Genomic DNA, 56116 nt, shown 5'->3' with positions numbered 1-56116 from the left:
CGAACTGGCCAGCGTCAGGGTATCGATGCCCTCACCGGCGATCTCGATCACCTTGTCCTCCAGCAGGTTGGTGGCGGTCAGGTCGACGACATACTGGTCATTGCCCTCGCCGCCGATCAGCGTATCCACGCCCCCCACACCGTCGAGTTTATTGTTGCCGTCGTTACCGGTGATGAGGTTGGCCAGTCCATTACCCTTGCCATCGATGTTGCCAGTGCCGGTGAGCGTGAGGTTTTCGACGTTGGCGCCCAGCGTGTAGGTCTGATCCGACTTGACCAGGTCGATCCCGCCGTTCAGGCCTTCGACCACCGTGTCATCCTCACCGACGATGTAGGTGTCGTTGCCGGCCAGCCCGGTCAGCTCGTTGGCCGCACTGTTTTGCGAGCCGTCCAGAATGTTGGCCAACGCGTTACCCGTGGCATTGACGGCGGCACTGCCGGTCAGCGTGAGGTTTTCCAGCGTCGCACCCAGGGTGTAGCTCACCGCGGATTCGACCGTATCGATGCCGGCACTGTCGATGATGGTTTCACCGACGGTATCGACCACATAGGTATCGTTGCCCGCGCCCCCGTTCATGACATCGGCACCGGCGCCGCCGTCGATACGGTTGGCCGCCGCGTTACCGGTCAGGGTGTTGACCAGTTCGTTGCCGGTCAGGTTGAAGGCCACGGTGTTGGTCAGCGTGGCATTTTCCAGGTTCTCGCCCAGGGTGTAGGTGCCGCCCGCCAGGGCGATGGCCACGTTGACGGTGTCGGTCCCGGCGTCGGCATTCTCGGTGACGGTGTCACCGACGTTGTCGACGACGTAGGTGTCGTCATCCAGGTCGCCGATCAAGGTATCGGCGCCAAGTCCCCCATTGAGGGTGTTTTTGCCGGCATTGCCCAGGATGAGGTTGGCCGAGGCGTTGCCAGTGAGGTTCAGCGACAGCGTGCCGGTATCCCGGGCATCGACGTTTTCCAGGTTGGCGTCCAGGACCAGGGTAGTGACCGTGGCGTTAGCAAACGAACTGGCCAGCGTCAGGGTATCGATGCCCTCACCGGCGATCTCGATCACCTTGTCCTCCAGCAGGTTGGTGGCGGTCAGGTCGACGACATACTGGTCATTGCCCTCGCCGCCGATCAGCGTATCCACGCCCCCCACACCGTCGAGTTTATTGTTGCCGTCGTTACCGGTGATGAGGTTGGCCAGTCCATTACCCTTGCCATTGATGTTGCCAGTGCCGGTGAGCGTGAGGTTTTCGACGTTGGCGCCCAGCGTGTAGGTCTGGTCCGACTTGACCAGGTCGATCCCGCCGTTCAGGCCTTCGACCACCGTGTCATCCGCATCGACGATGTAGGTGTCGTTGCCCAGCCCCCCTTGCAAGGTGTCAGCGCCGGCAGCGCCGTCCAGCACGTTGGCGGCGGCATTACCGATCAGCACGTTACTGAGCGAGTTACCGGTGAGGTTGAACGCAACGGTATTGATAAGCGTGGCGTTCTCAAGGTTGTCACCCAAGATGTAGGTACCGCCGGCCGTCGGGATGGCGACCTTGACGGTATCGGTCCCTTGATCGACCCCTTCGTTGATCACATCGGCGATGCTGTCGACGATATAGGTGTCGTCACCTGCCCCTCCGCTCAGAATGTCGGCGCCAGCGCCACCATCCAGGGTATTGGCTGCGTCGTTACCGATGATGTTGTTGGCCAGTGCGTTACCCGTGATGTTTATCAGAGCACCACTGTTGCTGAAACTGGCATCGGCCTCTTCAAGGTTCGCGGCCATGGTGATGTTGACAGTTCCCAGGCTAGCGTCCCCACCCCAGATCTCGACAAAATCGTAACCTTCGCCGGCTTTCTCGATAATGACGTCGACCACTTTGTTGTCGTCGGTCAACTCGATGACATAGCCATCGTCACCCACGCCGCCCTGATAGGTATCCGCGCCGCCGAAGCCGTCAAAAAAGTTATTGGCAGTATTGCCGATCATCAGGTTATCAAGGGCATTGCCCTTGGCCTTGACCTTGTCGGTGCCGGTAAAAATCAGGTTTTCAATGTTGTCCCCGAGCCGGATAGTGACCGACGACTTGACGGTATCGATCCCCCCCGCTGCACCCTCGCCGGTTTCACTGACGACATCGCCCAGGTTATCGACAATATAAGTGTCGTTGCCAGCGCCACCATCAAGCGTGTCGGCGCCTGCCCCGCCATCGAGCAGGTCATTGCCGGCATAGCCCAACAGGGTGTCATTGCCCGAACTGCCGGTGATGGTGTCATTGCCACTCAAGATATAGGCATAGGTTGCCTGGGTATCGCCCGGCGTTAGTGCAAACTCGGCCAGCTGTGCCGCACTCTTGGAGATTCCGGTGAGGGTGTAGATGGGGACCCCGTCTTCGCTGTAGGTGCTGCCGGTCACGGTACCGGCGACGACGCCTGGGGAGGGGTATGTGAAGTTACCCGTAAATACTTGTGTATGAACCCCGTCAGTGATTGTCAGCGAGGTACTGGTAGTGTTGGTGACGCTCCATTCCCAATCCTGATCCGCCAGAAAACTGAAGCTGTTCGATAAGGTTAAAGCCGCCATGGTTAGTCACCTGATAATCAGCAAAATTCTTTTAATGGGGGATGCCGGAAAGGCTCTGACATGGCGCAGTGCCAGTAGAGAGCCGTCACCAGCATAGTTGGATCCATAAAAAAGAAACGCCAGAAGCGACTTATTCGGTGCTTTCCCGCCGAGCGGTTGGAAAAAGGGTGAATCGGGGTCGAAAAACGCGTAACGATGCAAAACTGACGCCAATTAAACGGCTTTCAATGCTTTTTCAGGGGTGTCATGGGAGCGATCTTTCAGTGGGAATCCCCATTCCAGATCCAGTTCCAGATCCCCGGCAATTTAACCGCCTCTGAACCGTCGCGAACAGTACGCGCCATGGCGGCCCGTTGCAGCGCTGCCGTGTCGTCGTAAAACGGCTTTTCTGCGGTTTTCACACCGGTAGCCTGTGCGCTGTCGAGGAGAATTTGCAGGTACTCGCGAGTATGCCGGGCGGTATAGCGATTGAGGTCGTGGAAGGTCACCACCACCGGAATCACCCCGTCCACCACCGGCAACTCTCCAAGGGCGATGCGCTCGCGCACTTCGGACATTGTGCGCAAGAAGTGGGCCCGCCGCCGGGGGCTGGCGTTGAAACCCCAGATCTTGCCGTCATTGGCGCTCAGATCGGTGAGCAATACATGCATGCCGTGCTGCTGATAGGCGGCGAAGACCCGTTTGTCATAGTTCCAGAATGGCGGGCGCACCAGGGTCGGTGGCGCACCGGTGATTGCGGCGATGTCGGCGCTGCCGTTGGTGAGAGATTGTTCCAGTTCTTGCGGATCCAGGGAGCGATGATTGGTGTGCCCGGGCGTGGCCGTGTGAAAGCCCAGGATCTGACCTTCGGCCTGTTCGCGATGCATGACCTGGCGCCCTATTTCACTGCCGCCCGCTCGTGATGCGCGGGTCTGCACGAAAAACACCGCTTTGAGGTTCGGCTGCACCGGGTTTGTGGCCAGACTGTCGAGCACCGTCATCGTCGGATTCCAGAAACTCGAAGCGCTGGGACCGTCGTCGAAGGTCAGCAGAAAACGGATCGGCGGTTGCGCGCTCAGACGCTGTTCGGTCTGCGGCGTCATTTCGATGGGAGAAGCGATGCACCCAACCAGCCCGGTGGCGATGATGAGTGCAGATAGAACCTTGAACAGCTGTTTCATGTTTTGCCCATTTATCCCTTCGTCGGCCCGCAGGTCGCTACAGGCCGAGGTTGGATAAGGGTACACAGTGTTTGGTTCCAGTGCTGCCCGGCATCGTGGGTTACTGGGCAAACGCCTGCTGAAACGAGCTGTCGATAATCGGCGCAGTCGCCAACGCAGCCGGCAGCGCTTTTACCTTGAACAGGAAGTCCGCGGTGCTTTGCAGATCCTTTGCCGCCTGCGCATCCACCGGGCCGACGGTCATGTGGGCCTGGCGCAACCAATGACGCGAGACGTTCTGGTCAAGGTTGGCTTTCTTCGCCCAGAGATCGGCGTACTCGTCGGTGTGGTTGTCGACCCAGGCCCGGGCCTTTTTCAGGCGCACCAGAAAGTCGGCAATGGCTTCGCGCTTGCTGTCGATCGAAGGTGTCGAGGCGGCGATGGCGCTCAGGCCGGGCATCAGGTTCTTGGCGGTGAGGATCGGCCGGGCGCCGGAGAACAGAATCTGCTGGGAGATGTAAGGTTCCCAGACCGGGAACGCGTCGATGCTGCCCTGAGGCAACGCGGCGGCAGCATCGATCGGCATCAGTTTGATGAAGTCGACATAGTCTTCCGGCAGGTCGGCTTTTTCCAGGGCGCGCAGGGTCAGTTGCTGGCTCCAGGCACCGGGCCAATAAGCGACTTTCTTACCCTTCAGGTCGGCGATGGTTTTGACCGGCGAATCCTTGGGCACCAGCAAGGCGATGGTGTCGGGGTTCTGCCGCGACACGCCGATCAGTTTCACCGGCGCCTGCTTGGCGGCGAGGAACAGAAAACCCGAATCGCCGAGAAAACCCAGATCCAGTGCGCCGGTGTTCAGCGCTTCGGCCAGCGGCGCAGCGGCCTGGAAGTGCTTCCAGTCGACGGTATATGGCGCGTCTTTCAGTACGCCAGACGCCTCCACCGAAGCGCGAACGTTGTAGTAGTTCTGATCACCGACGTGCAGGACGACGGGCTCGGCGGCGTAAGCCAGCGGTGCGGCGAACAGTGCGCTGGTCAGCAGACTGCGCACGAATCGGGACAGGTTCATCGGGGGCTCCTTGAGGGTTATTGCGATAGACCATAACGCTCTTACCAGAAGCTTTTAAAATTCGATTAATGCATAAGCTCATGACCAGCAGCGAACAGTGTTTGCCCAGCAACAGCGACTAAACAGACTGTTTTCCCTTGAACATTTCTCTGCCGCCGCTTCAGCGCCAAGACCTTGAAAACACTCGTCACGTAAAACATGGCACAGAGCCTGCAATATTCCTTTTATGCAGGAAGCATTTATAAAAAATGATTTTTTGGAAATAAGAATCTCGCCGCCTTGCCCGGAGCTGTCCCATGAAAACCACCTTCCGTTTTCCCCACGTCAGGTCTCTGCTCATCGCCTGCGCCCTGGCGCTGAGCCTGCAACCGCTTGCCCAGGCCGCTGAAGCGCCACCGGCCGAAGTGCATCTGGATTACGCCTATTACTCGCCCGTGAGCCTGGTGCTCAAACACTTCGGTTTTCTGGAAAAAGCCCTGCCACAGACCAAGGTCAGCTGGGTGCTGAGCCAGGGCAGCAACCGCTCGCTGGAATACCTCAACAGCGGCGGCGTCGACTTCGCCTCCTCCGCCAGCCTCGCCGCCGTGCTGAGCCGTGCCAATGGCAGCCCGATCAAATCGGTTTACGTCTACAGCCGCGCCGAATGGACGGCGTTGGTGGTGCGCAAGGATTCGCCTTACAAGACCGTGGCCGATCTGAAAGGCAAAAAAATCGCCGCCACCAAGGGCACCGATCCGTACCTGTTTACCCTGCGCAGCCTGCAACAGGCAGGCTTGAGCAAAGACGATGTGGAACTGGTGCATTTGCAGCACCCGGACGGTCGCACCGCGCTGGAAAAAGGTGACGTCGACGCCTGGGCCGGACTCGATCCGCACATGGCCGCGAGCCAGGTTCAGGCCGGTTCGCGGTTGCTCTATCGCAACACCAACTTCAACAGCTACGGCGTGATCAGCGTCACCGACAGCTATGCCAAAGAACACCCGCAGACCATCGAAACCGTACTGAATGCCTACGAGCAAGCTCGCGAGTGGGCGGTAAAAAATCCCGAGGAACTGGCGAAGCTGCTCGCTGGCGAATCCGGCCTGCCGCTGGAAGTGGCCAAGCTGCAATTGTCGCGCACCGACCTGAGCAGCCCGCAATTGACCGCCAAGGACGTGATCGCCTCCAAGGCTGCCGCACCGATTCTGGTTTCCGAAGAACTGGTTCGTCGTGGGGTGAATGTCGATCAAGTGATCGACCAACTGATCGACACCGGCTTCAAAGAAACCGTGGCTCGTGTAGGAGCTGTCGAGTGAAACGAGGCTGCGATCTCTTGATCTTGATTCGTCGTGACCGGAGAACCCAATGACCAGCAAAAGCAAACACCTGTCCGCCCCGCTGGCATTGCCCGCACTCCGACGCCTCAACAACGCCTGGAAACTCCGCCTCAAGGCCCTCGCCCTACCGGTGCTGATCATCCTCGTGCTGGAATTCGTCGTACGCATTGGCTGGTTGCCGTCCTACCAAATGCCGGCCCCCAGCGAGATCGCGCTAACCTTGAGAGACCTCGCCGAAGGCGCGCTGTGGAAGCACATCAGCGCCAGCCTGTTGCGGGTACTGCTGGGGTTCGCCATCGGCGCCGGTCTGGCCTTGGTATTCGCCGCGTGGGTCGGTTTGAGCCGCGAAGCCGAAGCCTGGCTGGAGCCGACATTCGCCGGCCTGCGCTCGATTCCGAGCCTGGCCTGGGTGCCACTGTTACTGCTGTGGCTGGGCATCGACGAGACCTCGAAAATCGTCCTGATCGCCATCGGCGCCTTCTTCCCGGTGTACCTCAATGGCGTCGCGGCGATCCGCGACATCGACCGCAAACTGGTGGAAGTCGGGCAGATGTACGGTTTCAGCCGGCCGCGACTGGTGCGCCGCATTCTGCTGCCCGCCGCCCTGCCCGGCCTGTTCACCGGGTTGCGCAGCGGCATGAGCCTGGCCTGGATGTTTTTGGTCGCCGCCGAACTGATCGCCGCGACCAAAGGTTTGGGGTATCTGCTTAGCGACGGCCGCGAGACTTCACGCCCCGACATCGTGCTGGCGGCAATCATCGTGCTGGCGCTGCTGGGCAAACTCAGCGACGGCATCCTCGCTGGCCTGGAGAAGCGTTTCCTCGCCTGGCGCGACACCTTCAACGGCCAAAACGCAGAGGATTGAGCCATGACCAACCACCTGCTGGACATTCGCGTCGAGCGCAAAACCTTCGCCGCCACCACCGTGCTCAAGAATATCCATTTGCAATTGCAACCGCGGGAAGCCATCAGCCTGCTGGGGCCCAGCGGCTGCGGAAAAAGCACATTGCTGCGGATCATCGCCGGCCTGGAAAAGGACTTCGAGGGCGAACTGCGCAGCAACGCCGGGGAAGTCGCTTTCGTGTTCCAGGAGCCGCGACTGATGCCATGGCTGACAGTCGAACAGAACATCGGTTTCAGCGCCGACAACCATTACGACAAAGCCTGGGTCGCGCAACTGATCGACGAAGTCGGCCTCGGCGGTTTTGCTCAAGCCCTGCCCAAAGCGCTGTCGGGCGGCATGGCGCAGCGGGTGGCGATCGCTCGCGGCCTCTACTCGCGACCGCACGTGCTGTTGCTGGATGAACCCTTCAGCGCGGTGGACGCCTTCACCCGAATGAAACTGCAGGACTTGCTGCTGCAACTGGCCGAACGTCACGCCATCGCCCTGCTGCTGGTGACCCACGACGTGGATGAAGCGCTGTACCTCAGTGATCGGGTGCTGGTGATGGACAATCGTCCCGGCAGCATTCGTCAGGAGCTCGCGGTGCAACTGGCCCATCCCCGTGACCGGCGCGACCCTTTGCTCGCGCGCCTCAAGGCTTTGTCGTTGACCGAGTTGCAGCGCGCCCATGTGATCTGAGCAACTAAGCTGAAATCTCCAGTCAGCGCGCTTCAATCAGAGAATCAACCTATGTGCGGACGCCTGTCGCAGTACCGTGGCATTCACGATTTTGTCGCGGTGCTGAGCATCCCCGACGCGTTGATCAACCACGTCGGTGATGAACCGCTGGCCCGCTACAACGCAGCGCCCACCACGCAACTCGCCCTCCTGCATCTGGAAAGCAACGGGCTGCACGCCGATTTTCAGCGCTGGGGATGGCGGCCGCACTGGGCGAAAAACCGGGCGGCACCGATCAATGCACGGGTCGAAAAAGTCGCCCATGGCCCGTTCTTCCGGTCGATCTGGCCGCACCGCGCGATAGTGCCAATCGACAACTGGTTCGAATGGGTCGACGCCGGGGATTCGACGAGGCAACCGTGGCTCATCCGCCGACGGGACCGGGCGCCGGTTTTATGCGCGGCAATCGGACAGTTTCCCCGCGCGGGTGATGAGCCGCGGGCCGACGACGGCTTTGTGATCATCACCGCCGACAGCGCGGGCGGCATGCTCGACATTCATGACCGCCGCCCCGTGGTGTTGTCTGCGCCGCTGGCGCGGGAATGGCTTGACCCGCCGGCCACCCCCAAAGAACGCACGGAGCAGATGGCGCTGTTGCAGGGCGAAGTCAGCGAGGTTTTCGAGTGGTACAAGGTGGACAAAGCGGTGGGCAATTCAAGAAATCAAGGCGCAGCATTGATTGATGAAATTCCATAATAATCGCCCAATGAAAAGCCCCGTTTTGATAACGGGGCTTTTTTGTATATGCAGCGAGGTCAAGGCTTCAGCGGACGCTCCTGGTCGCGGTCTGACAGTTCTTTACCGTCGTCGGGGTGCTTCCAGTCCGGCGTCGAACGCCTCTGCCGCTCAATCTCTTCTTCCGTGGGTTCGTCATCCACCTCTTCATCCGGGGCCGGACGCTTTGGATCATTAGCCATGCTCACCTCTCTTCCTGTAGGGGTCCCCTTTAAGCGTAGAACAATTTCGACGGGAACGACTTAGAGCCACCAACGCAGCAAAAAGAAGAACCCCATGCTCAACAACATACTGAGCAAGGTATTGCGGGTGTAAAGCACCAGCCCCACCGCCACCAGCGAACTGATCAGGTACGGGTTGTCCCACTGCAGATTCAGCTGCTTGTCCGGCATGAACACGATCGGCCCGCAGATTGCCGTCAACATGCCCGGCACCGCAAAACCCAGGAACTGCCGCGCATTGCTGCTCAAGCGCACGGGCAGCCGCGGCTCCAGAAACACATAGCGGTTGAGGAACACCAATAGCCCCATGCCGAAAATCACCGCCCAGACCATCATGTGCGTCCACCGTAGAATTTGTTGCAGATAAAACCTGCGGTCATGCCCGCCAACCCTGACAGCACCAGCGCCGAGCCCCATTGCCAGTAGCTGAACAGCACCGAGCAGAACAACGACACCGCCACGCACACCACGGTCGGCACGTTCCGCACCACCGGGGTGATCAGGGCGATAAAGGTCGCCGCGATGGAGAAGTCCAGTCCCAGGTGTTCCAGCCCCGGAATACTGCTGCCCAGCACGATTCCCGCCAGGGTGAAGAGGTTCCAGGCGATGTAAAACGTCAGGCCGACACCCAACGCGTACCAGCGATTGAACTGTTGTTTGTCATGCGCACTGGTCAGGGCGAACAGTTCGTCGGTAAGCAAAAAGCCCAACCCCACACGCCAGCGGCCCGGTAACGGCGAAATCACCGAACGCATGCTCATCCCGTAGAGCAAATGCTGGGAGGTCAGCAGCAGCGTGGTCAGCAGAATCGAAAAGATTCCGGCACCGCCCTTGAGCATGCCGATCGCCACCAGTTGCGCCGCCCCGGCAAACACGATGCTCGATAACCCCTGGCCTTGCAGGGGCGTGAGATTGGCCTCGATGGCCATGGAGCCGGCCAGCAGCCCCCAGGGCGCGGTGGCCAGGGACAACGGCATGATCGCCGCAGCGCCGCGAAGAAAGGCACTGCGCGGCATGAGTGAATTGGACATAACGCTCTACAACCAGGGAAAGACCTCAGACTGTGCCAGCAGTCGCGGCCGAAGGCTTGAACAATCTTGCGCACTTGGTCCGCGCCAGGCACAGCGGCAGAATGCGTGCGGAGCTTGCTGATTTTCGCGATTGACAAAAATCGCGCCGGCTTTTAAAACTGAGCACCTCATTCAGGGTGTAAGCAAGTATGTCCGCAACCTTCAACCTCAACACTGTCGTCATTGGCTTGAATGCCAAGGCGCAAGGTTGCGTTGCGCACGCCCTCAAATCGAAGAAACAGTCGCTCATGTGACCGGGGCGCGCTGTCCCGTCAGATGAGCTGACAGGACATTGAGCGCGACGGACACCCTCCCCTTGCTTTCTGCCTTCTACGCTTCTGACGGTGACGAAATCGGTCAACCTTCAGGAGTAAGTGCATGTCATCGTTTCAAGGTATCTGGGTCCCTCTCGTTACACCGTTTCGCAACGGTGCGATCGATTTCGTCGGCTTGCGACGGCTGGTCAATCATCTGCTGGAAAAAGGCGTCGATGGCGTTGCGGTCTGCGGCACCACGGCAGAAGCGGCGGCACTGAGCAAACACGAGCAACTGGCGGTACTCGATGTGGTGCTGGAGCAGGTGCCGGCGGAACGGGTGGTCATGGGCCTGGCCGGCAACAACATGACCGAGCTGCTGCAATTTCAGAACGAAATCCTGAAACGTCCGCTGGCCGGTTTACTGGTACCGCCGCCGTATTACATCCGTCCGTCCCAGGCGGGGCTCGAAGCGTTTTACCAAACCGTCGCCGATGCCTCCAGCGTTCCGCTCATTCTTTACGACATCCCTTACCGCACCGGCGTGGCGTTCGAGCAGGCAACCCTGCTCAACATCGTCGCCCATGAGCGAATCGTCGCGATCAAGGATTGCGGCGGCAATCAGGCCAACACCCTGGCGCTGCTAGGCAGTGGCAAGGTCGACGTGCTGTGCGGCGAAGATAACCAGATCTTCAGCGCTTTGTGTCTGGGCGCCAAAGGCGCCATTGCCGCTTCGGCGCATGTTCATCCGGAGCTGTTCGTGGCGCTGTATCAACAGATCCGCGACAACCAATTAGCGGCTGGTCGAGCGACATTCTTCCAACTGCTGCCGCTGATTCACAGCCTGTTCATCGAGCCCAATCCCGCCCCGGTGAAAACCGCCCTGGCCCTTGAAGGCTTGATCGACGACGAACTGCGCGCGCCCATGCAACGCAGCAGCGAAACCATGGCGGTGCGTCTGAAGGAAGTGCTGGCGACGTTGAACAGCAACAATCGATAGAGCGCCAGCAACCAGCCCGAGTACCATGGAGCCATTCGCATAACGCGTCAGGGAGTCGACATGCTTTACCGAATCGCCGCCGACGGGCTGGTCCTGTTTCATCTGTTGTTCATTCTGTTCGTGCTGTTCGGCGGGCTGCTGGTGCTCAAATGGCGCCCCCTGATCTGGTGGCACCTGCCCACGGCTGTGTGGGGCGTGTCGGTAGAAGTCTTCCACCTGACCTGCCCGCTGACCGAGTGGGAAAACCTCATGCGCGACGCGGCCGGGCAAACCGGTTATAGCGGCGGTTTCATCGAACATTACGTGTGGCCGGTCATTTACCCGGCGGGCCTGACACCGGCAATTCAGCTGGGACTGGGCAGCGTGGTGCTGGCGATCAACGTGCTGGTCTACTTTAGATTGATCAGGCTGTGGAAGTTACGTCGGGCCACCTGACACCAAGATCAAGGATTCCGCCCATGTTGTCGATTGAAGATCTCACGCTGCTCGAAGCCATCCGGGAAACCGGCAGCCTGTCCCGGGCCGCGGCCCACTTGGGCAAGGCGCCCTCGACGGTGTCCTACGCGGCGCGGCAACTGGAGGAACGCTTTGACGCCTTGCTGTTCGACCGCCGTCGCTACCGCCTGCAGTTGACCCCGGCGGGTGAATTGCTGGTGAACGAGGCAGCGCGACTGATGCAAGACGTCTCGCGGCTGACCCAGCGGGTGCAGCAAGTGGCCAATGGCTGGGAGAGCCGGCTATGGATCGTCACCGATGAGTTGCTTGAATTCGAAGCGTTGATCCCGGTGATTCACGAGTTCGATGCGCTAGAGTCCGGCGTGCCGTTGCGCATCACTCAGGAAGTACTGAAAGGTGTTTGGGAAGCCCTGCGTGAAGGCCGCGCGGACTTGATCATCGGTGCCACCAACGAACCACCGGCCATCCCTTCCTTGCGCTGGATGCAACTGGGGGAAATGGAATGGGTGTTCGCGGTGTCGCCCAAGCATCCGCTGGCCAGGGCCCAAGAGCCGATTTCACGCGCCATGGTTGCGCAGCACCGGGCGATTGTCGTGGCCGATTCGTCCAGGATTACCGAGGGCAGCACCTACGGCGTCTCCGGCGGCCAACCGGTGCTCGCCGTGCCGACCATGCGCGCCAAGATCCTCGCCCAGTGCGACGGGTTGGGCGTGGGTTGGTTGCCGAAGCATCGGGTCGGCTCGTTACTGAAAAACGGCACGCTGGTTGAAAAACAGATGGCCGATCCGCGTGAGCCGAATATTTTGTATGCCGGCTGGCGTGGCGATCACGACGGCCGCGCCCTGGGCTGGTGGCTGGAAAAACTCAAGCAATCGTACCTGTCCACCAAACTGGTTCAGGGCAGTGACCGGTTTATTTGAGGTCAGTTGGCAATGACACTCATGTTCCGGCCGCTGGCCTTGGCCACGTAAAGCGCCTTGTCGGCGGCCCCCACCAGGTCGCTGGGCTGGGATTGTGACACCGGATCGTAAGCGGCGACCCCCAGGCTGACTGTCACCGTGCCTTCAGCCCCTTCTCTGTGCTCGATGCCGGCCAGTTGAACCGCGCGACGGATTTTTTCCGCCACCATAAACGCTCCCACGTAGTCGGTCCCGGGCAGTACTACCGCAAACTCTTCGCCGCCATAGCGGGCAGCCAGGTCGCCGGGGCGCTTGATGTTGTCCCTGATGATCGTGCTGATGTTGCGCAAACACTCATCACCGGCCACATGGCCGTAAAGATCATTGAAGCTCTTGAAGTGATCGACATCGATCATCAGCAGCGCGAGGTGGGTCTGGTTACGCCTGGCGCGGCCCATTTCGGCGAGGATGAACAGATCGAACTGACGCCGGTTGGACAGCCCGGTCAGTGCGTCCTCCAGCGCGAGCAACTCAAGGCTGCGGTTGACCTCGATGAGTTTTTCCTGCGCATCCAGCAATACGCCCTGCACGTGATTCTGCTGCTTCATGAGGCGAATGAGGCGATAACCGAGGACGCCCAGAAACCCCAGGAATAACGAGACGATCCCGGCACTCAGCAGTACCTCCTTGCGCCAGGCGGCCAGGACTTCATCTTTATTCAGCGCCGCAAAGATGATCAGCGGATAACCGTCGACCCTGCGAAATCCGACCACCCGCTCGACCCCGTCCACATACGACGGGACTGTTGCCGTGCCTGAATTGCCCTTGGGCAATAGCTGCGTGAACAGCGGCCCCTTGGCGACGCTGATGCCGACTTCAGTTTCTTTGAACGGTCGGCGAACGACGATGCTGGCGTCGTCGGCGATCAGATTGATCACGCCGTTACGGCCCATGTCGATGCTGTCGTAGAGCGCAAGGAAGTGGCTGAGATAGATGCTTGCCAGCGCCACGCCGGCAAAGCTGCCATCCGGATGATTGATTCGGCGGGACACCGTCATGACCCATTCACCGCTCGAACGGCTCTTGATCGACGGGCCAATGTGAGGCCCTCGATCGGGATGATCACGATGAAAAATGAAATACTCTCGGTCGGAATTGTTGGCATTGGGGAGGACGGCGCCGTTGGAATTGGCAATCCAGCGCCCATCTTCGTCATAGATAAACAAGCCATGGATCTGACTCAGCTCACTGCGCTGGGCACTGAGCAAACGCTCCAATCGGGGTACCCGGGCCTGGTCAATGCCGTCGATTTCGAGGCGATCCACCAGGGTCAACAGCAACGTATCGGCTTGCTTGATCGACGCCTGCGCTTGCGAGGCCAGGGTCTGGGCAAGGTTGGACATCGCCACTTCTTTGTCGTGCAGATGGTACTGGCGCGAATTCCAGGATTCCCAAATCACGATAGCCGTCATGGACAGGCACACCGCGACCAGCAGAATCACCGCAGAGCGAACCTTGAGGGTTACCCCGGCTTGCTCGGCGACCCAAGGCACGTCATGGCGGGATTGTTCAATTCGATTGTTGACGGACGGATGACCCATGACGCTCCCTGAATACTGATCACAGGGCGAATCTTCCCGATCGCCCTTTTTATGACCCCTGACGGGTATGTGCTGCCTGGTGCCAGGCGACTATGCCTTATCAAACACCCGATAGGTGAATTGCGCGAGAACTATTCTCACCATCGGTTCGCCCTAAAGCCGCGATCCGTAGCAGCTGGCGAAGCCTGCGTTCGGCTGCGCAGCAGTCGTAAAGTCAGACAATGCGGTGCCTCAGACCCACCGGGTACTCAGGGTTTACGACTGCTGCGCAGCCGAACGCAGGCTTCGCCAGCTGCTACAAGGTTTGCATTGCGGCTGAAATGGCTTACCGAGACGTCTGCTTCACGGCCTCGATCCAGGCGGGATTCAATTGTGTCTGATGAGTCTCGATGCCCAGCGCTTCCAATCGCGCCTTGTGCTGATCCATCTCGCGGGTCAATTGGCTGTGATCGCTGGAGTTGCCGTCCAGCTCGTGCATCTGGCTCAACCCCAGATGGTAGAAACGCAGCAACTTCATGGCCGTCGGATCCTCCTTCTCCACCGCCGCCGTCACCTGGTGCATGACGTTGGTGATGCTCATCAGGCTGCGCTTGAGCTGCCAGCCGTAAACCGCCGGGGCCATCCACGGCTGGGTCCAGAACATGCCGCGCATCAGCGCTGCCATCAGCAGCACGGCCACGAACACGCCGCCGACGTTAAATCGCAGATTGTCGCCACCGGGTTCACCGAACAGCGCCACTGCCGTGGTGGACAACACCATCGCCAGGGCCAGGAAAATCAAGGCTATGATTATCGTGCTGCGTCGCGTCTGGCTTCGATAGCGTTCGGGGTTCTGCGGCTGGATTTCGAACATCGCGACGGGGTTCCTTGAGGGCATGGGTAAAAAGGCTGCGGGGCATTATCGCCTCTGCAGGGGATTTAGCTATGCTGAGGCTCCTTTTCATCTTTTCATCGTCAAACGGGGAAATGGCGATACAGCGCAGTTCGTGCCATCTTCTTTCATGGATACATACTATTCGGATGCCATTTGTCTGTATGAAATGGCATCGTTTTAAGGATCATTGAATGACCCAACGACAAGTAATCAACGCCTCGGTCAGCCCAAAAGGCAGCCTGGAAACCCTTTCTCAACGTGAAGTACAGCAACTGAGCGAAGCCGGATCCGGCAGCACCTACACCTTGTTCCGCCAGTGCGCCCTGGCCATTCTCAATACCGGCGCCCATGTCGATAACGCCAAAACCATCCTTGAAGCCTACAAGGACTTCGAAATCCGCATTCACCAGCAGGACCGCGGCGTACGCCTGGAACTGCTGAACGCCCCGGCCGACGCCTTCGTCGATGGCGAAATGATCGCCAGCACCCGGGAAATGCTCTTCAGCGCCCTGCGCGACATCGTCTACACCGAAAACGAACTCGACGCCCAACGCATCGACCTGAGCACCTCCCAAGGCATCAGCGACTACGTGTTCCACCTGCTGCGCAACGCCCGCACCCTGCGCCCCGGCGTCGAGCCGAAGATCGTGGTGTGCTGGGGCGGCCACTCGATCAACACCGAAGAATACAAATACACCAAGAAAGTCGGCCACGAACTGGGCCTGCGCAGCCTCGACATCTGCACCGGTTGCGGTCCCGGCGTGATGAAAGGCCCGATGAAAGGCGCGACCATCGCCCACGCCAAGCAGCGTATCCACGGCGGCCGCTACCTCGGATTGACCGAGCCGGGCATCATCGCCGCCGAAGCGCCGAACCCGATCGTCAACGAACTGGTGATCCTGCCGGACATCGAAAAACGTCTGGAAGCCTTCGTCCGCGTCGGCCACGGCATCATCATTTTTCCGGGCGGCGCCGGCACGGCCGAAGAGTTCCTGTACCTGCTCGGCATCCTGATGCACCCGGACAACGCCGGCCTGCCCTTCCCCGTGGTTCTCACGGGACCGAGACATGCCGCACCGTATCTGGAGCAACTGGACGCGTTTGTCGGAGCTACGCTGGGTGAAGCCGCGAAGCAACACTACGAGATCATCATCGACGACCCGGCTGAAGTCGCGCGTCAAATGACTCAAGGCCTCAAGGCGGTCAAACAGTTCCGCCGCGAACGCAATGACGCGTTCCATTTCAACTGGCTGCTGAAGATCGACGAAGGCTTCCAGCGCCCGTTCGATCCGACCCACGAAAACATGGCCAACCTGAAACTGAGCCGCAACCTGCCGGCCCACGAACTGGCCGCCAACCTGCGCCGCGCGTTCTCCGGTATCGTCGCCGGCAACGTCAAGGACAAGGGCATCCGCCTGATCGAAGAGCACGGGCCATACCAGATCCGTGGCGACGCGGCGGTGATGCAACCGCTGGATCAACTGCTCAAGGCCTTCGTCGCCCAGCACCGGATGAAACTGCCCGGCGGCGCGGCGTATGTGCCGTGTTATCAAGTGGTTGCGTAACAGGCACCATCAAACAACCCTGTGGGAGCGAGCCTGCTCGCGATAGCTGTGTGTCATTCAACCATGATGTTGACTGACACTCCGCCATTCGCGAGCAGGCTCGCTCCCACAGTGGTTTATAGGTGATCCGCGTCGATCACTGCCTTGGCAAAGGCCTGCGGATCTTCCTGCGGCAAGTTGTGGCCGATACCCCCGCTAATGAGTCGGTACTCATATTTGCCGGTGAAGCGCTTGGCATAATCCTCGGCAGCCGGATGTGGCGCCCCGTTGGCGTCACCTTCCATGGTGATGGTCGGCACCGTAATGACCGGGGCCTTGGCCAGCCGCTGCTCCAGCGCTTCATATTGAGGTTCGCCCTGAATCATGCCCAACCGCCAGCGATAGTTGAAGATCGTAATAGCCACATGATCGGGGTTGTCCAGGGCCACCGCGCTGCGGTCGAAAGTCGCGTCGTCGAAAGTCCATTTCGGGGAGGCCAGCTCCCAGATCAACTTGGCGAAGTCGTGGCGATTTTTTTCGTATCCGGCCTGGCCGCGCTCCGTGGCGAAGTAGAACTGGTACCACCATTGCAGCTCGGCCTTGGGCGGCAACGGATTCTTGCCGGCGGCCTGATTGCCGATGAGGTAGCCGCTCACCGAGACCAGCGCCTCCACCCGCTCCGGCCAGAGCGCCGAAACGATGTCCGCCGAGCGCGCGCCCCAGTCGTAGCCACCGAGCACGGCCTTCTTGATCTTGAGTGCATCCATAAAGTCGATGACATCACTGGCCAACGCGGCGGGCTGACCGTTGCGAACAGTCTTGTCGGACAGGAAATGCGTGTCGCCGTAGCCCCGAGCATACGGGATCAGCACCCGGTAACCCTTGGCCGCCAACAAGGGCGCCACTTCGCTATAGCTGTGAATGTCGTAGGGCCAGCCGTGCAGAAGAATCACCACCGGACCATCGGCGGGGCCGACTTCGGCGTAAGCCACATTCAGCAACCCGGCGTTGACATGCTTCAGAGGGCCGAACGAGTCCGCCTTGAGGGTGCCAGCGCTGGCCACCACTGGCTCTGGCGTCGCGATTTGCGCATTGGCAGCACCAAGGGCACCTAACTGCATCAGCGCGAAAGCGAGGACCGATGGGCCAAAGAAACGACGACGTGAGTCGTTTTTTTTGCTCAACACATTCATCTTCATGGTGATTTCCCTGGAAGTCATTGACCTGGTGTTCTGGACGACGTGAGTCCGCCATCGCGGGTTGATGAGCAGACTGCGCGTTCGTCGGTTTCGACAGCGATGAGCGTAGTGGAAGGATCAGCCGCCCTGATTGCCGCACTCTGCGAATTTGCTGTAATCGAGGACTTTCTGCGTGCCGCTGGAATCGAGGTAGGTCAGGCGGGCATCGACAATGCCGCAATTGCCGCCGCCGTTGTCGACGACCGAAACCACTTTCTTGATATCCAGGTGGGTGCCGTGAGAAGTTGTCTGCGACGGCGCTTGAACATCGGCATGCGCCGAAAACGCTGCAACGTTCAGGACCGCGAAGAAGCTGGCGGCAATCAGTGTGTTCCAGTTCATGGTGATTTCCTCAGGGTTGCAATGGGCGGTGGTTGTGAGGTAAGTCGTCTTGTCTCGATGGAACCCATTTAATCGGCCCGAGGTATCTGCCATGTGTCGTAAAACCGGAATTAATAAGGCGTAAGGTGTCTGCGGGGGCACCCGATACAGTGCGATACAAAGCGAACAACAAGAGGCTTGAGCGATGGAACATGTGAACCACATCCTGATCGTCGACGACGACCGGGAGATTCGCGAGTTGGTCGGCAATTACCTGAAAAAGAACGGCCTGCGTACCACCGTCGTCGCCGATGGCCGGCAGATGCGCAGCTTTCTGGAAGCCAATCAGGTGGACCTGATCGTGCTGGACATCATGATGCCCGGCGATGACGGCCTGCTGCTGTGCCGCGAATTGCGCTCGGGCAAACACAAAGCCACGCCGATCCTGATGCTCACCGCACGCAACGACGAAACCGATCGCATCCTCGGCCTGGAAATGGGCGCCGACGATTACCTGACCAAACCCTTCGCCGCCCGCGAACTGCTGGCGCGGATCAACGCCGTGTTGCGCCGCACCCGGATGCTGCCGCCCAACCTGTTGATCACCGAAACCGGCCGATTGCTGGGTTTCGGCCGCTGGCGCCTGGACACCACCGCCCGGCACTTGCTCGACGAAGACGGCACGATGGTGGCCCTCAGTGGTGCCGAATACCGTCTGCTGCGGGTGTTCCTCGATCACCCGCAACGGGTGCTCAGCCGTGACCAGTTGCTCAACCTGACCCAGGGTCGCGACGCCGACCTGTTCGACCGCTCGATTGATTTGCTGGTGAGCCGTCTGCGCCAGCGATTGATGGATGACTCACGGGACTCGACCTACATCAAAACCGTGCGCAGCGAAGGCTACGTGTTCTCCTACCCGGTGGAATTGCTCGGTGCAGAATCATGAAGCTCTCCCCCGGCAGAACCTGAGGAGCGTTTTTCATAAGGTTTTGTATCCGTCTGTATAAGAACCTGCGACAGATACGCAGACACCGATTTCGGCTTGTTCGAGCACACATCACCGATACACCCGAGCGTTTAACTGTGATCACCGGATAGCAGCAGCTACCGACCCACTCAAACTAAACGCACGGAGAATCACCCATGTTCAACTTCTCGCAAGTCTCGTCCCTGGCACTCGGTCTGGCACTGATTGGTGGTCTCGGCCTGTCGAGCCTGGCGTCGGCCCACACCGGCAATGCGGCGTCCCCTGGCCAGGTTCAACAACTGCTGGTGGAAGGCGGTTCCGATCGTCTGATCGAGAATCGCGTGGCCGAAGGCGGTGCCGACCGTCTGCAAGAACTGCGCGAACGTGTGGCCTCTATCAACCCAAGCAACGCCCTGCGCGGTGGTGTGGTTGTCGCGGAAAACCGCGCCGAGTTTGGTTCGAAGTATCAGCGGTATTGATTGCCCGGGCTTTTTGCTGAGCTCGCCAATCCCCATAAGTCCTGAGATCTGACGCAAAAGCCCCGACAATTCCTCGGGACAGTTGGAGCACGCCCGTCTAAGATTTGCGCTTCACTTCATCAAGGACGATTCATGAAGCGCATTGCCGGTTGCCTGTTGTCTTTCCTGACTTTTACAGCGGTCGCGGCGGATCTGAACCTGCTCACCGACAACCATCCGCCCCTGCATTTTCAGCAAGGTAATCAACTGGTGGGGTTTGGCGTGGATGTGGTGCAGGCCCTGGCCGAACGCACCGGCGACCAGGTGCACTTGCAACAAGTCCCTTTGCTGCGCGCCCTGCGCGTTGCCACGACCGAGCCTGCCACCGGGGTGTTTACCGTGTTGCGCACCGCCGAGCGCGAGAGCCAGTACCAGTGGGTCGGTCCGCTGATGGACGTGGAAACAGCGCTGTATTCCGCGAACACCCAGCAACCGGTGCACTGTTTGCAGGACGCCAGCACCCAGGGCCGTATCGCCGTCCCGCGAAAATGGCTGGCTTACGACTACTTGCGCAAGCAGGGTCTGAACAATCTGTACGGCGTGGAAACGCCCGAACAAATGATGCGTCTGGCACGACTGGGGCGCATCGAATTTGTGGTGGCCGACACCCTCTCCATCGCCACCCTGGCCCGGGAAGAAGGCTTGGCGCCCAGCCAGTTGCATTATCAGATGCCGCTGATGAAGCAAGGCACCTACATCGCGTTTTCCCCGCAAACCGATGCGCGCCAGGTCGCGCGCTGGCAACAGGCGCTCGACGAGATGAACCGCGATGGGCGTCTGGAACAACTCAAGCAGCGCTGGCTCAGCGACAACACACCCCGCTGACAATGGATCAACGCTCTCGATAACAACTATGCGTCAGGGTGTTTTTTTATCGCGACGCTCCAGCACTACAGTGGGCCCATCTTCTCCCCACGCTCTGGAGCACCCTCATGAAAAGCATCATCGGTCTTGGTTTCGCCCTTTCGGTTCTTGGCGCTACCTCCGCCATCGCCGCCCCACACTCCGCCTCGCCAGTCGTTGCCGCGGCCAAAGTCAGCCAACCGGCCACACTGAACGTGAACACCGTCGGTGTTGATCACAAAGACAGCCAGGCGAGCAAACTCTACGTCGCTGAAAACCGCCCTGAGTTCGGTTCGAAGTATCAGCGTTATTGATCAACGACCTGTGGCGAGGGGGCTTGCCCCCGTTGGGTTGCGAAGCGGCCCCCAGCATTCGTTCTGACAGACCGAGCTGCGTGAATTTACGACTGCTTCGCAGCCGAACGGGGGCAAGCCCCCTCGCCACAATGTCGGTGTGCATGAAGCACCGCGCTTGAATGAACAGCGTTCAATCAGCCCGCCAACCGAGCGGCGAGCGCCTTGGCCTGGCTTGCGACGTCGGTCACTGCGGTGCTTTCCCACCAAATGCCGCGCAACGGTGGGCCCATGGCGAACAGACGGTTGGCGGCGTGTTCATCGGCGCCCAACACCGCGCCATCGACTGCCGCCGCGATCCCCAGCGCCAACGGCCCCGGCCGGACAAGTCCGCGCGCCAGCAGTTGCTGTGGCAACGGTCGAGCGACCCGTCGCCAGTCATATTCGATGCCGCTGGAGTTGATCAACGCCGCGCCGCTGACAACGGTAGTTTCTGATTCACCACGACGCCGAATGCGGATGCTCACTGCGCCGTCCGCTGAGGGCTCCAGCCCTTTGAACGACGCGGCCTGAATCCGCAACCGCCCTTCCTTGTGCAACCGTTCCACCAGTTCGGCACTCAACGGCGGCGAGCGGTGGTGATGGCTTTCCCACCACGGCCGCACATGTCGCACAAACTGCCGACGCTGCACGTCCGTCGCCTGATTCCACAAGCGGCCAATGTGTGCCCGCACGGTGTCGAGCGGCGCCTGCCAGTCGATGCCCTGAGCGATGGCGTTCCGGCAATGCCGACGCAGTTCGCGCACCAGCTGTCGCGGTGTACGAATGCTCTGGTCCTCGGCGAGAAAATCTGCCCAGGCCGGAGGTTGCCGACGCACATGAGGCAGCAAGCCATGCCGCGAAAACACTTCGATCGGCCCGCGATGCCCGGCCTGTTCCAACGACACCACGGCATCGACCATGGTCAGGCCCGAACCGATGATCAGCACGGTCGACTGCGGATCGAGTTGCTGCATGGCCGCGACGTCCCACGGATCAAGCGCCGCCGCGTTCAAGCCGCTGGACTCGGTCTGTGGCGTACGCGCAGCGGGAAACATCCCCGTGGCCAACACCGCATAAGCGCCGTGCAAGCGTTGCCCGTCACTCAACGTCAGCAACACGGAATCATCCGTCATTTGCAGGTCAATCACCTCGGCCCGCACATGCTCGACCATTGAACCGTTCACCGCCCCCACCGCCTGCGCTTCGGCCAGGCGCTGCTGCACGTACAGGCCGAAAATCCCCCGGGGCGGGAACAACTCGCTGACCGGCACATGTTGCTCATCAGACTCCGGCCAACCGCCGGCCTCGATGTACGCGGTCAGCCATTGGGTCAGGTCGTCGGCGTTGTCCGGATCGACGCTCATCCGCGCCGCATTACCGTTGAGCGTGTGGCCCAACTCAACCGCGCTGTACGCCTCGCCCCGTCCCAGTTCGGCGCGGGGTTCGATCACCAGCACCTGGCGTTTGCCCGGCAAGCGCAGCAACTGCGCCGCCAGCATTGCGCCGCTGAGGCCGCCGCCGACGATCAGGATGTCCGCATGGCGGATGACGTTGGTGGCCTGTCCGCTTTGGGTTTCAGTCATGGCGTTCTCACTGATCAATGTTTCATCTCGAAAATCTCCTGAACGATAATAGGCGCCAAACCCATGGAAGGTTCATCAAGCAGTACCAAAGTAGGCTTACCTCTGATCCTGATCGTTCCCACGATCAGCGTGGGAACGCGACTTTCTTCTCTTGCTGCCGCAACGCCGCCAGGTCTCGATAACCCGCACCCGGATGAATCTCCGGCAATCGCGGCCCTTCCCCAAACAACTTCTCGCGCAAGGTCCCCGGCGCGTATTCGGTTTTGTAGACCCCACGTTTCTGCAACTCCGGCACCAGCAGTTCCACGGCATCGATGAAGGTCTCGTGAGTCAATGCATAGGCCAGGTTAAAGCCGTCCACATCGGTCTCCTCGACCCATTCCTGCAACAAGTCGGCGACGGTCTCGGGGCTGCCGACAAACAACGGACCAAAACCGCCAATGCCCACCCAATCGGCCAATTCGTTCGGGGTCCAGACCTTGTTCGGTTCCGCCGTGGAGAACGCTTCCACCGCCGATTGAATGGCATTGGTGTGCACATGCTTGAGCGGCTCATCGGGTTTGAACTGGCTGAAATCGATCCCGGTCCAGCCAGAGATCAACGCCATCGCCCCTTCGTAACTGACCCAGGTTTTGTATTCCTCAAACTTGGCTTTGGCCTTGGCGTCGGTCTCGCCGAGGATCACCGTTTGCAGGTTAAAGATCAGAATCTTCGACGGATCGCGTCCGGCGTCGGCAGCACGACGACGAATGTCGGCAACGGTTTTCTTCAGCAGCACTTTCGATGGCGCAGCAACGAACACGCACTCGGCATGCTCGGCGGCAAACTGCTTGCCGCGACTCGATGCGCCAGCCTGATAGAGAACCGGCGTGCGTTGTGGCGAAGGTTCGCAGAGGTGAATGCCCGGCACCTGGAAGTGCTTACCGACGTGCCGGATTTCGTGGATTTTGCTCGGGTCGCTGAAGATCCGCCGCTCGCGATCCCGCAGAATCGCGCCCTCTTCCCAACTGCCCTCCCACAGTTTGTAGCAAACCTCCAAATACTCTTCGGCGAAGTCGTAACGGGCGTCGTGTTCGGTCTGGTTTTTCTGGCCGAGGTTCTTCGCACCGCTTTCCAGGTAAGAGGTGACGATGTTCCAGCCGGCACGGCCCTTGGTCAGATGGTCGAGCGTCGACAGGCGTCGGGCGAACGGATATGGGTGTTCGAAGGACAGCGAGGCGGTCAGGCCGAAACCCAGATGCTCGGTGACCAGCGCCATGGGCGGAATCAATTGCAGTGGATCGTTGACCGGCACCTGCGCCGCCTGGCGGATCGCCGCGTCACCATTGCCGTTGTAGACGTCGTAGATGCCCAACACGTCGGCGATGAACAAACCGTCGAACTTGCCGCGTTCGAGAATTTTCGCCAGATCGGTCCAGTACTCCAGATCCTTGTATCGCCAGGAGCGATCCCGCGGATGCGCCCACAACCCCGGCGACTGGTGACCAACGCAGTTCATGTCAAACGCGTTGAGACGAATTTCACGGGCCATCAAACCGCACTCCTAAAGATTGGGGGATGGATGCCGTTGAGGCGGAAGTTGCCGATGAGGTGGAGTTTCCAGCGCAACGGGTCATGCAACGATCCGGGCAACACGGTGCGTTGGCCGGTGAGTTCGAATTCAGCGTTGCTGACGGCATTTAGCGCGTCGGCGCTGGCCAAGTGCGACTCTGCGATGGCGACGCTGATTTCCGTGTCGTCATCAACGCTGTTCAGAAAGTCTTCGGCGCGTTCGAGCAGCGCGACGGCGACTTCAATGCGAATGTGCAAATCGCCGAAGCGGCTGATGACGTAAGGATCATCCGTGGCTTGGGCCTGCTGACGGACAAAACGCAACGTCGCATCGAGCAAGCTGCGAGCGTTGTGCAAATCATGCTGACTTTTGGCCAGGGGCTGCCCGGCAACAATCGGTTGAGTCAAAGCGTTCATGGTGGGCTCCTCAGTTCCAGGCGTGGCGCGCAGGCTTCACGCCGTTGAGCAGGTAGTTGCCGATCAGGTGGTATTTCCAGCGTGCCGGATCGTGCAGGGTGTGCGTCCGCGCGTTGCGCCAGTGGCGGTCGAGGTTGTATTTGCCGAGCACCGAGCGAGTACCGGCCAGTTCGAAGAGTTTGCTGCTGGCAAGCAAGGCGATCTCGGCGGACAGCACTTTGGCCTGGGCAACCACCACCGAAGCGCGGGCCACCGTGTCTTCATTGGGGTTGAGCAAGGCATGGTCAATGGCGCGGCCGGCCTTTTTGAGGATCGCTTCGGTGCCGTGGACGCGCCATTCGAGGTCGCCGATCGCAGCGATACTGAACGGGTCCTGCCAGCCGTGATCGTTGCCGCTGTCGATCCACGGGCGGGATTCGCGGGCGTAACGTTTGGTTTCTTCCAGGGCGCCGACGGCAATGCCGGTGTCCACGGCAGCCTGAATGATTTGCGAGATCGGGCCGTCGGCGGTGGGTTCGTCGAACGCTTTATGAGCCGGGATGACCGCGCTGAGCGGGACTTTCACGGCGTTCAAAGTGACGCCGCCACTGGCCGTGGTGCGCTGGCCGAAACCATCCCAGCTGTCGATAACGGTCAAGCCGGGAGTGTCGCGTTCGATGAAGGCGATGAAGGCCTTGCTCTCTTCATCGACCGCCACCGCTGGCACGATGTGCGCGAACAAGGCGCCGGTGCAGTAGAACTTTTCGCCGTCGATCTGCGCGGTGTCTTTATCGAAACGGATTCGGGTTTCGAAGGCCCCGGCATTTTTGCTTTTGGATTCAGAGAACGCGTTGCCGAAACGGTAGCCTTGCAGGACTTTGCCGAAGTAGTAACGCTTCTGCTCTTCGGTGGCGGTTTGCAGCAGGATGTCGAGTACGCCGAGATGGTTTTGCGGGAGCTGGCCGAGGGATGAGTCGGCAGCGGAAATGATCTTGATCACCTCAGCGACGGTCACGTAGGAAACGCCGGCGCCACCGTATTCCTTGGGAATGGTGATGCCCCAAAGGCCGCTGGCGGAAAACTCGTCGAGCTCGGCGACCGGCAGGCGTCGCTCGCGATCCCGCACGCTGGCCTCGATGGCAAAGCGTGCGGAGAGCTTGTGGGCGACGGCAATCGCCTCGGCGTCCGAGCAAATCACATGGGCGGTGCGAGGGGGTTGGGCAGAGGCTGTCATGGGCCGACTCCGGGATCTGGTGAATGCACCAAAGCTTTTGCAGGAGTCGTGCCTAAAACTAAATCACTTAATTTTCAATAGGTTAAAGAATCATCCGAGAAAGGCTCGCAGCTTTAAAACAGCAAAGTGTCTATCCAGTGTTGATCAGCAAACAGTTAGATCACCACATTTCGCACAAACCGCGCCGCCACCGGCCCATCGTTGCGATAGGCGTGGGGCTGGTGGCTGGCGAACATGTAGAACTCGCCGGCAGCGATCTCATGAGGTGTATCGCCCAGCATCAGCGTCAGGCAGCCTTCGAACACGTAGATCTGCTCACTCCAGCCTTCGGCATCCTGTTGCGACGGATAAATCTCCCCTGGTTGCAGACACCATTCCCACTGTTCCACCTCGCGGGCAGCCGTGGCTTTGGACAGTAAAACGGCTTTGCTGCCAGGAATCGTCCCGGCCCAGGCCACTTCGTTGATGCGACTCGGATCGCGTGCATCCGGGGCCTGGATCAGGTCGCTGAATGCGACGTTCAGCGCTTCGGCCACGCGGTCGAGGGTGGTCAGGCTGACGTTCTTCTCGCCGGCCTCGATCGCCACCAGCATCCGGCGGCTGACCCCGGATTTTTCCGCCAGCGTCGCCTGGCTCATGTCCGCGGCGTGGCGCAAGCGTCGAACGTTCTGGCTGACGTGCTGAAGTACCGAAGTCCGTTGCGTGGAATCTTTGTGCACTATATTGCTCACTTGGTGGGGTTGGGCAGTATACTGCGCAACATTCGGCGCATTGTGCGTCCCCCTCAGGTAGCGCGCAAGGTCATGACGTCGGTGAATACCCCTCACACTTCCTCCCGTTTCTCGCGGTTCAGCAAGGCCGAGTGCGTGCTGGTGCTGATCACCATGGTCTGGGGCGGCACCTTCTTGCTGGTGCAGCATGCGATGACCGTCAGCGGGCCGATGTTCTTCGTCGGTCTGCGTTTTGCAGCGGCGGCGATCATTGTTGCGCTGTTTTCCTGGCGTCACCTGCGGGAACTGAACCTGTTCGAATTGAAGGCCGGGGCCTTTATCGGCGTGGCGATCATGCTCGGTTATGGTTTGCAGACCGTTGGGTTGCAGAGCATTCCCAGCAGTCAGTCGGCGTTTATTACCGCGTTGTACGTGCCCTTCGTGCCGTTGCTGCAATGGCTAGTGCTGGGGCGACGTCCGGGGTTGATGCCGAGCATCGGGATCATGTTGGCGTTTACCGGGTTGATGTTGCTGTCGGGACCGGCCGGCGCTTCATTCAATTTCAGCCCTGGTGAAATCGCCACGTTGATCAGCGCCGTGGCGATTGCGGCGGAGATCATTCTGATCAGTACGTATGCCGGCCAGGTCGATGTGCGACGGGTGACGGTGGTGCAATTGGCGGTCACCTCGGCGCTGGCGTTCTTGATGGTGGTGCCGACTCAGGAAAGGATTCCGGACTTCTCCTGGCTGCTGTTATGCAGCGCGTTGGGCTTGGGCGCGGCCAGTGCGGCGATTCAAGTGGCGATGAACTGGGCGCAGAAGAGCGTTTCACCGACCCGGGCGACGTTGATTTATGCAGGCGAGCCGGTGTGGGCCGGGATTGTCGGAAGGATTGCCGGGGAGCGGTTGCCGGCGATTGCGCTGGTGGGTGCGGGGTTGATTGTGGCGGCGGTGATCGTCAGTGAGTTGAAGACCAAGGGTAAGGCTGTTTCGCCTGAAGAGGAGTTGGAGCAGGAAACACAAGGTTAAGGCGCAATACTTGCGTTGTTTGGCAGATAGCTTTCGCGAGCAAGCCCGCTCCCACACTTAATCTCCGTCGTACACACACTCTGTGTTCACTAAAGATTTAATGTGGGAGCGGGCTTGCTCGCGAAGAGGCCGGGACGGTTGAAACCAGTCTCTGGAAACAATGTGAATCAGGAATTTTCCGTCTACCTTGTAGGATTCTGCGACAGCTTGGCGTTTGGTGATCCGGGAGCTGGCACGTATGATGCTTCACAAACTTCCGCAGATTAGAAGCCTATGTCCCTGATAGTTCTACTGCTTCTGCCTTTTATCGGCAGCTGTCTGGCAGCCTTGCTGCCGCACAACGCGCGTAACACCGAATCTTTGTTGGCTGGTCTGGTTGCCTTGATAGGCACCGTTCAGGTCGCCCTCCTGTACCCGCAAATCGCCGATGGCGGCGTGATCCGCGAAGAATTTTTCTGGTTGCCCAGCCTGGGCCTGAACTTCGTCCTGCGCATGGACGGCTTCGCCTGGCTGTTCTCGATGCTGGTGCTGGGCATCGGCACGCTGGTTTCGTTGTACGCCCGCTACTACATGTCGCCGGACGATCCGGTGCCACGGTTCTTCGCGTTTTTCCTGGCGTTCATGGGCGCCATGCTCGGGCTGGTGATCTCCGGCAACCTGATCCAGATCGTGTTTTTCTGGGAGCTGACCAGCCTCTTTTCATTCCTGTTGATCGGCTACTGGCACCACCGCGCCGATGCGCGACGCGGTGCTTATATGGCGCTGATGGTCACCGGCGCAGGCGGTTTGTGTCTGCTGGCGGGGGTCATGCTGCTCGGCCATGTGGTCGGCAGCTATGACCTGGACAAGGTCCTGGCCGCCGGCGATCTGATTCGCGCACACGCCCTCTACCCTGTTCTGCTACCCCTGATCCTGATCGGCGCCCTGAGCAAAAGCGCGCAATTCCCCTTCCACTTCTGGCTGCCCCACGCCATGGCGGCGCCGACACCGGTTTCGGCCTATCTGCACTCGGCGACCATGGTCAAGGCCGGGGTGTTTCTCCTTGCACGACTGTGGCCGTCGCTGTCCGGCAGCGAAGAATGGTTCTACATCGTCAGCGGCGCCGGCGCCTGCACCCTGTTGCTCGGCGCGTACTGCGCGATGTTCCAGAACGACCTCAAGGGGTTGCTGGCCTACTCGACCATCAGCCACCTGGGCCTGATCACCCTGCTGCTGGGCCTGAACAGTCCGCTGGCCGCTGTGGCCGCGGTGTTTCACATTCTCAACCACGCCACGTTCAAGGCTTCGCTGTTCATGGCCGCCGGGATCATCGACCATGAAAGCGGCACCCGGGACATTCGCAAGCTCAGCGGCCTGATCAAGCTGATCCCGTTCACCGCCACCCTGGCCATGGTCGCCAGCGCCTCAATGGCCGGCGTGCCGCTGCTCAACGGCTTCCTGTCGAAAGAAATGTTCTTCGCCGAAACCGTGTTCATCAATGCCACGGCCTGGATCGAGATGACGCTGCCCATCGTCGCGACCATCGCCGGCACCTTCAGCGTCGCCTACTCGCTGCGCTTTACCGCCGACGTGTTCTTCGGCCCGACCGCCACCGACTTGCCGCACACGCCGCACGAGCCGCCTCGCTGGATGCGCGCGCCGGTGGAGTTGTTGGTATTCGCCTGCCTGGTCGTGGGGATTTTCCCGGCACAGGTGGTCGGCCCGTTGCTGGCTGCGGCTGCCCTGCCGGTGGTGGGCGGCATCTTGCCTGAATACAGCCTGGCGATCTGGCACGGCTGGAACGCGCCGATGATCATGAGCCTGATCGCCATGTCCTGCGGCATCGTGCTTTATCTGCTGCTGCGCAATCAGCTCAAACACGGGCGTTTCAAGTACCCGCCGATCATTGGCCGGTTCAACGGCAAGCGCCTGTTCGAACGCAGCCTGGTGATCATGATGCGCCTGGCCCGTCGTCTGGAGCGGCGGATCAGCACCAAGCGCCTGCAAACCCAATTGTTCCTGGTGGTGCTCGCGGCCGTGTTGGCCGGGTTGATCCCGATGCTCCACAGCAGCCTGAGCTGGGGCGACCGACCGAAGATTCCGGGGTCGATCGTGTTCGTGACCCTCTGGCTGCTGGCGATTGCCTGCGCCCTCGGCGCGGCGTGGCAGGCCAAGTATCACCGGCTCGCGGCCCTGACCATGGTCAGCGTCTGCGGTCTGATGACCTGCATCACCTTCGTCTGGTTCTCGGCGCCGGACCTGGCGCTGACGCAATTGGCCGTGGAAGTGGTGACCACAGTGCTGATCCTCCTCGGTCTGCGCTGGCTACCTCGACGGATCGAAGAAGTGTCGCCGCTGCCGAGCAGCCTGCGCAAGGCACGCATCCGTCGTATCCGCGACTTGCTGCTGTCGAGTGTGGTCGGTGGCGGCATGGCGTTGCTGGCCTACGCGATGCTGACGCGCCAGACGCCGAACGACATTTCCTCGTTCTACCTCAGCCGTGCCTTGCCCGAAGGCGGCGGCAGCAACGTGGTCAACGTGATGCTGGTGGACTTCCGCGGCTTCGACACCCTCGGTGAAATCACCGTGCTGGTGGCCGTGGCCCTGACCGTCTTCGCCCTGCTGCGACGCTTCCGTCCGCCAAAAGAAAGCCTGCAGTTGCCGGCCCAGCAGCGTCTGCTGGCACCGGACGTGGTGACTGATCTGGTCAACCCGCGTCACGCCAGCGACACCGCACTCGGTTTCATGATGGTGCCGGCGGTGCTGGTGCGCCTGCTGCTGCCGATCGCCTTTGTGGTATCGGTCTACCTGTTCATGCGCGGCCACAATCAACCGGGCGGCGGTTTTGTCGCAGGTCTGGTGATGTCGGTGGCGTTCATCCTGCAATACATGGTCGCCGGCACCCAATGGGTCGAGGCGCAAATGAGCCTGCGACCGCTGCGCTGGATGGGCACCGGCCTGCTGTTTGCCACGGTCACCGGGCTCGGGGCGATGGCCGTCGGGTATCCGTTCCTGACCACCCACACCTGGCATTTCGGACTGCCGGTGTTCGGTGACATTCACATCGCCAGTGCGCTGTTCTTCGACATTGGCGTGTACGCCGTGGTGGTCGGTTCGACCCTGTTGATTCTCACCGCGCTCGCTCACCAATCGGTACGGGGTCACAAGACCGCTGCCCTGCCCAGATCCGTCGCCACGCAAGGAACCGTCTGATGGAAGAAGTCATCGCAATCGCCATCGGCGTGCTGGCCGCGTCGGGCGTCTGGTTGATCCTGCGGCCACGGACGTTTCAGGTGGTGATGGGCCTGTGCCTGCTGTCCTACGGCGTCAATCTGTTCATCTTCAGCATGGGCAGCCTGTTTATCGGCAAGGAGCCGATCATCAAGGACGGCGTGCCGCAGGACCTGTTGCACTACACCGACCCGCTGCCGCAAGCGCTGGTGCTGACCGCCATCGTGATCAGCTTCGCCATGACTGCGCTGTTTCTGGTGGTGCTGCTGGCCTCCCGGGGCCTGACCGGCACCGACCATGTGGATGGCCGGGAGCCTAAAGAATGAATCTGATGCCGCACCTGATCGCTGCACCGATTCTGCTGCCGCTGCTGACCGCCGCCGTGATGCTGATGCTGGGGGAGAAGCACCGTCCGCTGAAGGCCAAGATCAACCTGTTCTCCAGCCTGCTGGGGCTGGGCATTGCCGTACTGTTGCTGCAATGGACGCAAACCACCGGCGTCCCCGGCTCCATCGGCGTGTACCTGCCGGGCAACTGGCAGGTGCCGTTCGGGATCGTGCTGGTGGTCGATCGACTGTCGGCGCTGATGCTGGTGCTGACCGGGATCATCGGCGTCAGCGCCCTGCTGTTCGCCATGGCCCGTTGGGACGGTGCCGGTTCGAGCTTCCACGCGCTGTTCCAGATTCAGATGATGGGCCTGTACGGCGCATTCCTGACGGCGGACCTGTTCAACCTGTTTGTGTTTTTTGAAGTGTTGCTCGCGGCCTCTTATGGCCTGATGCTCCACGGGTCGGGCCGGTCGCGGGTGTCGTCAGGGCTGCATTACATCTCGATCAACCTGCTGGCCTCGTCGCTGTTTTTGATCGGCGCGGCGCTGATCTACGGCGTCACCGGTACCCTGAACATGGCCGACCTGGCGCTGAAAATTCCGCTGGTGCCGGAAGCCGATCGCGGCCTGCTGCATGCCGGCGCGGGCATTCTCGCGGTCGCGTTCCTGGCCAAGGCCGGAATGTGGCCGCTGAATTTCTGGCTGGTGCCGGCCTATTCCGCGGCCAGCGCACCGGTGGCGGCGATGTTCGCGATCATGACCAAGGTTGGCGTCTACACCTTGCTGCGCTTGTGGACCTTGCTGTTCTCCGGTCAGGCCGGCGCCTCGGCGTACTTTGGCGGCGACTGGCTGATCTACGGCGGCATGGCGACCATCGTCTGCGCCGCCGTGGCGATTCTCGCCGCACAACGACTGGAGCGCCTGGCCAGCCTGAGCATTCTGGTGTCGGCCGGGATTCTGCTGTCGGCCATCGGTTTTGCCCAACCCAACCTGATCGGCGCGGCACTGTTCTATCTGGTCAGCTCGACCCTGGCATTGAGCGCGCTGTTCCTGTTGGCCGAGTTGATCGAGCGTTCGCGTTCGGCCAATGAAATGCCGTTGTTCGATGACGGCGATCTGCCGCGACCGATGGAATCCTTGCAGCCGCCCAAAGGCATCAACCTCGATGACGAGCAGAAAGCCGTGGTCGGCCAGGTGATTCCCTGGACCATGGCGTTCCTCGGGTTGAGCTTCATTGCCTGCTCGCTGCTGATCATCGGCATGCCGCCGCTCTCGGGGTTCATTGGCAAACTCGGCCTGCTCAGCGCCCTGCTCAATCCGCTGGGCCTGGGCAATGGCACCGATGTGCCGATTTCTAACGCGGCGTGGGGCTTGCTGGCGTTGCTGATCCTCTCCGGACTGGCTTCGTTGATCGCCTTCTCGCGCTTGGGCATCCAGCGGTTCTGGACACCTGAGGAGCGGCCGTCACCGTTGCTGCGACGTTTCGAATGCGTGCCGATCATTGCGTTGCTGGGCCTGAGCATTGCGCTGACCTTCAAGGCCGAACCGCTGCTGCGCTACACCCAGGCGGCCGCCCAAGCCTTGAACAATCCGCAGCAATACGTGATGGCGGTGCTCGGTACTCGTGCGATTCCGAGCCCGGAAGCCAAAGCCGCGGTAGCGGAGGTCACACCATGAAGCGTGTGTTTCCTGCTCCCTGGTTGTCGCTGGCCCTGTGGTTGCTGTGGCTGGTGCTGAACCAGTCGATGAGCCCCGGCAATCTGCTACTGGGCGCGGTGCTGGGGTTCTGCGCACCGTTGATGATGCGCAAGCTGCGTCCGCTGCCGATCCGCATTCGTCGGCCGGGCGTAATTGTGCGTTTGTTCTTTCTGGTCGGTCGCGATGTGGTGGTGTCCAACCTCGCCGTGGCCTGGGGTGTGCTCAACGCCGGTCGCCGTCCACCACGTTCGTGCTTCATCAAGGTGCCGCTGGACCTGCGTGACGCCAACGGCCTGGCCGCGTTGTCGATGATCTGCACGGTGATTCCCGGCACCGTGTGGTCGGAACTGGCGCTGGATCGTAGCATTCTGTTGCTGCACGTCTTCGATCTGGATGACGAAGCGCTGTTCATCCAGCACTTCAAGGCGACCTACGAGCGCCCCTTGATGGAGATCTTCGAATGAGCGCCTTGCTGTCGAACGCGATCCTGCTGAGCCTGTTCATCTTTTCCCTGGCGATGATTCTGACCCTGATCCGACTGTTCAAGGGGCCGTCGGCTCAGGACCGGGTTCTGGCGCTGGATTACCTGTACATCATCGCGATGCTGATGATGCTGGCGCTGGGCATTCGTTATGCCAGTGACACTTACTTCGAAGCGGCGCTGCTGATTGCGCTGTTCGGCTTCGTCGGCTCGTTTGCCCTGGCGAAATTCCTGCTGCGTGGCGAGGTGATCGAATGAGCGCTGAACTGTCTGTGTGGGTGGAAATTCCGGTGGCGATCCTGCTGGTGCTCAGCAGTCTGTTTGCGCTGATCGGCGCCATTGGCCTGGTGCGGATGAAGGACTATTTCCAGCGCATGCACCCGCCGGCGCTGGCGTCGACCTTGGGCGCCTGGTGCGTGGCACTGGCTTCGATCATTTACTTTTCGGCACTCAAGTCCGGGCCGGTGCTGCATGCCTGGCTTATTCCGATTCTGTTGTCGATTACGGTGCCGGTGACCACGCTGTTGCTCGCGCGGGCGGCGCTGTTTCGCAAGCGCATGGCGGGGGATGATGTGCCGGCTGAGGTGAGTAGTCGGCGCACGGAGAGCGGAAGATAGACATCTTGCTTTGCCTCAGATCCAGGCAACGGCCAACAACCCGGCCCCCAACACCACACACAACGGCGAATACGCCCAGGTGTCGAGCCGGGCAAACTTCGAATTCTTCACCTGCTTGAAGAACCCTATCAAATTCGAATCGCCGACCGCCCTGGCGAACATCAGCATCGCAATCGCGCTGATCACCCATTGCAGCGACCAGTGATGCACCGTCGGCAGATACAGGCCGACTCGCAAGCACACCAGCATCGCAATCAGCAGCAACCCGACCGCCACCAGCAACGTGGCGAAGCCCGAAGGCTTGAAGGCCGGCCTGGATCCCCCGCCATCCTCCGCGGATATTCGCGGGACCGCCGCCTCGCTACCTAACTTGCCACCTGCCGCCCAGTACAGGTGGATCAGGCTGATCAACAGGAAGATGGCAGCCATCCATTGCGCGATCAATAGGCTCATGTTCGGACTTCCAGCGTGAAATGTCGCAGCAGAATGAACTTCCTTGAACGATTTTGTAAGGGTATTCGTCATCGGCGATGATAAAGTGCCGCCCCATGAAACTCGCCCGAACTGATCGCACATTGATGGCCTGGATGCTTTATTGCTGCGTCCTGTTCAACGTGTTCGCCTGCAGTATCGGTCACGGGCAAATGGTCGGGATGCAGCTCAACGGCATCGGCGGCCAGTTCTGTACAGTCGACCCGGCCACCCAGCTGCCGGCCTCGTCGAACACCTCCGAAGACAAACTGCCGACCTTGTCCAAGGCCTTCGGCTGCCCGTTGTGCTCCACCGGCGGCATGGGCCCGGCGCTCAATTCCAGCCTGACCCTGGCGATCCTCCCGCAGCAACACAGTCCGCCCTTGGCCGTCGTCGCCAATGCTGACCTCCCTGCCCGCTTCACCTGGCCCTCGGCCAATCCTCGCGCTCCGCCTGTCGCCTGAATTTCTTCGTCTTTTCCGATCAGCCCACCTCGCCAACGCGTGGCGTTGGCGTGTGCGCTGCTTCCTAGTCAAGCATTCAGGATTCATCGATGAAACGCATTCCTTTACTGGCAAGCCTGTTCGGCTGCCTGTCTGTAAACGCCTGGGCGCAATCCACGATCGACCTCGCGCCCATTACGATTGACGGCGAAGCGGCAGCTGAGCCGGGGCTGAGTCTGGATCAGTCCAGCGGCATGGCCTCGCGGCTTGGCCTGAGCGTGCGCGAAACCCCTGCCTCGGTGGCCGTGGCCAACCGCAACGACATCGAGCGCCACGGCGCGCAGAACTTCCAGGACGCCGCCAACACCCTACCGGGCGTCAACGCCAGCGCACCGCCGGGTTTCGGTGGGTTCGTCTCCTATCGCGGTTTCACCAGCAGCCAGATCACCCAGATGTTCAACGGCATCAATGTCTCTGGCGGCCTCGCCCGGCCGGTAGACGCCTGGATCTATGATCGAGTGGAACTGGTGGGCGGCCCGTCATCGCTGATCAATGGTGCGGGCTCCGTGGGCGGTTCGCTGAACTACGTGACCAAACTGGCGACACGTGAAGAGCAAGCCATCGAAGGCCGGGTCAGCTACGGCAGTTACGACACCACCGAGACCGCATTCGGCCTCAACCACGCCCTGAGCGATGCCAGCGCGGACGTGCAGCACTACGCGCGGCTCGACGTCAGCCACAACACCGGCAACGGCTACATCGACCGCCAGGAGCGTGATGCATGGAGCGTGGCGTTCTCGCTACTCAGCGACCTGACGCCCGACCTGTCCCACACCCTGGCCCTGGAATATCAGGATGAACACGAAGACAGCCCTTACTGGGGCACCCCGGTGCTCAACCCCAAGGCCGGCGAATTGAAGATCGACAAGCACAACCGATTCAACAACTACAACGTCGAGGACGGCCGCTACGAGCAGCGCACAATCTGGGTGCGCTCGATCATCGACTACCGGATCAACGACAGCACCACCCTGCGCAACACCCTTTACCACCTCGACAGCCAGCGCGATTACCGCAACCTCGAAACCTACCAGTACAACGCCGACAACAGTGCGGTGAATCGCTCCACGGCGTATCAGGTCCGGCATCAGGGCGAGCAGAACGGCAACCAGTTCGAACTGCGCCACGACAACACGTTGTTCGGGCTGGACACGACCTGGTCCGGTGGCTTCGAGTACAAGGTCAACCAGACCACCAACTCACCGCTGAACGTCAAAGGTGCCAGCACCGTCGACCCGAATCACTTTCAGCCGGGTCACTTCTACGACATCCCCGGTACCAAACCGGGGTTTGTCAGCGACAAGACCAACGAAGTCACCACCAAAGCCCTGTTCGCCGAGAACCGTTTGGCACTCACCGACAAACTCGCGCTGCTGACCGGCCTGCGTTACGACGACATCGACCTGGACGTGACCAACCACCGGGTCGTGACCGCCAGCAATCCTCGGCACCTCAAGCGCAGCTGGGAGCCGGTGACCGGTCGGGTCGGCTTGACTTACCAATTCATTCCCCAAGCCAACGTCTACGTGCAATACAGCACCGCCGCCGAACAGCCCAACGGCACGCAAGACTTCGACGTGTCCACCGGCAAGCAATGGGAAGTCGGCAGTAAATTCGATTATCTGGACGGCCGCGGCTCGGCGACAGTGGCGGCTTACACGATCGAGCGAAAGGACTTCGCAATCACCGATCCGCTGGACCCGACCAGCAGCATTCCAGTGGGTCAGCAGACGTCCAAAGGGATCGAACTGGCCAGTTCGTTCAGGATCACCGACAAGCTGTTGGCCGAAGGCAACTTCGCCTGGGTCGATGCGCAGTACGACGAATTCAACGAGAAGAATGCGGCGGGTGTGGTGGTTTCACGCAAAGGCAACACTCCGACCAACGTGCCGGAGCGGGTCGGCAATCTGTGGCTGACCTATGACTTCGCGCCGCAGTGGCAGGGCGGTGTCGACGCGCGGTATGTGGCCTCGGTGTTTGCCGACAGCGCCAACACCCTGACCGTGCCGTCGTACACGCTCTACGGAACGTTCCTCAGCTACAAGGTCGATCAACACACCACCGTCACCGGCCGGGTGCGCAACCTCACCAATGAGGTGTATGCCGAGTTTGCCCATGTGTCACCGGCGTATTACCTCGGCACACCGCGTACCTTCGAGTTGGCGGTGCAAACCCGATTCTAAAAGCAAAAACAAAAGTATCGCGAGCAAGCTCGCTCCCATAGTTGATCGCGTACTCCTGTGGGAGCGGGCTTGCTCGCGAAGGCGGCATCAGCCTCACCCCATCACTTCAACTCGGCAGAGACTTTATCCGCCACATCCTTGGGCACCCAGGCCTGCCACACGTCCGGGTGCGCCTTCATGAACGCCTGCGCCGCTTGACGTGGCGGGGTGTGTTTTTCGCTCATCTCGGCCAGCGCCCTGTTCAATGGATCGATCGGCAAGTCGACCTTGGTGAAGAACTCGGCAATCTGCGGATACTGCTTCTGGAATGGCGCGGACACGCCAATGGACAGCTTCGAGGGCAGTGAGCGAGTCGGTTTCGGATTCGGGTTGTCGGCGTCGGTCAGGGTTTTCCAGGCATCGGCGTCGAACGGCGGCTCTTCGAGCTGAATCAGTTTGAAGCGGCCGAGCAACGGCGTAGGCGACCAGTAATAGAACAGCACCGGTTTGCCGCGACGAATCGAAGAACTGATCTCCGCATCCAGCGCTGCCCCTGAACCGCTGCGAAAATTCACATAGCTGTCATCCAGCCCATACGCCTTGAGTTTCTGTTTGTTGACTACTTCCGACGTCCAGCCGATCGGGCTGTTGAGGAAGCGCCCCTTGCCCGGCGTTTCCGGATCGCTGAACACGCCCTTGTATTTCGGCAGGTCGCTGACACTGCGCAGGCCCGGCGCCAGCGGCTTGATGCCTTTCGCCGGGTCGCCCTTGATCACGTATTCGGGCACCCACCAACCTTCGGTGGCGCCCTTGACCGTATCGCCGAGACTCGCGACTTTGCCTTCGGCCTCAGCCTTGACCCAGACCGGACTGCGACCGGCCCATTCTTCGCCAATGACCTGAATGTCATTGTTGGCCAGTGCGGTCTCCAGGGTGATGGTTGTCCCCGGCAAGGTGTCGGTCGGCAGCCCGTAGCCCTTCTCGACGATGATCCGCAGGATATCGGTAATCAGGCTGCCGCTTTCCCAGTTCAGGTCGGCGAAGTGGATCGGCGCCTGGGCAGCGAACACCGGAACGGGTGAAGCCAACAAACCGAAAGTGGCCAGGGTAGCGGCCAGCAACCGTCGAAATCCGTTCATGCTTTTGCACCTCGCGCTGTTCACAGCAATAGCAGGATGGCCTGGCAGAAGACCGCAAAGCCTCTGAATACTCAGTCCACTGACTGTAGTAGAGGTTCCTGCTTTCGAGGGAGGTCAATCAGTTTTCGGGAGGTTCCTGCAAGCGCGCCAGCGCTCTTCGTACCATGCTGGCGTACTCCGCCGGACGCAACGTATAGATCTGTGACGCCACCCAACCCAGCCATGCACCTTGCAAAACAGCCTTCTGGCCGAACAGCCGCTGGGCTTCGGCTTGCGCACTGGCCTGGTTCTGTTGGTGGAAGTCGGCGCGGGTCAGGGTCATTATTCGCTGGCCTTGAAGGTGACCAGTTCCCCTTTGCGCCACTTGGCCGCCTTGGCGGTCACGGCTTTCAGGGTTTTGGTCAGGCCTTCCTGCAACTGTTGGTGAGCGGCGAACACCATCACCACGCTATGCCCTTCCTTGAACACGATCCCGTGACCATCAGCGGTGGTGACGAAGGCGTAATCACCCAGGCCGTAAACCGTCAATTTGATTTCGCGGAACTTGATGTCCAGCTTGCCGCCTTCGCGACTGGGTAATACAGAGGCGCTGAAATGATCGCCGACCTTGAGTTTAAGCCCTGGTTTGTCATCAACCACCAGCGCCTCTTCGGTATCGATCTCGGCAATGTAAATGCCTTCAGCGTTCTGTTCGGTGATGTAAACAAAACGAGACTGGAACTGTTTAACCAGCTTTGCGCGCAAATCACCCAGCACGAACAAAGCATGCATATCGAGATTACTTACTGCCAAGGAAACATCCCCACATCTGAAAATGATGCTGCACGCAGGAAAACAGCGCACAGCAGAAAAAAGCGGCAATGCCGAAGGTGTAGCCAAATGACCCGGGTTGAAATCCTGAAACGAGCAGAGGGCTCATCCATCGCGAGGTTTGAGAAGACTACTGGAACAACACTCACGTCGTCTTGCCTGGCGTTCGTCAGAGGTTGAAGGAAAAAGCCCTTCTGACGGCCAGAAAAACGGGACTACCAACTTTAGGGAAAAAACTCTTTAAAAAAAGCACTTTTCCGACATATCGCCAGCAAAAAATTGCTTTAGATGAACATCGATCGCCAAACACTGACGGTGATTCTAGAGCAGCGATGCTCATCGAGACTACCCAAAACCACGTACGCACGTCGGTAAAACAACGAAAAGGACTTCATATGTGCACGCTGACACATTTTGCTCACCCTCAGGCGCCCAATACAAACAGCTCGAGGACACTGCCCCCAGGGATGTTTCAACCACATGAATACTACCCTGAAGAGCTCGCCCGGCCACGCTTTCAGGTCATTTTGGCCGGCAATGCCTTTTTTCATATCAAGGAAATTTCCACCGGCCGCGTCAGAGGTTTCCGCGGCAATCATAACGAAGCCTGCGCCCTTGCCCGCTCGCTCGAATTACGCGGTTGACGGTCCCGCCACATTCATTTCCATAGACGCTTCGTCATGCCGGCGACTTAACTCAGCCGCCAGCATGCAACTACTGCCATACTGCCCGACCAATGAAACCCGTCCCCAGGGTGGGCGGCGTTCAAAACAACAGAATATTTCAAAGGAAGGCTGCTACGTGACGGAATTTGATATCGGTGAATTTTTTATCCGGGGCGAAGCCAGAGAAGTCGAAGGCGAATTCCAGGCAGTCATTATCATGCGCGCCAAACCACCGCTAACCACCGTGACCTATCACCAGGTCGAGAAGGATCGCTGGTTCAAGACCTCGGACGTCGCCGCCGTTGCCGCCCAGGATGCCGCCAAGGCGCTGAAGGTTGCGGTCGATGAAGGCGCATTGAAAGCCTGATAGTCGGTTTGCAGTCTATGCTCATTTTTGCTTACGAACATCGCCATCGAACTCCTGAAGCGCGGCTCCCTCAGATGCAATGAAGCCGCGCCTCAGATCTCGCACTCGACGCGACCCGCAAGGAGATGAACATGGATTCACCGACACATGACTTGAAAGGCTTGTTCGACCAACTCGGTCTGGACTCCAGCGAGAAGGCCATCGACGATTTCATTGCCAGTCATTCACCCCTGGCCGACGACAAGAAACTCATTGATGCCGAGATCTGGACCCCGCAGCAAGCCGGCTTCCTGAAAGAACAATTGCGTGAAGACGCGGATTGGGCGCGGGTGGTCGACGACCTGAACCTGCGCATGCATCAGATCCACTAGCCTGCATCGCGACTAGTGCATGCATTCCCCTGTAGGAGCTGTCGAGTGCAACGAGGCTGCGATCTTTTGATGGTTTAAAAGCGAAGATCAAAAGATCGCAGCCTCGTTGCACTCGACAGCTCCTACAGGGAGGGGCCTCAACGAGGGCTTTCCGGCTTGTAACCCAATCGCAAACCACCCCAATGCCGGCCCTTGAGCATGATCGGCACCGAGAGGTCGTGCATCAGCTCACCGGTATCGCGGGTGTAGGTTTGCAGCAGTACAGCCTGCTGATGGCTACCGCAGCGAATCCCGGTGCGATCGGCGAATTTGCGTTTGGTGCGGTTTTGCAGGGTATCGACCTGCGCATCACCGGTCAGGGGTTGACTGAAGACCTTGTTGTGGGTCGGCACATAGCCCTGCTGCGTACAGGCGATGGCGAACACCAGGCCTTCATGGCGCGGCAACAAGGGTTCCTGGATCGTCGGCAAGACTTGATCGGCGTAACGATCGAAGCGGGTCTGGAATTTGGCCGGGCTGGTGTTGGGAATGGTTTGGTAATTGCGGTCAAACAGGTCATCGAGGCTGACCCGGCCCTCGTCGATATCCGTTTCAAAGCGCGCCGCAATCTGACTTGCGCCTTCGCGGGCCAGGTCATAAATCCGTTGGTGATAGTCATCCAGCCCGACTTCGGCGAGGCGTTCGCTGATGGTTTCGGCCTGACCTTCCATTTGCACCGCGGCCTGGGCCAGGCGCTGGGTCTGCTGGTCGCTGATCGCCAGGTCGCTGCGCATCTGTTCGATGGCGTGAAACAGGCTATCGAGTTGTTCGCGGTTGGTGTCGGCGCCCCTGGCGATTTCCCCGACCTGGCTTTCGACGCCGGCAGCCAGACGCGCAATGTTCTCCAGATGCTGACCGGTGTGTTCGACCTGCTCGACACCGGTGTCGAGGTCGCTGGACAGTTGACGGATCTGCTCCACCACTTGCGCGGTGCGTTGCTGAATATCAGCGACCATTTCCCCGACTTCGCCGGTGGCCGTCGCCGTGCGCGCGGCCAGACCGCGAACCTCATCGGCCACCACCGCAAATCCGCGACCATGCTCCCCGGCCCGCGCCGCCTCGATCGCCGCGTTCAATGCCAACAGATTGGTCTGGCTGGCGATGGACTGGATCACCAGGGTGACCCGCTGGATATCATCACTGCGCAGGCTCAGGGCTTCGATCAGTTCACGGCTGTTACTGGCGCGCTGACTGAGTTGATGCATACGGGCGATGGACTCGATCAGTTCCGTACGCCCTGCCGCGCTGCTGCGATGTGCCTCGCTGGCCGCACTGAGCGCTTCCCGGCTGAGTGTCGAGGTGGCTTGTTCGGTCGCGATCATCACTTCGGCGTTGCTGACAATCTGCGCCGCGGCACCGAGCTGCGATTGCAGTTTGTCGGCCAGTTGCTTGACCGAAAAGGCCACACCGGCGGCAGACAACGCGTTATGACTGGTGGTGTAGGAAAGATCGCGAGTCAACTCGGCAATCGCGCTGGCGCTGTCGACGGGGGTTGCCTCAGGGAGGGCGCGCGAGCGCAAGCGAGGTAGCCAGATCACCAGCACCGCCAATGGCAGGCCAAGGTAAAGCGACCAGCCGCCCAACGTCATGCCGCACAACAAGAGCATCAGGGCGATGCTTTGCAGGGTCGGCGTCAGCCAAAGGTTTTTCGGCAAAAACACGGGTGCAGATGCTGCTGCAACCAGAGATCCGTCACGCGTCATCTTCGTCACCCCACCCATAATTCTAATTGTTGTATCGGCATTAAACGCCACTACAAGGCCATTATCTATGGTCCATTAGTAGTGGGCATTGCAGCAGATCAATAGAAGTGCGCGGGTTTTTCGCAGACGAAAAAAAGCATCGCGGGCAAGGGCTAGGCGCCCCCCCACTCCTGACAGGAGTGAGGCTTGCCCGCGATGCGGGGCGTTACGAAATCAGGCCTGACGCTGGTGCTTGTCGATCTGTTCGTGACGCTCTTGAGCTTCGATGCAGTACTTGGTGGTCGGGCTGATCAGCAGGCGCTTCAGGCCAATGGCCTCGCCGCTGTCGTCGCACCAGCCAAAGCTGTCTTCCTTGATGCGTTCCAGAGCCTGTTCCAACTGAGGCAGCATGCGCTGGTCGCGATCGATCGCGTTCACCAGCCAGGTGCGCTCTTCTTCAACAGAAGCAGCGTCGGCCGGATCGGCCGGGGTGTCCAGGCTTTCGATGGCGATGCGGTTCTGTTCGATGCGCTCATGGGTTTCGACTTTCATGTTCTGCAACAGCTCAGAGAAAAAAGCATGTTGCTCGGCATTCATGTAGTCATCCGCCGGCATGGCCAGCAACTTGTCCTTTGTCATTGATATCTCTATAAAAAAACGTGCATTAAGGCGAATTAGGGAGCGTTCCGGCGGACCTGGGTTGGCCATCGGAACGGCGCCGTGTAATTCCAAGCGCCACCCGGCACTCAATTTACGAGGGGCGGCAGTCTAAGGCCGACTTGAGGCCTCAGCAACTGAAAAGACAGCGAATTTGTCCGACAAAGCCCTGAAAGTGCTCGATGGCAGTCTTTTCGGTGGTTATCGGAGTGCGTTTATAGCAAGAAATTCAATCGTGCGGCTGTATATAGAAGACAAATGGCTACGCCACGCGGGTCAGGCGTGGCGTATTGGCTGCTTTATCCGAGGCTCAGCGCTTGAGTTTGCGCTTGTTGCGGTACTGATCGATGACCACTGCGACCACGATGATCAGGCCTTTGATAATGTCCTGAATGTAGGCATCGACGCCGACAAAGGTGAAACCGCTGGCCATGACCCCGAGGATCAGTGCGCCGATGACCGTGCCGGTGATGCGCCCTACTCCGCCGGCCAGGCTGGTGCCGCCGATCACTGCTGCGGCAATCGCGTCCAGCTCGTAAGACATGCCCATCCCGGCCTGCCCGGTCGCGGCCCGTGCCGACGCCACCACACCCGCCAGGCCTGCCAGCAACCCGGCGATGCTGTAGACGATCACCAGATGCCGCTTGACGTTGATCCCCGAAGTACGCGCCGCCTGCATGTTGCCGCCGATGGCGTAGGTGTATTTGCCGTACTTGGTGTAACGCAGGGCGATGTGAAAGATCACCGCGACCACCAGGAAAATGATCACCGGCATCGCGCCGTGTCCGATCGCCGTGTAGGAATCCGAGAGCATGCTCACCGGTTGGCCTTCGGTGTAGTAACGCGCGAGGCCACGAGCCGAGACCATCATGCCGAGGGTGGCAATGAACGGCGGGATACCGGTGATGGCAATGATGCTGCCGTTGATCGCCCCCGCCAGCAGCCCCACCCCGAGCCCGGCAATCACCGGGATCCACACTGGCAAGTCAGTCAGCGACGGGAACACCGCCCGGGCGAAATCCGACGTCTGGGCCAGACTGGCAGCGATCATCGCCGACAGCGCCAGCACCGAGCCGGAGGACAGGTCAATGCCCGTGGTGATGATGACCTGGGTCACGCCGATCGCCAGCAGACCGATAATCGACACCTGCAGGATCATCAACACCAGACGCTGGGAGTTCATCAGGAAGCTCTGGTCGCGCACGATCCAGCCAAACACTTCAAAGACCAGGCCGATGCCAATCAGCACCAGGAAAATACTCAACTCGGTCGGAAAGCGCCGGCGACTCTTGACCGGTGCCGTTGCTGGCTTGTTTTCCAGTATCGCGTTCATAAACACTCACCCTTCTAAAAAATCCGGCATCGAATACATACCCTGTGGCGAGGGAGCTTGCTCCCGCTGGGCTGCGAAGCGGCCCCAAGTTCTCGGACTTACCGTAGATCTGGCGAGCGCTGCGCACTCGAGCGGGAGCAAGCTCCCTCGCCACAGAACTGCGTTCTCCCTTGTTTAGTGAACCGCGGACATGCCCGAGGCCAATTGCATCACTCGTTCCTGGGTCGCTTCGCTGCGGTCGAGGGTGCCCATCAGGTCGCCCTCGTGCATGACCATCACCCGGTCGCTCATGCCGAGCACTTCCGGCAGTTCCGAGGAAATCATGATCACCGCCATGCCTTCGCTGGCGAGGTAGGAGATGAGCCGGTAGATCTCGGCCTTGGCGCCGACGTCGATACCGCGGGTCGGCTCGTCGAGAATCAGGATCCGTGGATTGGTCATCAGCCAGCGAGCCAGCAAGGCTTTCTGCTGATTACCGCCGGACAAGGTGTCGATGCACTGCTCCAGCGACGGGGTTTTCACCCGCAGCTTCTTGCACATGTCTTCGCACAAGGCGCGCAGGGCTTTTTGCTGGATGAAACCGTGGCCGGCGTAATGCGGCAACACCGCCATTTCCATGTTCTCCAGCACCGACAGGCACGGGAACAGGCCGCTGAGCTTGCGATCTTCGGTCAGTAACGCGAAGCCCTTCTCGATCGCCATGTGCGGATCGCTGATGCGCACCACTTCGCCGTCGAGACGAATCTCGCCACCGTCGCTCGGGGTAATGCCGAAAATCGCCTCGGCGACGTTGGTCCGTCCCGAGCCCATCAACCCGGCGATGCCGAGGATCTCGCCGGCATGCAGATCGAAGGAAACATCCTTGAAAATGCCGTCCAGTTTTAGGTCGCGCACCGACAGCAGCAGATCGCCGATCGGCTGTTCGCGCACCGGGAACAACTGGCTCAGCTCGCGGCCGACCATCATCGAAATCAGGCTGTCGCCGTCCATGCTGTCGGCCCTCTGCAAGCCGATGTAAGCGCCGTCACGGAACACCGCCACTTCATCGGCGATGCTGAACACTTCGTTCATTTTGTGGGTGATGTAGATGATGCCTTTGCCCTGACTCTTGAGGTCGGCAATGATCGAGAACAGATGCGCAACTTCCTTGTCGGTGATGGCCGAGGTCGGTTCATCCATGATCAGAATGTCGGAATCGTAGGACACGGCTTTGGCGATCTCGACCATCTGCCGTTCGGCGATGCTCAGGTTGCCGACCTGTTCCTCCGGATCGAGATTGATCCGCAGGCGTTCCAGCAGTTTCGCCGTGCAGCGGTGCATTTCACGGTGGTCGATCATGTGGAAACCGTTGAGCTGCTCACGGCCGATCCAGATGTTCTCGGCGATGCTCATGTGCGGCATCAGGTTGAGTTCCTGGTGGATCATCGCGATCCCGGCCTGGAGCGCAGCCAATGGCGTTTCGAAAACCACCGGTTTGCCCCGCAGGCGCAGTTCGCCGGCGTCCGGCTGGTAGATGCCGGCGATGATTTTCATCAGGGTGGATTTGCCCGCGCCGTTCTCGCCCATCAAGGCCAGCACGGTACCGGGGCGTACCCGAAGCTGCACATCGGACAAGGCCACCACACCGGGAAATCCCTTGCTGACGTTGATGATCTCCAGCAGGTACGGCTCATCGACAGGTGTTGCAGCTGGCTGGATACCCACCAACGGGGTGCTCGAAGCAGTCGCTGAAGCGAACATGATCAGGTACTCCATCAGCAAGGTCGCGGTCGCAACCTTGCGTGTTTATTGTTTTTATTGAACGGACGGACTATTTGAACTGGTCAACGTTTTGCAGCGTAATCAAGCGATACGGCACCCACACGGCCGGCTCGACCGGCTCGTTTTTGGCCATTTTCACTGCCGTCTCGATCGAACCATCGGCCTGACCCTTGGCGTCCTGGAACACCGAGACGACCAGAGAGCCCTTCTTCACCGCGTTCAAACCGTCAGGCGTACCGTCGACACCGGCGATCAGGATACTGCCCTTTTCCACTCCGGCCTGTTGCAGGGCCATCGCGGCGCCAATCGCCATCTCGTCGTTGTTGGAGACGACCGCGTCGAACTTGCGGCCCTGGGTCAGCCAGTCGTTGACCAGGGTCATGCCCTTGTCCCGCGACCAGATGCCGGTCTGCTCTTGCTCGATCTTGATGTTCGGGTACTTGGCCAGCACCTCTTTCACGCCCTTGGTGCGGTTGGTGGTGGAGTTGTTCGCGAGGTCGCCCAGCAGAATCACGATGTCGCCCTTGCCGCCCATCTTGTCGGCCAGATATTGCATTTGCATTTGACCGGCCTCCAGGTCGTTGGAGGCGACAGTGACCACGCCTTTGGGCAGGTTCAGGTCATCGGGACGGCGATTGACGTACACCAGCGGAATGCCGGCCTTGACCGCCGATTCGGTGATTTTTTTGGTGGCCGCGGTATCCACCGGGTTGACCACGATGGCGTCGACCTTCTGGCTGATGAAGCTTTCTACCTGGCTCAACTGCCGGACCACGTCGCTGCGCGCGTCTTCGAACTGCAGCTTGACGCCATCGGGATAGGATTTGGCTTTTGTGTCCATGGATTCGCGCAGGTAGGTCAGCCAGGTGTCATCGAATTGGGACATGCTGACGCCGATCTTCATGTCAGCGAGTGCAGCGCCGCTGGCGAACATCAGGGACAAGGCGAGTGAGGCGAAACGGATCTTGGTCTTCATGAAAAGTCTTTCTCCACATTCTTGTTGGTTTTATGGATAAGGCGTGACGATTTCAGTAAGCAGGCAAGCGGGAAAAGGGTTGAAACAGGTTGCGAGGCAGGTCGCTGAAAATGACTTTATTAGAAAATAATTTCTATATCAACTCATTTTAGAATTTTATTCTGATTTTATTCCATGGCTCCCAAACGGGCTCAATGCCACCACTTGATGCCGCTCGGCGCTCAGTCGCGCAGCGTCTAGCACGCGGGTGGTCGCCAGTGCATCACGGGCATCCACAGGCAGTGGGCCACCGCTCTGCAACGCGGTTTGTAGCTGTAAATAGAACTGATTCCAGCAACCGCGCTCGGAGGGAACCCGCTCGCGCACTTCGCCCTGTTCGAACCAGCCCCAGCGGCGATGTTCTTCAACGCCCCAGCGTTCTCCTTCGGATTTCGGCGAGAACCCGGCGAGTGCCGATGCTTCTTGCCCGTCCAGACCATCAACGCTGTAGCAACCTTGGCTGCCGGTTACCCGAAAGCGCGGGCCGGGGGTGTTTTGCAGGCAACTGCCGCCCAAGTGGGAGGTGACGCCACTGGCATGGGTCAGGGCCATAAAGAAGCCGTTATCGAAGGCCTGGCCTTTTTCCAGGTAATCCAGCTCGGCGTAGACCCGTGTCACTGGGCCGAACAACAGCAACGCCTGATCCACCAGATGGCTACCGAGATCGCGCAGGAAGCCACCGCCACTGCCGTTGTTCACCGCCTGCGGCGAGTAACGCTCGATCCGCGATTCGAAACGGGTGACCTGGCCCAGCGCACCGGATTCGATGAGTTTGCGCACGGTCAGGAAGTCCGAATCCCAACGCCGGTTCTGATAGACGCTGAGCTGCACACCCTGGCGCTCGGCCATGGTGATCAGGGTTTGGGCTTGCTGCGCGTCAGCGGCGAACGGTTTGTCGCTGACCACCGCCACACCGTGTTCGATGCCATCGAGCACCAGCGCCGGACGGCCCTTGAGCGGTGTGGACACCACCAGCACATCGATCCCGGCCTCCACCAGTTGGCCGATGCTGTTGAACGCTGGCACCCCTGGGTGCTCGGCCGCCAGCAACTGTCGGCGTTCCGGTGAACGGGTGACCACACCGACGAACGTCGCCGCCGGCAAACTGCTGATCAGCGGAGCATGGAAAAACCGGCCACCATGGCCATAACCGACAAGTCCGATACGCATGAAAACATTCTCCTTATAGAACGCGGACCCTGTGGGAGCGGGCTTGCTCGCGAAGGCAATATGTCAGGCGACATCAATGTTGAATGTGCCGCCGTCTTCGCGAGCAAGCCCGCTCCCACAGGTTTTGTGTAAGGTCGGTTATTGGCAGAGTTCGCTTTTGACGCGTTCGAGCATCATCCGGTTGGACTCATCCGGCCGGTCTTCCCAGGCAAACACCGAGACGGTTGCAATGCCATCGAACTTGATCTCGCGCAGGGTACCGAAAAACGCGTCCCAATCGACTTCGCCCTGACCGATGTCCAGATGCTGGTGCACGGTGGCGGTGACACCCGGCGGGTTGACGATGTAGCGCAAGCCCGAAGATGCCTTGTGGTTGTAGGTGTCGGCGATAATCAGGTGGCTCAGCTTCGACCCGGCATACTTGAGCATCGAAGTAATATCGCCTTTGCCGTCGTCATAGAAGAAGGTGTGCGGCGCCGCGTAAAGGTAGTTGATCCAGTCACGGTCCAGACCGCGAATGATGTCCACCGACTCGTTGTTGCGCTCGCAGAAATCATATGGGTGCGCCTGAATATCGAGCTTGATACCTTCGCGCTCGAACTCCGGGATCAGCTCATCCATGGAGCGCATGAACTGGTTCTCGCACACCAGCGGATTGTCCGACTGGCCGGTGAACTCGGTGTTGACCAGTTCGCAGTCCATCTCCACGGCAATCTGGATCGCCCGCCTCCAGTTGCGCACTGCGGCCACGCGCAAACCTTCGTCGGCGGCGGCCCAGTGGTACATCGGTAACAAGGAAGAGAGTTTGACCCCGGTATCACTCAGGGCTTTGCGAAATTCCTTGATCCGCGCCTTGTCGACCCGCGGTGCTTTGTAGAACGGCAGGAAATCTTCCCGGGGCGAGAGTTCGATGTGTTCATAACCGAGTTCAGCGACCTTATCGACCATCTTGCCCAGGGACAGGGTGCGGTACATGTAGGGGTCTAGTGCGATGCGCATGTTTTTGTTCTCCTTCACAAGGCCTCAGCCTTGACACAACCCCCTGTGGGAGCGGGCTTGCTCGCGAAAGCGGTGTGTCAGACGACATCAATGTTGACTGTTCTGACGCCTTCGCGAGCAAGTCGAATCGTCGCACCGCCGCTCCCACATTGGATCGGGGTTTAGCCGTAGAAATGTGGGCGGTCAGGGAGAGCAACTTTGACGATCTGGCCGCTGTTCTGTGCTTCGATGCACGCGTCTGCTGCGACGGCAGCGGCGAAGCCATCCCACGCCGAAGGACCGCCAACCTGCCCGGCCCGCACGCCATCGATGAACGCCTGCAACTCAACGTCATACGCGGCGATGAACCGGTCCTTCCAGTCCATCAGAATCGCGTTGGACAACTTCGCCCCGCTGCGCAACTGAACCTGCGACGGCTCTGGCAGTTTGGCGATGCCGGTCTCCCCCACCACTTCGCACTGGATGTCGTAGCCGTATTGGCAATTAACGAACACTTCCACGTCGATGCGCGTGCCCTTGGCGGTTTCCAGCAGGACGATCTGCGGGTCTTTCAAATGGGCGTGGGCCTTGCTGGTCTTGCGCGGGAACACCACCTGTACCGACACGTAGTCGTCATCGAGCAACCAGCGCAACACGTCCAGTTCATGGATCAGCGTGTCGGTGATCGCCATGTCGGTCTTGTAGTTTTCACCCACGGTCGGGTTGCGGTGCGCGCAGTGCAACATCAATGGCTCACCAATCTGACCACTGTCGATCACGGCTTTCAGTGCCCGATAGCCTTCGTCATACGGGCGCATAAAACCGACCTGCACCAGGCGTTTGCCGTGGGCCACTTCGGCCTCGACGATTTTGCGGCAGCCTTCAGCGGTGACCGCCAGCGGCTTCTCGCAGAACACCGGCTTACCCGCTGCAATCGCCGCCAGCACGAACTCTTCGTGGCTCGGGCCCCAGGAGGTGACGAGGATCGCTTCGACCTCCGGCGCCTTGATCAGCGCGTGGCCGTCGGGATAGACCTCGGCGGTCAGCTTCAGGTCGGAAACGACCTTCGCGGCTTGCTGCAAGTTGATGTCGGTTACAGCTACTACCTGGCTATTGAGCAATGTCTGGCTGCAACGACGAATGTGATCCTGGCCGATGGCCCCGGTGCCGATGACGCCGATCCGCAGTGAATTAGAGAGCAAGGACATGAAGATTCTCCTGTGAAAATTTGTTGTTGGTATCAGGGGCAATCAGTACTGACGGGCCTTGGCCAGTCGTTCATTCAGGGTCTTGGCCACCGCATCGGTGCGGGCGCTGGTGGAGACTTGCGCCACGCCGACCCGCCACCACGACAGGTATTTGTGAATCATGGTTTTGGGCAAGACCTTGATGTCGATCAGCGTCGACACCGTCTGCAGGCGCGCATCGGCCAATGCCGCGTTCAGTTCTTCGACCGTGTTCACCTTGTAAGTTTTGCAGCCATAGGCCGCCGCGCTCATGGCGAAATCCACCGGCACGAAACCGCCGTCGAGCTTGCCGGTTTCCGGGTTGCGGAACCGGAACTCGGTGCCGAAGCTGTCCATGCCGTGTTCCATCTGCAGGTTGTTGATGCAACCGAAAGTCATGTTGTCGAGCAACACCACGTTGATCTTGCGGCGCTCCTGAATCGAGGTCGCCAGTTCGGAATGCAGCATCATGTAAGAGCCGTCGCCAACCAGCGCGTAGACCTCTCGATCCGGCTCGGCGAGTTTCACGCCCAGTGCGGCGTTGACCTCGTAACCCATGCAGGAATAGCCGTACTCGACGTGATAGGTGTTCACGCCCTTGCTGCGCCAGCTGCGCTGCAAGTCGCCGGGCAGGCTGCCGGCGGCGGCGACAATCACCGCGTCATCGGCGAGGGTTTCATTGAGCACGCCGAGCACGCGGCTCTGGGTCAGGCAGGAACCGGTCAGCTCGATGAATTCGCGCAGCACCGCCGGGTCCATGTGGTCGTTGATTTCCGGGATGAAGTCTTTGTCCTGGTATTCGACCTGATAGATACGGTCGACTTCCTCGTCCAGTTGCGCCTTGGCCTGTCGCGGTTGATCGCCCCACGCAGAACGGTAATCGCCCAAGGCTTCAGCCAAGGCTTGCAAGCCGACTTTGGCGTCCGCCAACAGTTGCACGCCGTCGAGCTTCAAGGCATCGCAGGGGCTGATGTTGAGGTTGAGAAATTGCACGCCCGGATGCTGGAACAGGGATTTCGACGCGGTGGTGAAATCGCTGTAGCGGGTGCCGACACCGATGATCAGATCCGCATCCTTGGCCAACAGATTCGCCGCCAGGCAGCCGGTTTCACCGATCCCGCCAACGTTCAGCGGATGACTGGACACCACCGCACTCTTGCCAGCCTGGGTTTCGGCGAAAGGAATATCGAAGCGTTCGGCAAACGCTTGCAACGCGGAATTGGCGCCGGAGTATCTGACCCCGCCACCGCAAATGATCAGCGGCTTGCGCTTGCCTTTGAACAGCGCCAGCGCATCACCCAGCATCGCTTCAGTCGCCGGACGACGCTCGATGCGGTGCACGCGTTTTTGCAGGAAGTAATCGGGGTAGTCGTAGGCCTCGGCCTGCACGTCTTGCGGCAAGGCCAGGGTCACCGCGCCGGTTTCGGCAGGATCGGTGAGCACGCGCATGGCGTGGATCGCCGCCGTCATGAGTTGCTCGGGACGGTTGATGCGGTCCCAGTATTTGCTGACAGCCTTGAACGCATCGTTGGTGCTGATGCTCAGGTCGTGGAACTGCTCGATCTGTTGCAGCACCGGGTCGGGTTGACGACAGGCATAGACATCACCGGGCAACAACAGCAAGGGAATGCGGTTGGCAGTGGCCGTCGCGGCGGCGGTCAGCATGTTCGCCGCGCCCGGCCCTACCGATGAGGAGCAGGCGTAGATCTTGCGCCGCAGGTGTTGCTTGGCGAAACCGATGGCCGCGTGGGCCATGCCTTGCTCGTTGCGACCCTGATGGACGATCAGGTCGCCGCTGTCCTGCTCCAGGGCCTGGCCCAGGCCCAGCACGTTGCCGTGGCCGAAAATGGTAAAGATCCCGGCGACGAATTTGCTTTGAACCCCATCGACCTCGATGTACTGGTTATCGAGGAATTTCACCAGGGCCTGGGCCATGGTCAGTCGTGTCGTAGTCATGCTTGCACCTTCCTTTGAAGCTAAATCCGGTGTGTGCTGTGAAATGCGATCAACTGTGGGAGCGGGCTTGCTCGCGAAGGCTGTGTGTCAGGCGACATCAATATTGGATGTGCCGCCGTCTTCGCGAGCAAGCCCGCTCCCACATTGGATCTCCTTCAACCTGATAACAGTGTCAGGCCAGGGATTTTTGCAGGTGATCCATGCTCGCGCCGATCGCCTGCTGGATATCCGCCAGGCCATGGACGCTGTCGGCAAACGGCTCGAACGACAGGTAGCCGCTGTAACCGCTGCTTAGCAAGGTGTCGATTTGCGCCGCGTTGCCAAGGATGTCGCCCTCGCCCACCAGCACCCGGTGCCCGTCGCGAATGGTCGCCAACGGTGCCTCGGCATCCTCGACACCGGAGATGTGCACCAACCCGGTCAGCTCGGGGAAGAACTCATGCTCGCTGGCCAGGTGATGGTGAAAGGTGTCGTGAACCAGACGGAACACATCCAGCCCGCCGATGGCCTTGATCGCGTCCACTGCCGTGCGTTTACGGCGCAGCGAGCATTCCTCGAAACCCAGCGGCTCGATGAAACCGAGAATGCCGTGTTCGCGCAGAATCGGCGCCAGTTCAGTCAACGCCGTGCGCAGACCCGAAGCACGTGCGGCCTCATTACGCGGGTCCTCACGGTCATTGAGCGGACACATTACCAACCCTTGAGCGCCGCAATCACGTGCATAAGTGGCCAGCTTCAAGGCCTGTGCACGGCGCTCGTCATTCCACACATCAAACGGATACAGCGCGTTGATCGACAGCACCGTAATGCCTTTGGCGGCACACAACTCACGGACGCGCTCGGGTGCGGTGCCGTCTTCGATCTCGACACCTTTAAGGTCGTTGCGAATTTCGATGGCGTCGGCCTTGAGGGTCACCGCCAACTCGATGAACGCCGGCAGGGACAAACGTGGGGCGACCATACGGTTCAGGGCGAAACGCAGGGGTTTGCTCATTATTGTTGTTCTCCGCACAGGTGAATTAGTTGGCCGTCGGCATGCTGAACTCAGGGCCCTTGGCGATGCTGTCGGGCCAGCGCTGCATCACGCTTTTGTAGCGGCTATAGAAGCGGATACCTTCTTCGCCGTAAGCGTGGTGATCGCCGAACAGCGAACGTTTCCAGCCACCGAAGGAATGCCAGGCCATCGGCACCGGAATCGGCACGTTGATGCCGACCATGCCGACCTTGATCGTGCGGGCGAAGGCTCGGGCGATGCCGCCGTCGCGGGTGAAACAGGACACGCCGTTACCGAACTCGTGGGCGTTGATCAACGCGACGGCGCTGGCGAAGTCCGGCACCCGCACGATGCCCAGCACCGGGCCGAAAATTTCCTGTTGGTAGATGCTCATCTCGGTCGTGACGTTGTCGAACAGCGTCGCGCCGACGAAGAAGCCGTTCTCGGCGCCCGGCACCTTGAAGTTGCGGCCATCGACAATCAGCTGCGCGCCCTGGGCCACGCCTTCATCGATGAAACCTTCGACTTTGGCCTTGTGCTCGGCGGTCACCAGCGGCCCCATGTCGCTGTCGCCTTTCAGGCCGTTGCCGACTTTCAGTTGATCGATACGCGGCAGCAGTTTGGCAATCAACTGGTCGCCGACATCGCCCACCGCCACGGCAATCGAAATCGCCATGCAGCGCTCGCCGGCCGAGCCGTAAGCGGCACCGATCAAGGCATCCGCAGCTTGATCCAGATCTGCGTCAGGCATGATGATCATGTGATTTTTCGCCCCGCCCAGGGCCTGCACGCGCTTGCCGCGCGAGGTGGCTTGCTGGTGGATGTACTCGGCAATCGGCGTCGAGCCGACAAAGGAAATCGCCTCGATGTCCGGGTGTTGCAGCAACGCGTCGACGGCGGTCTTGTCACCCTGAACCACGTTGAACACACCGTCCGGCAAACCGGCTTCGCTCAACAGACGGGCCATCAGCACACTGGCGGACGGATCGCGCTCGGACGGCTTGAGGATGAAGCAGTTACCGGTGACGAGCGCCAGCGGGATCATCCACAGCGGCACCATCACCGGGAAGTTGAACGGCGTCACGCCGGCACACACGCCCAGCGGTTGACGCAGGTTCCAGTTATCGATGCCGCCACCGATGTTGTCGCTGAACTCGGTTTTCAGCAGGTTCGGCGCACCGCAGGCGTACTCGACGATTTCGATGCCCCGGGTGACTTCGCCCTTGGCGTCCGAAAACACTTTGCCGTGTTCGCGGCTGATGATTTCTGCCAGCTCATCGTGATGTTGGTCGAGCAATTCCTTGAACTTGAACATCACCCGCGAACGGCGCAGGGACGATTGTTCGGACCAGGCCGGAAAGGCTTTCAGGGCCGAGGCGACGGCTTCGTCTACGGTCTTCTGGCTGGCCAGCCCGACGCGCGCCTGGACGCTGCCGGTGGCCGGGTTGAAGACGTTACTGAACCGTTCGCTGCTGCTGTCTTGCACTTGACCGTGGATGTAATGGCCGATGACCGGGGCGTTGCTCATTGATCGTGTTCTCCGTGCAGAGGTTGGAATTCAGGCTTTTTAGTTCAGAGATCCAGCAGCCAGCTGTGCTGCGGATCGTTATGGAACTGCCAGACACGTTTCGGGCCGGCCATCACGTTCAGGTAATACGACTCGTAGCCGTACGGCACGCTGACCGGGTGGTAACCCTTGGGCACGACCACGAGGTCGCTGTTTTCCACGGCCATGGCCTGATCGATGCTGCGATCGTCGGTGTAGACCCGCTGAAACACGAAGCCCTGGGGCGGATTAATCTGGTGGTAATAGGTTTCTTCGAGAAAACTCTGGTGCGGCAAATCGTCGGTGTCGTGCTTGTGCGGCGGGTAGCTCGACGAGTGACCCGACGGCGTGCGCACTTCCACCACCAGCAGCGAATGGGCCGGTTCGGTGTCCGGCAGAATGTCGCAGACGTAACGGGTGTTGGCGCCTTTGCCGCGCACGCTGCGCTTCATGCTGTCGGGTTTGATCAGCCGTGGACCGAGGCCGTTGCTCGTTGAACCGGGCGCGGCACACACGGCAATTTGCACATCGCTCAGGGCGACGACTTGCGCCTGACTGCCGGGTGGCAAGTACGCGGCGAAGGGGGATTTGTCTTCGAACACCGACTGACGATCACCGATGTTGTCCCAGTCGAACGCACCCTGCCCTGGCGCTTCATCTTTGATGCTGACCCGGCCGCTGAGCAGCACCAGGCACAGTTCTTTATCACCGGCCGAGACCGGCAGGGTTTCGCCCAGGCTCAAGCGGTAAGCGGCGAAGCCGACGTATTCCAGCTCACCTTTGCCCAGCTCGACCATGGTCCGGCCACGGGCGTTGCTTTTGACCAGCAGGCTCATCATGCAATCCTCTCGTCGAGCAGCGCACGCAGGGTGTCGTAGCCTTTTTTGGCGTAGACATAACTCGGCGCCACCGCTGGGTCCTGTTCGGCTTCGACCACCAGCCAGCCGTGGTAATCGGCCGCCAGCAGCACGTCGAGCAAGGCGCCGAAGTCGATGTCACCGTCGCCGGGCACGGTGAACGTGCCGTTGATAATGCAGTCAGGGAAGCTCCACAGGTTGTTGCGGGCCAGTTGCACCACCGGTTTGCGCACGTCCTTGAAATGCACGTGGCAGATGCGTTCGATGTGTTTGCGCAGCACCTGCAACGGTTCGCCACCGCCCATGTAGCAATGGCCCGAATCGAACAGCAGACCGACTTCGCTGCCGGTCAGCGCCATCAGTTTGTCGATGTCTGCCGGGGATTCAACGTAGGCGCCCATGTGGTGGTGATACGCCAGGCGCACGCCTTGGGACAGGGTGAAGCGCGCCAGTTCAGTGAGCTTGTCGGCGTATTCCTGCCAAGCGTGTTCGGTGTGGAAACGCGGGCGTTCAACCAGCGGAATGCGCTGGCCTTGAATGGAGTCGGCGACTTCACCGTACACCAGCACCTTGGCGCCGTTCTTCGCCAACAGCTCGACATGACTGCCGATGGCGTCGATTTCTTCGGCCACCGAGCGACGGGCCAGACGGCTGGAATACCAGCCGGACACCAGTGCCAGGTCGTAAGGGCGCAGTACATCGCCGACACCCTTGGCGTCCTTGGGGAATTTGCCGTTGAGTTCGAAACCTTCGTAGCCGATTTCCTTGCCTTCGCTCAGGGCGGTGCTCAGCGGCGTCTCGCCACCGAGGGACGGCAGGTCGTCGTTGCTCCAGGAGATCGGGTTGATGCCAATTCGAATAGCGGGCATGGCTGCACCTTTTATTGTTTTTACATAAATCAGTAAGAACGACGCTGATCCCCTGTGGGAGCGGGCTTGCTCGCGAAGGCGGTGTATCAGGTGACATCAATGTTGAATGTGCCGCCGTCTTCGCGAGC

The 56116-nt window shown here is 60.1% G+C and carries 56 protein-coding genes (1 of these 56 cut by a window edge); 24 read left to right on the top strand and 32 right to left on the bottom strand.

Features of this window, described 5'->3' with window-relative positions; translation table 11 throughout:
* The 3 genes from KGB23_RS19230 to KGB23_RS19220 form a co-directional block, all read right to left on the bottom strand.
* Positions 1-2559, bottom strand: partial view of a beta strand repeat-containing protein gene (locus KGB23_RS19230; RefSeq protein WP_223432197.1) — the 5' portion only. The gene continues 2277 nt to the left of window position 1, outside the view; 2559 of the gene's 4836 nt are visible here — the first part of the coding sequence; its start codon is at positions 2557-2559; its stop codon lies beyond the left edge, outside the window.
* A gap of 260 nt (positions 2560-2819) precedes the next feature.
* Positions 2820-3719 carry a polysaccharide deacetylase family protein gene (locus tag KGB23_RS19225; RefSeq protein ID WP_223432196.1) on the bottom strand — a complete coding sequence of 300 codons (900 nt, stop codon included), beginning with the start codon at positions 3717-3719 and terminating at the stop codon, positions 2820-2822.
* A 100-nt stretch (positions 3720-3819) separates the two neighbouring features.
* Positions 3820-4767 carry an ABC transporter substrate-binding protein gene (locus KGB23_RS19220; RefSeq protein WP_008157325.1) on the bottom strand — a complete coding sequence of 316 codons (948 nt, stop codon included), beginning with the start codon at positions 4765-4767 and terminating at the stop codon, positions 3820-3822.
* A 296-nt stretch (positions 4768-5063) separates the two neighbouring features.
* On the opposite strand from KGB23_RS19220, the gene KGB23_RS19215 reads away from it, so the two are divergent.
* From KGB23_RS19215 to KGB23_RS19200, 4 genes are read left to right on the top strand one after another with little or no spacing between them, the layout of a single operon-like run.
* Positions 5064-6062: an aliphatic sulfonate ABC transporter substrate-binding protein gene (locus KGB23_RS19215; RefSeq protein WP_223432195.1), complete on the top strand. Its 999-nt coding sequence runs from the start codon at positions 5064-5066 to the stop codon at positions 6060-6062.
* Between the two features lie 49 nt (positions 6063-6111).
* Positions 6112-6948: an ABC transporter permease gene (locus KGB23_RS19210; protein ID WP_223432194.1), complete on the top strand. Its 837-nt coding sequence runs from the start codon at positions 6112-6114 to the stop codon at positions 6946-6948.
* A gap of 3 nt (positions 6949-6951) precedes the next feature.
* Positions 6952-7665, top strand: coding sequence for an ABC transporter ATP-binding protein (locus tag KGB23_RS19205; RefSeq protein WP_223432193.1), 714 nt, complete (start codon positions 6952-6954; stop codon positions 7663-7665).
* A gap of 51 nt (positions 7666-7716) precedes the next feature.
* Entirely contained in the window at positions 7717-8400 is a 684-nt protein-coding gene (locus tag KGB23_RS19200) for an SOS response-associated peptidase (RefSeq protein WP_223432192.1), read from the top strand.
* Between the two features lie 59 nt (positions 8401-8459).
* Here the strand turns inward: KGB23_RS19200 and KGB23_RS19195 are convergent, their stop codons facing one another.
* From KGB23_RS19195 to KGB23_RS19185, 3 genes are read right to left on the bottom strand one after another with little or no spacing between them, the layout of a single operon-like run.
* Positions 8460-8621, bottom strand: a complete 162-nt coding sequence (locus tag KGB23_RS19195) for a hypothetical protein (protein ID WP_223432191.1) — start codon at positions 8619-8621, stop codon at positions 8460-8462.
* A 60-nt stretch (positions 8622-8681) separates the two neighbouring features.
* Positions 8682-8993: an AzlD domain-containing protein gene (locus KGB23_RS19190; protein ID WP_165353329.1), complete on the bottom strand. Its 312-nt coding sequence runs from the start codon at positions 8991-8993 to the stop codon at positions 8682-8684.
* The gene (locus KGB23_RS19185; RefSeq protein ID WP_008157336.1) at positions 8993-9691 is read right to left on the bottom strand and encodes an AzlC family ABC transporter permease; all 699 of its coding nucleotides are present in this window, start codon (positions 9689-9691) and stop codon (positions 8993-8995) included. The genes KGB23_RS19190 and KGB23_RS19185 overlap by 1 nt, the downstream gene beginning before the upstream one ends.
* A gap of 417 nt (positions 9692-10108) precedes the next feature.
* On the opposite strand from KGB23_RS19185, the gene dapA reads away from it, so the two are divergent.
* The 3 genes from dapA to KGB23_RS19170 are packed head-to-tail and all read left to right on the top strand — an operon-like array spanning position 10109 to position 12360.
* Entirely contained in the window at positions 10109-10984 is an 876-nt protein-coding gene (dapA, locus tag KGB23_RS19180; protein WP_223432190.1) for a 4-hydroxy-tetrahydrodipicolinate synthase, read from the top strand.
* A 60-nt stretch (positions 10985-11044) separates the two neighbouring features.
* Positions 11045-11419, top strand: coding sequence for a DUF2784 domain-containing protein (locus KGB23_RS19175; RefSeq protein WP_223432189.1), 375 nt, complete (start codon positions 11045-11047; stop codon positions 11417-11419).
* Between the two features lie 23 nt (positions 11420-11442).
* Positions 11443-12360, top strand: coding sequence for a LysR family transcriptional regulator (locus KGB23_RS19170; RefSeq protein ID WP_223432188.1), 918 nt, complete (start codon positions 11443-11445; stop codon positions 12358-12360).
* A 2-nt stretch (positions 12361-12362) separates the two neighbouring features.
* Here the strand turns inward: KGB23_RS19170 and KGB23_RS19165 are convergent, their stop codons facing one another.
* Together KGB23_RS19165 and KGB23_RS19160 are read right to left on the bottom strand one after the other, a co-directional pair.
* A complete protein-coding gene (locus tag KGB23_RS19165) occupies positions 12363-13940 on the bottom strand; it encodes a sensor domain-containing diguanylate cyclase (RefSeq protein ID WP_223432187.1) in 1578 nt (525 codons plus the stop codon).
* Positions 13941-14265: 325 nt separating this feature from the next.
* Positions 14266-14793 carry a DUF3087 domain-containing protein gene (locus tag KGB23_RS19160; protein WP_223432186.1) on the bottom strand — a complete coding sequence of 176 codons (528 nt, stop codon included), beginning with the start codon at positions 14791-14793 and terminating at the stop codon, positions 14266-14268.
* A 212-nt stretch (positions 14794-15005) separates the two neighbouring features.
* On the opposite strand from KGB23_RS19160, the gene ppnN reads away from it, so the two are divergent.
* On the top strand, positions 15006-16379 hold the full coding sequence (gene ppnN / locus KGB23_RS19155; RefSeq protein WP_134099533.1) for a nucleotide 5'-monophosphate nucleosidase PpnN: 1374 nt from the start codon (positions 15006-15008) through the stop codon (positions 16377-16379).
* A 116-nt stretch (positions 16380-16495) separates the two neighbouring features.
* Here the strand turns inward: ppnN and KGB23_RS19150 are convergent, their stop codons facing one another.
* On the bottom strand, positions 16496-17557 hold the full coding sequence (locus KGB23_RS19150; RefSeq protein ID WP_223432185.1) for an alpha/beta fold hydrolase: 1062 nt from the start codon (positions 17555-17557) through the stop codon (positions 16496-16498).
* Between the two features lie 117 nt (positions 17558-17674).
* Positions 17675-17938 (bottom strand): DUF2790 domain-containing protein, encoded by a 264-nt coding sequence (locus tag KGB23_RS19145; RefSeq protein ID WP_223432184.1) that lies wholly within the window; start codon positions 17936-17938, stop codon positions 17675-17677.
* Positions 17939-18122: 184 nt separating this feature from the next.
* Here KGB23_RS19145 and KGB23_RS19140 point away from each other — a divergent pair, with 184 nt between their 5' ends.
* The 4 genes from KGB23_RS19140 to KGB23_RS19125 all read left to right on the top strand — a co-directional run bounded on the left by KGB23_RS19140 (position 18123) and on the right by KGB23_RS19125 (position 20559).
* On the top strand, positions 18123-18863 hold the full coding sequence (locus KGB23_RS19140; RefSeq protein ID WP_008151724.1) for a response regulator: 741 nt from the start codon (positions 18123-18125) through the stop codon (positions 18861-18863).
* Positions 18864-19060: 197 nt separating this feature from the next.
* Positions 19061-19363 (top strand): phage infection protein, encoded by a 303-nt coding sequence (locus KGB23_RS19135; protein ID WP_223432183.1) that lies wholly within the window; start codon positions 19061-19063, stop codon positions 19361-19363.
* Positions 19364-19495: 132 nt separating this feature from the next.
* Complete coding sequence (locus tag KGB23_RS19130) at positions 19496-20227, top strand: substrate-binding periplasmic protein (protein ID WP_223432182.1); 732 nt, start codon at positions 19496-19498, stop codon at positions 20225-20227.
* Positions 20228-20334: 107 nt separating this feature from the next.
* Positions 20335-20559 (top strand): hypothetical protein, encoded by a 225-nt coding sequence (locus KGB23_RS19125; RefSeq protein WP_223432181.1) that lies wholly within the window; start codon positions 20335-20337, stop codon positions 20557-20559.
* Positions 20560-20735: 176 nt separating this feature from the next.
* Here the strand turns inward: KGB23_RS19125 and KGB23_RS19120 are convergent, their stop codons facing one another.
* From KGB23_RS19120 to KGB23_RS19100, 5 genes are all read right to left on the bottom strand, one after another.
* Complete coding sequence (locus tag KGB23_RS19120; RefSeq protein ID WP_223432180.1) at positions 20736-22163, bottom strand: FAD/NAD(P)-binding protein; 1428 nt, start codon at positions 22161-22163, stop codon at positions 20736-20738.
* Between the two features lie 124 nt (positions 22164-22287).
* Complete coding sequence (locus tag KGB23_RS19115) at positions 22288-23694, bottom strand: LLM class flavin-dependent oxidoreductase (RefSeq protein WP_223432179.1); 1407 nt, start codon at positions 23692-23694, stop codon at positions 22288-22290.
* Complete coding sequence (locus tag KGB23_RS19110) at positions 23694-24131, bottom strand: acyl-CoA dehydrogenase (protein ID WP_223432178.1); 438 nt, start codon at positions 24129-24131, stop codon at positions 23694-23696. The genes KGB23_RS19115 and KGB23_RS19110 overlap by 1 nt, the downstream gene beginning before the upstream one ends.
* A gap of 10 nt (positions 24132-24141) precedes the next feature.
* A complete protein-coding gene (locus tag KGB23_RS19105; RefSeq protein WP_223432177.1) occupies positions 24142-25344 on the bottom strand; it encodes an SfnB family sulfur acquisition oxidoreductase in 1203 nt (400 codons plus the stop codon).
* 155 nt (positions 25345-25499) lie between these two features.
* The gene (locus KGB23_RS19100; protein WP_223432176.1) at positions 25500-26063 is read right to left on the bottom strand and encodes a helix-turn-helix domain-containing protein; all 564 of its coding nucleotides are present in this window, start codon (positions 26061-26063) and stop codon (positions 25500-25502) included.
* Between KGB23_RS19100 and KGB23_RS19095 the strand changes: the two genes are divergently transcribed.
* The 7 genes from KGB23_RS19095 (at position 26058) to KGB23_RS19065 (ending at position 33417) form a co-directional block, all read left to right on the top strand.
* Positions 26058-27083, top strand: coding sequence for a DMT family transporter (locus KGB23_RS19095; protein WP_223432175.1), 1026 nt, complete (start codon positions 26058-26060; stop codon positions 27081-27083). The two genes, KGB23_RS19100 and KGB23_RS19095, sit on opposite strands and share 6 nt — an antisense overlap.
* A gap of 273 nt (positions 27084-27356) precedes the next feature.
* The gene (locus KGB23_RS19090) at positions 27357-30275 is read left to right on the top strand and encodes a monovalent cation/H+ antiporter subunit A (RefSeq protein ID WP_223432174.1); all 2919 of its coding nucleotides are present in this window, start codon (positions 27357-27359) and stop codon (positions 30273-30275) included.
* Entirely contained in the window at positions 30275-30619 is a 345-nt protein-coding gene (locus tag KGB23_RS19085; protein WP_007986256.1) for a Na+/H+ antiporter subunit C, read from the top strand. The genes KGB23_RS19090 and KGB23_RS19085 overlap by 1 nt, the downstream gene beginning before the upstream one ends.
* Complete coding sequence (locus tag KGB23_RS19080) at positions 30616-32298, top strand: monovalent cation/H+ antiporter subunit D (RefSeq protein WP_223432173.1); 1683 nt, start codon at positions 30616-30618, stop codon at positions 32296-32298. Before KGB23_RS19085 ends, KGB23_RS19080 begins: the two co-directional genes overlap by 4 nt.
* Positions 32295-32783, top strand: a complete 489-nt coding sequence (locus KGB23_RS19075) for a Na+/H+ antiporter subunit E (protein ID WP_223432172.1) — start codon at positions 32295-32297, stop codon at positions 32781-32783. The genes KGB23_RS19080 and KGB23_RS19075 overlap by 4 nt, the downstream gene beginning before the upstream one ends.
* Positions 32780-33058: a K+/H+ antiporter subunit F gene (locus KGB23_RS19070; RefSeq protein ID WP_008151692.1), complete on the top strand. Its 279-nt coding sequence runs from the start codon at positions 32780-32782 to the stop codon at positions 33056-33058. Before KGB23_RS19075 ends, KGB23_RS19070 begins: the two co-directional genes overlap by 4 nt.
* On the top strand, positions 33055-33417 hold the full coding sequence (locus KGB23_RS19065; protein ID WP_223432171.1) for a Na+/H+ antiporter subunit G: 363 nt from the start codon (positions 33055-33057) through the stop codon (positions 33415-33417). The genes KGB23_RS19070 and KGB23_RS19065 overlap by 4 nt, the downstream gene beginning before the upstream one ends.
* A 15-nt stretch (positions 33418-33432) precedes the next feature.
* Here KGB23_RS19065 and KGB23_RS19060 read toward each other — a convergent pair whose 3' ends face one another.
* A complete protein-coding gene (locus KGB23_RS19060; RefSeq protein WP_223432170.1) occupies positions 33433-33870 on the bottom strand; it encodes a DUF3995 domain-containing protein in 438 nt (145 codons plus the stop codon).
* 95 nt (positions 33871-33965) lie between these two features.
* On the opposite strand from KGB23_RS19060, the gene KGB23_RS19055 reads away from it, so the two are divergent.
* Both KGB23_RS19055 and KGB23_RS19050 read left to right on the top strand, forming a co-directional pair.
* Positions 33966-34352: a DUF2946 domain-containing protein gene (locus tag KGB23_RS19055; RefSeq protein ID WP_223432169.1), complete on the top strand. Its 387-nt coding sequence runs from the start codon at positions 33966-33968 to the stop codon at positions 34350-34352.
* An 89-nt stretch (positions 34353-34441) separates the two neighbouring features.
* Positions 34442-36574, top strand: coding sequence for a TonB-dependent receptor (locus KGB23_RS19050; RefSeq protein WP_223432168.1), 2133 nt, complete (start codon positions 34442-34444; stop codon positions 36572-36574).
* Positions 36575-36675: 101 nt separating this feature from the next.
* Here KGB23_RS19050 and KGB23_RS19045 read toward each other — a convergent pair whose 3' ends face one another.
* The 3 genes from KGB23_RS19045 to KGB23_RS19035 form a co-directional block, all read right to left on the bottom strand.
* Positions 36676-37692 (bottom strand): ABC transporter substrate-binding protein, encoded by a 1017-nt coding sequence (locus KGB23_RS19045; protein WP_223432167.1) that lies wholly within the window; start codon positions 37690-37692, stop codon positions 36676-36678.
* 118 nt (positions 37693-37810) lie between these two features.
* A complete protein-coding gene (locus KGB23_RS19040; protein ID WP_223432166.1) occupies positions 37811-38014 on the bottom strand; it encodes a hypothetical protein in 204 nt (67 codons plus the stop codon).
* Positions 38014-38484 carry a hypothetical protein gene (locus tag KGB23_RS19035; protein ID WP_008151679.1) on the bottom strand — a complete coding sequence of 157 codons (471 nt, stop codon included), beginning with the start codon at positions 38482-38484 and terminating at the stop codon, positions 38014-38016. The genes KGB23_RS19040 and KGB23_RS19035 overlap by 1 nt, the downstream gene beginning before the upstream one ends.
* A 413-nt stretch (positions 38485-38897) precedes the next feature.
* On the opposite strand from KGB23_RS19035, the gene KGB23_RS19030 reads away from it, so the two are divergent.
* The 3 genes from KGB23_RS19030 (at position 38898) to KGB23_RS19020 (ending at position 39905) form a co-directional block, all read left to right on the top strand.
* Entirely contained in the window at positions 38898-39146 is a 249-nt protein-coding gene (locus KGB23_RS19030; RefSeq protein ID WP_046048118.1) for a hypothetical protein, read from the top strand.
* Positions 39147-39303: 157 nt separating this feature from the next.
* Positions 39304-39534, top strand: a complete 231-nt coding sequence (locus KGB23_RS19025; RefSeq protein ID WP_008151675.1) for a hypothetical protein — start codon at positions 39304-39306, stop codon at positions 39532-39534.
* A gap of 131 nt (positions 39535-39665) precedes the next feature.
* Entirely contained in the window at positions 39666-39905 is a 240-nt protein-coding gene (locus KGB23_RS19020; RefSeq protein ID WP_150655494.1) for a DUF2789 domain-containing protein, read from the top strand.
* 137 nt (positions 39906-40042) lie between these two features.
* Here KGB23_RS19020 and KGB23_RS19015 read toward each other — a convergent pair whose 3' ends face one another.
* From KGB23_RS19015 to iolE, 13 genes are all read right to left on the bottom strand, one after another.
* Positions 40043-41266 (bottom strand): methyl-accepting chemotaxis protein, encoded by a 1224-nt coding sequence (locus tag KGB23_RS19015; RefSeq protein ID WP_411741505.1) that lies wholly within the window; start codon positions 41264-41266, stop codon positions 40043-40045.
* Between the two features lie 594 nt (positions 41267-41860).
* On the bottom strand, positions 41861-42265 hold the full coding sequence (locus KGB23_RS19010) for a TraR/DksA family transcriptional regulator (RefSeq protein WP_007907888.1): 405 nt from the start codon (positions 42263-42265) through the stop codon (positions 41861-41863).
* A gap of 328 nt (positions 42266-42593) precedes the next feature.
* Positions 42594-43616 carry an ABC transporter permease gene (locus tag KGB23_RS19005; protein ID WP_008153855.1) on the bottom strand — a complete coding sequence of 341 codons (1023 nt, stop codon included), beginning with the start codon at positions 43614-43616 and terminating at the stop codon, positions 42594-42596.
* Positions 43617-43790: 174 nt separating this feature from the next.
* Positions 43791-45356 carry a sugar ABC transporter ATP-binding protein gene (locus KGB23_RS19000; RefSeq protein WP_223432164.1) on the bottom strand — a complete coding sequence of 522 codons (1566 nt, stop codon included), beginning with the start codon at positions 45354-45356 and terminating at the stop codon, positions 43791-43793.
* A 70-nt stretch (positions 45357-45426) separates the two neighbouring features.
* Positions 45427-46353 carry a sugar ABC transporter substrate-binding protein gene (locus KGB23_RS18995; protein ID WP_223432163.1) on the bottom strand — a complete coding sequence of 309 codons (927 nt, stop codon included), beginning with the start codon at positions 46351-46353 and terminating at the stop codon, positions 45427-45429.
* Between the two features lie 156 nt (positions 46354-46509).
* Entirely contained in the window at positions 46510-47562 is a 1053-nt protein-coding gene (locus KGB23_RS18990) for a Gfo/Idh/MocA family oxidoreductase (protein WP_223432162.1), read from the bottom strand.
* A gap of 138 nt (positions 47563-47700) precedes the next feature.
* On the bottom strand, positions 47701-48561 hold the full coding sequence (locus tag KGB23_RS18985; protein WP_223432161.1) for a sugar phosphate isomerase/epimerase family protein: 861 nt from the start codon (positions 48559-48561) through the stop codon (positions 47701-47703).
* Between the two features lie 161 nt (positions 48562-48722).
* Positions 48723-49748, bottom strand: coding sequence for a Gfo/Idh/MocA family protein (locus KGB23_RS18980; RefSeq protein ID WP_223432160.1), 1026 nt, complete (start codon positions 49746-49748; stop codon positions 48723-48725).
* A gap of 42 nt (positions 49749-49790) precedes the next feature.
* Positions 49791-51722 (bottom strand): 3D-(3,5/4)-trihydroxycyclohexane-1,2-dione acylhydrolase (decyclizing), encoded by a 1932-nt coding sequence (gene iolD, locus KGB23_RS18975; protein WP_223432159.1) that lies wholly within the window; start codon positions 51720-51722, stop codon positions 49791-49793.
* A 172-nt stretch (positions 51723-51894) separates the two neighbouring features.
* Positions 51895-52716 (bottom strand): TIM barrel protein, encoded by an 822-nt coding sequence (locus tag KGB23_RS18970; RefSeq protein ID WP_223432158.1) that lies wholly within the window; start codon positions 52714-52716, stop codon positions 51895-51897.
* A gap of 25 nt (positions 52717-52741) precedes the next feature.
* Complete coding sequence (locus KGB23_RS18965; protein ID WP_223432157.1) at positions 52742-54244, bottom strand: CoA-acylating methylmalonate-semialdehyde dehydrogenase; 1503 nt, start codon at positions 54242-54244, stop codon at positions 52742-52744.
* A 44-nt stretch (positions 54245-54288) separates the two neighbouring features.
* Entirely contained in the window at positions 54289-55098 is an 810-nt protein-coding gene (gene iolB, locus KGB23_RS18960) for a 5-deoxy-glucuronate isomerase (RefSeq protein ID WP_223432156.1), read from the bottom strand.
* Positions 55098-55988, bottom strand: coding sequence for a myo-inosose-2 dehydratase (gene iolE, locus KGB23_RS18955; RefSeq protein WP_223432155.1), 891 nt, complete (start codon positions 55986-55988; stop codon positions 55098-55100). The genes iolB and iolE overlap by 1 nt, the downstream gene beginning before the upstream one ends.
* Positions 55989-56116: the final 128 nt, after the last annotated feature.

This window comes from Pseudomonas sp. GL-B-26 (assembly GCF_019947405.1).
Taxonomy (GTDB): Bacteria; Pseudomonadota; Gammaproteobacteria; order Pseudomonadales; family Pseudomonadaceae; genus Aquipseudomonas.
The sequence above is the reverse complement of the archived record's forward strand: the minus strand, read 5'-3'. Positions and strand labels throughout refer to the sequence as shown.

Bases quoted from the DNA above. Each gene is read 5' to 3' on its own strand.
- KGB23_RS19225 (WP_223432196.1), bottom strand. From the start codon at position 3,719: ATGAAACAGCTGTTCAAGGTTCTATCTGCACTCATCATCGCCACCGGG.
- KGB23_RS19220 (WP_008157325.1), bottom strand. From the start codon at position 4,767: ATGAACCTGTCCCGATTCGTGCGCAGTCTGCTGACCAGCGCACTGTTC.
- KGB23_RS19215 (WP_223432195.1), top strand. From the start codon at position 5,064: ATGAAAACCACCTTCCGTTTTCCCCACGTCAGGTCTCTGCTCATCGCC.
- KGB23_RS19210 (WP_223432194.1), top strand. From the start codon at position 6,112: ATGACCAGCAAAAGCAAACACCTGTCCGCCCCGCTGGCATTGCCCGCA.
- KGB23_RS19205 (WP_223432193.1), top strand. From the start codon at position 6,952: ATGACCAACCACCTGCTGGACATTCGCGTCGAGCGCAAAACCTTCGCC.
- KGB23_RS19200 (WP_223432192.1), top strand. From the start codon at position 7,717: ATGTGCGGACGCCTGTCGCAGTACCGTGGCATTCACGATTTTGTCGCG.
- KGB23_RS19195 (WP_223432191.1), bottom strand. From the start codon at position 8,621: ATGGCTAATGATCCAAAGCGTCCGGCCCCGGATGAAGAGGTGGATGAC.
- KGB23_RS19190 (WP_165353329.1), bottom strand. From the start codon at position 8,993: ATGGTCTGGGCGGTGATTTTCGGCATGGGGCTATTGGTGTTCCTCAAC.
- KGB23_RS19185 (WP_008157336.1), bottom strand. From the start codon at position 9,691: ATGTCCAATTCACTCATGCCGCGCAGTGCCTTTCTTCGCGGCGCTGCG.
- dapA (WP_223432190.1), top strand. From the start codon at position 10,109: ATGTCATCGTTTCAAGGTATCTGGGTCCCTCTCGTTACACCGTTTCGC.
- KGB23_RS19175 (WP_223432189.1), top strand. From the start codon at position 11,045: ATGCTTTACCGAATCGCCGCCGACGGGCTGGTCCTGTTTCATCTGTTG.
- KGB23_RS19170 (WP_223432188.1), top strand. From the start codon at position 11,443: ATGTTGTCGATTGAAGATCTCACGCTGCTCGAAGCCATCCGGGAAACC.
- KGB23_RS19165 (WP_223432187.1), bottom strand. From the start codon at position 13,940: ATGGGTCATCCGTCCGTCAACAATCGAATTGAACAATCCCGCCATGAC.
- KGB23_RS19160 (WP_223432186.1), bottom strand. From the start codon at position 14,793: ATGTTCGAAATCCAGCCGCAGAACCCCGAACGCTATCGAAGCCAGACG.
- ppnN (WP_134099533.1), top strand. From the start codon at position 15,006: ATGACCCAACGACAAGTAATCAACGCCTCGGTCAGCCCAAAAGGCAGC.
- KGB23_RS19150 (WP_223432185.1), bottom strand. From the start codon at position 17,557: ATGAAGATGAATGTGTTGAGCAAAAAAAACGACTCACGTCGTCGTTTC.
- KGB23_RS19145 (WP_223432184.1), bottom strand. From the start codon at position 17,938: ATGAACTGGAACACACTGATTGCCGCCAGCTTCTTCGCGGTCCTGAAC.
- KGB23_RS19140 (WP_008151724.1), top strand. From the start codon at position 18,123: ATGGAACATGTGAACCACATCCTGATCGTCGACGACGACCGGGAGATT.
- KGB23_RS19135 (WP_223432183.1), top strand. From the start codon at position 19,061: ATGTTCAACTTCTCGCAAGTCTCGTCCCTGGCACTCGGTCTGGCACTG.
- KGB23_RS19130 (WP_223432182.1), top strand. From the start codon at position 19,496: ATGAAGCGCATTGCCGGTTGCCTGTTGTCTTTCCTGACTTTTACAGCG.
- KGB23_RS19125 (WP_223432181.1), top strand. From the start codon at position 20,335: ATGAAAAGCATCATCGGTCTTGGTTTCGCCCTTTCGGTTCTTGGCGCT.
- KGB23_RS19120 (WP_223432180.1), bottom strand. From the start codon at position 22,163: ATGACTGAAACCCAAAGCGGACAGGCCACCAACGTCATCCGCCATGCG.
- KGB23_RS19115 (WP_223432179.1), bottom strand. From the start codon at position 23,694: ATGGCCCGTGAAATTCGTCTCAACGCGTTTGACATGAACTGCGTTGGT.
- KGB23_RS19110 (WP_223432178.1), bottom strand. From the start codon at position 24,131: ATGAACGCTTTGACTCAACCGATTGTTGCCGGGCAGCCCCTGGCCAAA.
- KGB23_RS19105 (WP_223432177.1), bottom strand. From the start codon at position 25,344: ATGACAGCCTCTGCCCAACCCCCTCGCACCGCCCATGTGATTTGCTCG.
- KGB23_RS19090 (WP_223432174.1), top strand. From the start codon at position 27,357: ATGTCCCTGATAGTTCTACTGCTTCTGCCTTTTATCGGCAGCTGTCTG.
- KGB23_RS19085 (WP_007986256.1), top strand. From the start codon at position 30,275: ATGGAAGAAGTCATCGCAATCGCCATCGGCGTGCTGGCCGCGTCGGGC.
- KGB23_RS19080 (WP_223432173.1), top strand. From the start codon at position 30,616: ATGAATCTGATGCCGCACCTGATCGCTGCACCGATTCTGCTGCCGCTG.
- KGB23_RS19075 (WP_223432172.1), top strand. From the start codon at position 32,295: ATGAAGCGTGTGTTTCCTGCTCCCTGGTTGTCGCTGGCCCTGTGGTTG.
- KGB23_RS19070 (WP_008151692.1), top strand. From the start codon at position 32,780: ATGAGCGCCTTGCTGTCGAACGCGATCCTGCTGAGCCTGTTCATCTTT.
- KGB23_RS19065 (WP_223432171.1), top strand. From the start codon at position 33,055: ATGAGCGCTGAACTGTCTGTGTGGGTGGAAATTCCGGTGGCGATCCTG.
- KGB23_RS19060 (WP_223432170.1), bottom strand. From the start codon at position 33,870: ATGAGCCTATTGATCGCGCAATGGATGGCTGCCATCTTCCTGTTGATC.
- KGB23_RS19055 (WP_223432169.1), top strand. From the start codon at position 33,966: ATGAAACTCGCCCGAACTGATCGCACATTGATGGCCTGGATGCTTTAT.
- KGB23_RS19050 (WP_223432168.1), top strand. From the start codon at position 34,442: ATGAAACGCATTCCTTTACTGGCAAGCCTGTTCGGCTGCCTGTCTGTA.
- KGB23_RS19045 (WP_223432167.1), bottom strand. From the start codon at position 37,692: ATGAACGGATTTCGACGGTTGCTGGCCGCTACCCTGGCCACTTTCGGT.
- KGB23_RS19040 (WP_223432166.1), bottom strand. From the start codon at position 38,014: ATGACCCTGACCCGCGCCGACTTCCACCAACAGAACCAGGCCAGTGCG.
- KGB23_RS19030 (WP_046048118.1), top strand. From the start codon at position 38,898: ATGTGCACGCTGACACATTTTGCTCACCCTCAGGCGCCCAATACAAAC.
- KGB23_RS19020 (WP_150655494.1), top strand. From the start codon at position 39,666: ATGGATTCACCGACACATGACTTGAAAGGCTTGTTCGACCAACTCGGT.
- KGB23_RS19015 (WP_411741505.1), bottom strand. From the start codon at position 41,266: ATGATCGCGACCGAACAAGCCACCTCGACACTCAGCCGGGAAGCGCTC.
- KGB23_RS19010 (WP_007907888.1), bottom strand. From the start codon at position 42,265: ATGACAAAGGACAAGTTGCTGGCCATGCCGGCGGATGACTACATGAAT.
- KGB23_RS19005 (WP_008153855.1), bottom strand. From the start codon at position 43,616: ATGAACGCGATACTGGAAAACAAGCCAGCAACGGCACCGGTCAAGAGT.
- KGB23_RS19000 (WP_223432164.1), bottom strand. From the start codon at position 45,356: ATGTTCGCTTCAGCGACTGCTTCGAGCACCCCGTTGGTGGGTATCCAG.
- KGB23_RS18995 (WP_223432163.1), bottom strand. From the start codon at position 46,353: ATGAAGACCAAGATCCGTTTCGCCTCACTCGCCTTGTCCCTGATGTTC.
- KGB23_RS18990 (WP_223432162.1), bottom strand. From the start codon at position 47,562: ATGCGTATCGGACTTGTCGGTTATGGCCATGGTGGCCGGTTTTTCCAT.
- KGB23_RS18985 (WP_223432161.1), bottom strand. From the start codon at position 48,561: ATGCGCATCGCACTAGACCCCTACATGTACCGCACCCTGTCCCTGGGC.
- KGB23_RS18980 (WP_223432160.1), bottom strand. From the start codon at position 49,748: ATGTCCTTGCTCTCTAATTCACTGCGGATCGGCGTCATCGGCACCGGG.
- iolD (WP_223432159.1), bottom strand. From the start codon at position 51,722: ATGACTACGACACGACTGACCATGGCCCAGGCCCTGGTGAAATTCCTC.
- KGB23_RS18970 (WP_223432158.1), bottom strand. From the start codon at position 52,716: ATGAGCAAACCCCTGCGTTTCGCCCTGAACCGTATGGTCGCCCCACGT.
- KGB23_RS18965 (WP_223432157.1), bottom strand. From the start codon at position 54,244: ATGAGCAACGCCCCGGTCATCGGCCATTACATCCACGGTCAAGTGCAA.
- iolB (WP_223432156.1), bottom strand. From the start codon at position 55,098: ATGAGCCTGCTGGTCAAAAGCAACGCCCGTGGCCGGACCATGGTCGAG.
- iolE (WP_223432155.1), bottom strand. From the start codon at position 55,988: ATGCCCGCTATTCGAATTGGCATCAACCCGATCTCCTGGAGCAACGAC.